Source organism: Mesorhizobium sp. B2-9-1 (assembly GCF_006439455.1).
Lineage (GTDB): Bacteria > Pseudomonadota > Alphaproteobacteria > Rhizobiales > Rhizobiaceae > Mesorhizobium.
Genome location: NZ_VFTP01000014.1, coordinates 56,610 through 111,508, shown reverse-complemented (window position 1 = coordinate 111,508; position 54,899 = coordinate 56,610). Strand labels below are relative to the sequence as shown.

Annotated in this window: 58 protein-coding genes and 1 pseudogene (1 of these 59 only partly in view); 31 read left to right on the top strand and 28 right to left on the bottom strand. The window is 63.5% G+C overall.

The features are described 5' to 3' along the window. The 3 genes from FJW05_RS21375 to FJW05_RS21365 form a co-directional block, all read left to right on the top strand. Window positions 1–768: the 3' portion of a Xaa-Pro peptidase family protein gene (locus FJW05_RS21375; RefSeq protein ID WP_140543236.1), read on the top strand. It extends 384 nt beyond the left edge of the window; only the last 768 of its 1,152 coding nucleotides appear in the window; its start codon lies off the left edge, out of view; the stop codon is at window positions 766–768. Between the two features lie 56 nt (window positions 769–824). Next, complete coding sequence (locus FJW05_RS21370) at window positions 825–1,451, top strand: hypothetical protein (protein ID WP_140635471.1); 627 nt, start codon at window positions 825–827, stop codon at window positions 1,449–1,451. A 189-nt stretch (window positions 1,452–1,640) separates the two neighbouring features. Next, the gene (locus FJW05_RS21365; protein ID WP_095766529.1) at window positions 1,641–2,576 is read left to right on the top strand and encodes a ribose-phosphate pyrophosphokinase; all 936 of its coding nucleotides are present in this window, start codon (window positions 1,641–1,643) and stop codon (window positions 2,574–2,576) included. A gap of 74 nt (window positions 2,577–2,650) precedes the next feature. On the opposite strand, the gene FJW05_RS21360 is transcribed toward FJW05_RS21365, so the two are convergent. From FJW05_RS21360 to FJW05_RS21350, 3 genes are all read right to left on the bottom strand, one after another. After that, a complete protein-coding gene (locus FJW05_RS21360) occupies window positions 2,651–3,457 on the bottom strand; it encodes a hypothetical protein (RefSeq protein WP_140635469.1) in 807 nt (268 codons plus the stop codon). Between the two features lie 126 nt (window positions 3,458–3,583). Next, complete coding sequence (locus FJW05_RS21355) at window positions 3,584–4,153, bottom strand: dihydrofolate reductase family protein (RefSeq protein WP_140635467.1); 570 nt, start codon at window positions 4,151–4,153, stop codon at window positions 3,584–3,586. A gap of 124 nt (window positions 4,154–4,277) precedes the next feature. Next, window positions 4,278–5,147, bottom strand: a complete 870-nt coding sequence (locus tag FJW05_RS21350; protein WP_140635465.1) for a helix-turn-helix transcriptional regulator — start codon at window positions 5,145–5,147, stop codon at window positions 4,278–4,280. Window positions 5,148–5,310: 163 nt separating this feature from the next. Here FJW05_RS21350 and FJW05_RS21345 point away from each other — a divergent pair, with 163 nt between their 5' ends. After that, window positions 5,311–6,537 carry an MFS transporter gene (locus tag FJW05_RS21345; RefSeq protein WP_181165030.1) on the top strand — a complete coding sequence of 409 codons (1,227 nt, stop codon included), beginning with the start codon at window positions 5,311–5,313 and terminating at the stop codon, window positions 6,535–6,537. 152 nt (window positions 6,538–6,689) lie between these two features. Here the strand turns inward: FJW05_RS21345 and FJW05_RS21340 are convergent, their stop codons facing one another. Both FJW05_RS21340 and FJW05_RS21335 read right to left on the bottom strand, forming a co-directional pair. Next, window positions 6,690–7,997, bottom strand: coding sequence for a glycosyltransferase (locus tag FJW05_RS21340; protein ID WP_140635463.1), 1,308 nt, complete (start codon window positions 7,995–7,997; stop codon window positions 6,690–6,692). Between the two features lie 191 nt (window positions 7,998–8,188). After that, window positions 8,189–9,046, bottom strand: coding sequence for an alpha/beta hydrolase (locus FJW05_RS21335; RefSeq protein WP_140635461.1), 858 nt, complete (start codon window positions 9,044–9,046; stop codon window positions 8,189–8,191). Between the two features lie 144 nt (window positions 9,047–9,190). On the opposite strand from FJW05_RS21335, the gene FJW05_RS21330 reads away from it, so the two are divergent. Continuing rightward, window positions 9,191–9,634, top strand: coding sequence for a MarR family transcriptional regulator (locus tag FJW05_RS21330; protein ID WP_140635460.1), 444 nt, complete (start codon window positions 9,191–9,193; stop codon window positions 9,632–9,634). 61 nt (window positions 9,635–9,695) lie between these two features. On the opposite strand, the pseudogene FJW05_RS21325 reads toward FJW05_RS21330, so the two are convergent. Then, a pseudogene (locus tag FJW05_RS21325) lies at window positions 9,696–9,974 on the bottom strand (ATP-binding cassette domain-containing protein); the annotation flags it as partial. Between the two features lie 101 nt (window positions 9,975–10,075). Then, window positions 10,076–10,723, bottom strand: a complete 648-nt coding sequence (locus FJW05_RS21320) for a TetR/AcrR family transcriptional regulator (RefSeq protein WP_140635458.1) — start codon at window positions 10,721–10,723, stop codon at window positions 10,076–10,078. A 39-nt stretch (window positions 10,724–10,762) separates the two neighbouring features. Between FJW05_RS21320 and FJW05_RS21315 the strand changes: the two genes are divergently transcribed. After that, window positions 10,763–11,257: a cupin domain-containing protein gene (locus FJW05_RS21315; RefSeq protein ID WP_210239107.1), complete on the top strand. Its 495-nt coding sequence runs from the start codon at window positions 10,763–10,765 to the stop codon at window positions 11,255–11,257. Window positions 11,258–11,280: 23 nt separating this feature from the next. Here the strand turns inward: FJW05_RS21315 and FJW05_RS21310 are convergent, their stop codons facing one another. Continuing rightward, a complete protein-coding gene (locus FJW05_RS21310) occupies window positions 11,281–11,916 on the bottom strand; it encodes a glutathione S-transferase family protein (protein WP_140635456.1) in 636 nt (211 codons plus the stop codon). A gap of 347 nt (window positions 11,917–12,263) precedes the next feature. On the opposite strand from FJW05_RS21310, the gene FJW05_RS21305 reads away from it, so the two are divergent. The 6 genes from FJW05_RS21305 to FJW05_RS21280 all read left to right on the top strand — a co-directional run bounded on the left by FJW05_RS21305 (window position 12,264) and on the right by FJW05_RS21280 (window position 17,084). After that, the gene (locus tag FJW05_RS21305; RefSeq protein WP_095766518.1) at window positions 12,264–12,905 is read left to right on the top strand and encodes a 50S ribosomal protein L25/general stress protein Ctc; all 642 of its coding nucleotides are present in this window, start codon (window positions 12,264–12,266) and stop codon (window positions 12,903–12,905) included. Between the two features lie 111 nt (window positions 12,906–13,016). After that, entirely contained in the window at window positions 13,017–13,739 is a 723-nt protein-coding gene (gene pth / locus FJW05_RS21300) for an aminoacyl-tRNA hydrolase (protein ID WP_140543247.1), read from the top strand. 198 nt (window positions 13,740–13,937) lie between these two features. Then, window positions 13,938–15,041, top strand: a complete 1,104-nt coding sequence (ychF, locus tag FJW05_RS21295) for a redox-regulated ATPase YchF (RefSeq protein WP_140635454.1) — start codon at window positions 13,938–13,940, stop codon at window positions 15,039–15,041. Between the two features lie 18 nt (window positions 15,042–15,059). After that, on the top strand, window positions 15,060–16,034 hold the full coding sequence (gene corA / locus FJW05_RS21290) for a magnesium/cobalt transporter CorA (RefSeq protein ID WP_140543249.1): 975 nt from the start codon (window positions 15,060–15,062) through the stop codon (window positions 16,032–16,034). Window positions 16,035–16,146: 112 nt separating this feature from the next. Beyond that, the gene (locus tag FJW05_RS21285; protein WP_140635452.1) at window positions 16,147–16,617 is read left to right on the top strand and encodes a MaoC family dehydratase; all 471 of its coding nucleotides are present in this window, start codon (window positions 16,147–16,149) and stop codon (window positions 16,615–16,617) included. Next, window positions 16,614–17,084 (top strand): MaoC family dehydratase, encoded by a 471-nt coding sequence (locus FJW05_RS21280; RefSeq protein ID WP_140635451.1) that lies wholly within the window; start codon window positions 16,614–16,616, stop codon window positions 17,082–17,084. The genes FJW05_RS21285 and FJW05_RS21280 overlap by 4 nt, the downstream gene beginning before the upstream one ends. Before the next feature lie 159 nt (window positions 17,085–17,243). Here the strand turns inward: FJW05_RS21280 and FJW05_RS21275 are convergent, their stop codons facing one another. The 4 genes from FJW05_RS21275 to petA all read right to left on the bottom strand — a co-directional run bounded on the left by FJW05_RS21275 (window position 17,244) and on the right by petA (window position 20,644). Next, window positions 17,244–17,789, bottom strand: a complete 546-nt coding sequence (locus FJW05_RS21275) for an adenine phosphoribosyltransferase (RefSeq protein WP_140635449.1) — start codon at window positions 17,787–17,789, stop codon at window positions 17,244–17,246. A 97-nt stretch (window positions 17,790–17,886) separates the two neighbouring features. Beyond that, window positions 17,887–18,744 (bottom strand): cytochrome c1, encoded by an 858-nt coding sequence (locus FJW05_RS21270; protein ID WP_140635447.1) that lies wholly within the window; start codon window positions 18,742–18,744, stop codon window positions 17,887–17,889. A gap of 21 nt (window positions 18,745–18,765) precedes the next feature. Beyond that, window positions 18,766–20,067, bottom strand: a complete 1,302-nt coding sequence (locus FJW05_RS21265) for a cytochrome b N-terminal domain-containing protein (protein WP_140543252.1) — start codon at window positions 20,065–20,067, stop codon at window positions 18,766–18,768. A 16-nt stretch (window positions 20,068–20,083) separates the two neighbouring features. Beyond that, entirely contained in the window at window positions 20,084–20,644 is a 561-nt protein-coding gene (gene petA, locus FJW05_RS21260) for a ubiquinol-cytochrome c reductase iron-sulfur subunit (protein WP_140635445.1), read from the bottom strand. Between the two features lie 259 nt (window positions 20,645–20,903). On the opposite strand from petA, the gene FJW05_RS21255 reads away from it, so the two are divergent. Genes FJW05_RS21255 through FJW05_RS21245 form a run of 3 tightly spaced genes read left to right on the top strand, consistent with a single transcriptional unit; the run spans window position 20,904 to window position 21,950 of the window. Then, the gene (locus tag FJW05_RS21255; RefSeq protein ID WP_140635443.1) at window positions 20,904–21,179 is read left to right on the top strand and encodes a type II toxin-antitoxin system Phd/YefM family antitoxin; all 276 of its coding nucleotides are present in this window, start codon (window positions 20,904–20,906) and stop codon (window positions 21,177–21,179) included. Beyond that, window positions 21,179–21,601 carry a type II toxin-antitoxin system VapC family toxin gene (locus FJW05_RS21250; protein WP_140635441.1) on the top strand — a complete coding sequence of 141 codons (423 nt, stop codon included), beginning with the start codon at window positions 21,179–21,181 and terminating at the stop codon, window positions 21,599–21,601. Before FJW05_RS21255 ends, FJW05_RS21250 begins: the two co-directional genes overlap by 1 nt. Window positions 21,602–21,605: 4 nt before the next feature. Next, a complete protein-coding gene (locus tag FJW05_RS21245; RefSeq protein ID WP_140635439.1) occupies window positions 21,606–21,950 on the top strand; it encodes a cupin domain-containing protein in 345 nt (114 codons plus the stop codon). Window positions 21,951–21,954: 4 nt separating this feature from the next. On the opposite strand, the gene FJW05_RS21240 is transcribed toward FJW05_RS21245, so the two are convergent. From FJW05_RS21240 to FJW05_RS21220, 5 genes are all read right to left on the bottom strand, one after another. Continuing rightward, on the bottom strand, window positions 21,955–22,266 hold the full coding sequence (locus tag FJW05_RS21240) for a DUF6665 family protein (RefSeq protein ID WP_140635437.1): 312 nt from the start codon (window positions 22,264–22,266) through the stop codon (window positions 21,955–21,957). Between the two features lie 9 nt (window positions 22,267–22,275). After that, entirely contained in the window at window positions 22,276–24,159 is a 1,884-nt protein-coding gene (locus FJW05_RS21235; protein ID WP_140635435.1) for an ABC transporter ATP-binding protein, read from the bottom strand. After that, window positions 24,156–26,048, bottom strand: coding sequence for an ABC transporter ATP-binding protein (locus FJW05_RS21230; protein WP_140635433.1), 1,893 nt, complete (start codon window positions 26,046–26,048; stop codon window positions 24,156–24,158). Before FJW05_RS21230 ends, FJW05_RS21235 begins: the two co-directional genes overlap by 4 nt. A 253-nt stretch (window positions 26,049–26,301) precedes the next feature. Beyond that, window positions 26,302–28,182, bottom strand: a complete 1,881-nt coding sequence (locus FJW05_RS21225) for an ABC transporter ATP-binding protein (RefSeq protein WP_140635431.1) — start codon at window positions 28,180–28,182, stop codon at window positions 26,302–26,304. Between the two features lie 26 nt (window positions 28,183–28,208). Beyond that, complete coding sequence (locus FJW05_RS21220; protein ID WP_246673578.1) at window positions 28,209–28,625, bottom strand: hypothetical protein; 417 nt, start codon at window positions 28,623–28,625, stop codon at window positions 28,209–28,211. 464 nt (window positions 28,626–29,089) lie between these two features. Here FJW05_RS21220 and FJW05_RS21215 point away from each other — a divergent pair, with 464 nt between their 5' ends. The 3 genes from FJW05_RS21215 (at window position 29,090) to FJW05_RS21205 (ending at window position 30,385) form a co-directional block, all read left to right on the top strand. After that, on the top strand, window positions 29,090–29,548 hold the full coding sequence (locus FJW05_RS21215; protein WP_140635428.1) for a tRNA (cytidine(34)-2'-O)-methyltransferase: 459 nt from the start codon (window positions 29,090–29,092) through the stop codon (window positions 29,546–29,548). A 149-nt stretch (window positions 29,549–29,697) separates the two neighbouring features. Then, complete coding sequence (gene soxR / locus FJW05_RS21210) at window positions 29,698–30,141, top strand: redox-sensitive transcriptional activator SoxR (protein WP_140635426.1); 444 nt, start codon at window positions 29,698–29,700, stop codon at window positions 30,139–30,141. Window positions 30,142–30,184: 43 nt separating this feature from the next. After that, window positions 30,185–30,385: a hypothetical protein gene (locus FJW05_RS21205; protein ID WP_140635424.1), complete on the top strand. Its 201-nt coding sequence runs from the start codon at window positions 30,185–30,187 to the stop codon at window positions 30,383–30,385. Between the two features lie 6 nt (window positions 30,386–30,391). Here the strand turns inward: FJW05_RS21205 and FJW05_RS21200 are convergent, their stop codons facing one another. Then, window positions 30,392–30,649 (bottom strand): hypothetical protein, encoded by a 258-nt coding sequence (locus FJW05_RS21200; RefSeq protein ID WP_095766723.1) that lies wholly within the window; start codon window positions 30,647–30,649, stop codon window positions 30,392–30,394. Between the two features lie 121 nt (window positions 30,650–30,770). On the opposite strand from FJW05_RS21200, the gene hemF reads away from it, so the two are divergent. Continuing rightward, on the top strand, window positions 30,771–31,685 hold the full coding sequence (gene hemF, locus FJW05_RS21195; RefSeq protein WP_140635422.1) for an oxygen-dependent coproporphyrinogen oxidase: 915 nt from the start codon (window positions 30,771–30,773) through the stop codon (window positions 31,683–31,685). Between the two features lie 24 nt (window positions 31,686–31,709). On the opposite strand, the gene FJW05_RS21190 is transcribed toward hemF, so the two are convergent. Then, window positions 31,710–32,645, bottom strand: a complete 936-nt coding sequence (locus FJW05_RS21190; RefSeq protein ID WP_140635421.1) for a DUF1353 domain-containing protein — start codon at window positions 32,643–32,645, stop codon at window positions 31,710–31,712. Window positions 32,646–33,005: 360 nt separating this feature from the next. Here FJW05_RS21190 and FJW05_RS21185 point away from each other — a divergent pair, with 360 nt between their 5' ends. The 4 genes from FJW05_RS21185 (at window position 33,006) to FJW05_RS21170 (ending at window position 35,550) form a co-directional block, all read left to right on the top strand. Then, window positions 33,006–33,266 carry a DUF1344 domain-containing protein gene (locus FJW05_RS21185; protein WP_140546196.1) on the top strand — a complete coding sequence of 87 codons (261 nt, stop codon included), beginning with the start codon at window positions 33,006–33,008 and terminating at the stop codon, window positions 33,264–33,266. A gap of 163 nt (window positions 33,267–33,429) precedes the next feature. Next, a complete protein-coding gene (locus FJW05_RS21180) occupies window positions 33,430–33,615 on the top strand; it encodes a DUF1059 domain-containing protein (RefSeq protein ID WP_095766497.1) in 186 nt (61 codons plus the stop codon). 283 nt (window positions 33,616–33,898) lie between these two features. Beyond that, window positions 33,899–34,480, top strand: coding sequence for a hypothetical protein (locus tag FJW05_RS21175; RefSeq protein WP_140635419.1), 582 nt, complete (start codon window positions 33,899–33,901; stop codon window positions 34,478–34,480). An 86-nt stretch (window positions 34,481–34,566) separates the two neighbouring features. Then, window positions 34,567–35,550 carry a S8/S53 family peptidase gene (locus FJW05_RS21170; RefSeq protein WP_140635417.1) on the top strand — a complete coding sequence of 328 codons (984 nt, stop codon included), beginning with the start codon at window positions 34,567–34,569 and terminating at the stop codon, window positions 35,548–35,550. Window positions 35,551–35,574: 24 nt separating this feature from the next. Here FJW05_RS21170 and FJW05_RS21165 read toward each other — a convergent pair whose 3' ends face one another. From FJW05_RS21165 to FJW05_RS21155, 3 genes are read right to left on the bottom strand one after another with little or no spacing between them, the layout of a single operon-like run. Further along, on the bottom strand, window positions 35,575–36,843 hold the full coding sequence (locus FJW05_RS21165; protein ID WP_140635415.1) for a CCA tRNA nucleotidyltransferase: 1,269 nt from the start codon (window positions 36,841–36,843) through the stop codon (window positions 35,575–35,577). Further along, window positions 36,840–37,472: a CoA pyrophosphatase gene (locus tag FJW05_RS21160; protein ID WP_140635413.1), complete on the bottom strand. Its 633-nt coding sequence runs from the start codon at window positions 37,470–37,472 to the stop codon at window positions 36,840–36,842. Before FJW05_RS21160 ends, FJW05_RS21165 begins: the two co-directional genes overlap by 4 nt. Continuing rightward, window positions 37,472–38,257: a DUF1285 domain-containing protein gene (locus FJW05_RS21155; protein WP_246673577.1), complete on the bottom strand. Its 786-nt coding sequence runs from the start codon at window positions 38,255–38,257 to the stop codon at window positions 37,472–37,474. The genes FJW05_RS21160 and FJW05_RS21155 overlap by 1 nt, the downstream gene beginning before the upstream one ends. 43 nt (window positions 38,258–38,300) lie before the next feature. Between FJW05_RS21155 and FJW05_RS21150 the strand changes: the two genes are divergently transcribed. From FJW05_RS21150 to FJW05_RS21135, 4 genes are read left to right on the top strand one after another with little or no spacing between them, the layout of a single operon-like run. Beyond that, the gene (locus tag FJW05_RS21150; RefSeq protein WP_140635411.1) at window positions 38,301–39,305 is read left to right on the top strand and encodes a MoxR family ATPase; all 1,005 of its coding nucleotides are present in this window, start codon (window positions 38,301–38,303) and stop codon (window positions 39,303–39,305) included. Further along, the gene (locus FJW05_RS21145; RefSeq protein ID WP_140635410.1) at window positions 39,305–40,219 is read left to right on the top strand and encodes a DUF58 domain-containing protein; all 915 of its coding nucleotides are present in this window, start codon (window positions 39,305–39,307) and stop codon (window positions 40,217–40,219) included. Before FJW05_RS21150 ends, FJW05_RS21145 begins: the two co-directional genes overlap by 1 nt. Beyond that, a complete protein-coding gene (locus tag FJW05_RS21140) occupies window positions 40,216–43,038 on the top strand; it encodes a DUF4159 domain-containing protein (RefSeq protein WP_140635408.1) in 2,823 nt (940 codons plus the stop codon). Before FJW05_RS21145 ends, FJW05_RS21140 begins: the two co-directional genes overlap by 4 nt. Window positions 43,039–43,041: 3 nt before the next feature. Continuing rightward, entirely contained in the window at window positions 43,042–45,129 is a 2,088-nt protein-coding gene (locus FJW05_RS21135; RefSeq protein WP_140635406.1) for a hypothetical protein, read from the top strand. Window positions 45,130–45,305: 176 nt separating this feature from the next. Here the strand turns inward: FJW05_RS21135 and clpS are convergent, their stop codons facing one another. The 4 genes from clpS to FJW05_RS21115 all read right to left on the bottom strand — a co-directional run bounded on the left by clpS (window position 45,306) and on the right by FJW05_RS21115 (window position 46,846). After that, the gene (gene clpS, locus FJW05_RS21130) at window positions 45,306–45,611 is read right to left on the bottom strand and encodes an ATP-dependent Clp protease adapter ClpS (protein WP_140546186.1); all 306 of its coding nucleotides are present in this window, start codon (window positions 45,609–45,611) and stop codon (window positions 45,306–45,308) included. 128 nt (window positions 45,612–45,739) lie between these two features. Continuing rightward, complete coding sequence (locus FJW05_RS21125) at window positions 45,740–46,084, bottom strand: hypothetical protein (RefSeq protein ID WP_140635404.1); 345 nt, start codon at window positions 46,082–46,084, stop codon at window positions 45,740–45,742. Between the two features lie 144 nt (window positions 46,085–46,228). Further along, window positions 46,229–46,504: a hypothetical protein gene (locus FJW05_RS21120; RefSeq protein WP_140635402.1), complete on the bottom strand. Its 276-nt coding sequence runs from the start codon at window positions 46,502–46,504 to the stop codon at window positions 46,229–46,231. Window positions 46,505–46,540: 36 nt separating this feature from the next. Further along, window positions 46,541–46,846: a hypothetical protein gene (locus tag FJW05_RS21115; protein ID WP_140546183.1), complete on the bottom strand. Its 306-nt coding sequence runs from the start codon at window positions 46,844–46,846 to the stop codon at window positions 46,541–46,543. Window positions 46,847–47,092: 246 nt separating this feature from the next. Here FJW05_RS21115 and FJW05_RS21110 point away from each other — a divergent pair, with 246 nt between their 5' ends. From FJW05_RS21110 to FJW05_RS21100, 3 genes are all read left to right on the top strand, one after another. After that, entirely contained in the window at window positions 47,093–47,809 is a 717-nt protein-coding gene (locus FJW05_RS21110) for a response regulator transcription factor (protein WP_140546182.1), read from the top strand. Further along, window positions 47,806–49,215, top strand: a complete 1,410-nt coding sequence (locus FJW05_RS21105; protein WP_140635400.1) for an ATP-binding protein — start codon at window positions 47,806–47,808, stop codon at window positions 49,213–49,215. Before FJW05_RS21110 ends, FJW05_RS21105 begins: the two co-directional genes overlap by 4 nt. A gap of 95 nt (window positions 49,216–49,310) precedes the next feature. Next, on the top strand, window positions 49,311–49,685 hold the full coding sequence (locus FJW05_RS21100; protein ID WP_140635398.1) for a YciI family protein: 375 nt from the start codon (window positions 49,311–49,313) through the stop codon (window positions 49,683–49,685). A gap of 20 nt (window positions 49,686–49,705) precedes the next feature. Here the strand turns inward: FJW05_RS21100 and FJW05_RS21095 are convergent, their stop codons facing one another. Together FJW05_RS21095 and FJW05_RS21090 are read right to left on the bottom strand one after the other, a co-directional pair. Beyond that, on the bottom strand, window positions 49,706–51,184 hold the full coding sequence (locus FJW05_RS21095) for a pyridoxal-dependent decarboxylase (RefSeq protein ID WP_140635396.1): 1,479 nt from the start codon (window positions 51,182–51,184) through the stop codon (window positions 49,706–49,708). A gap of 82 nt (window positions 51,185–51,266) precedes the next feature. Continuing rightward, window positions 51,267–52,352: a pyridoxal-phosphate dependent enzyme gene (locus FJW05_RS21090; protein WP_140635394.1), complete on the bottom strand. Its 1,086-nt coding sequence runs from the start codon at window positions 52,350–52,352 to the stop codon at window positions 51,267–51,269. A gap of 203 nt (window positions 52,353–52,555) precedes the next feature. Here FJW05_RS21090 and FJW05_RS21085 point away from each other — a divergent pair, with 203 nt between their 5' ends. Next, a complete protein-coding gene (locus tag FJW05_RS21085; protein WP_181165029.1) occupies window positions 52,556–54,586 on the top strand; it encodes a transcriptional regulator in 2,031 nt (676 codons plus the stop codon). Window positions 54,587–54,899 lie beyond the last annotated feature (313 nt).

Below are 54,899 nucleotides of genomic sequence, written 5' to 3'. Positions count from 1 at the left end.
CTGGACGAGCAGTTGCAGACCTTCGGCCAGATCGCCGATGCTTCCGGCATCGTCGGCCGGCTACGCCTGTTCAAGAGCCCGGCCGAGATCGCCAAGGCGGAAAAGGCCGCCAATCTTTCCGACGACGCGCTGGATGCCGCCCTGCCCCTGATCAAGCAAGGCGGCGACGAAGGGCTGATCCTTGCCGCCATGCAGGGCGCGGTCTTTGCCGGCGGCGGCGACTATCCCGCCAATGAGTATATCATTGGCTCCGGGGCCGATGCCTTGCTTTGCCGCTATAAGGCCGGCCGCCGCAAGCTCACCAAGAACGACCAGCTGACGCTCGAATGGGCCGGCGTCTTCCACCACTATCATGCCCCCATGATGCGCACCGTTTTGACCGGCAAGGCGTCGAAACGTCATCAGGAATTGTTCGACGCATCCCGCGCCGCCCTGCTCGCGGTCGAAAAGGCAATGACGCCGGGCAACACTTTCGGCGACGTCTTCGACGCGCATGCCCGCACGCTCGAAGCGCACAATCTGACCAAGCACCGGCTGAACGCCTGCGGCTATTCGGTCGGCGCGCGCTTCACGCCGTCCTGGATGGACATGCCGATGTTCTACCAGGGCAACATGGAACCGATCGCGCCCAACATGACGCTGTTCGCGCATATGATCATCATGGACTCCGAGACCGAGACCGCGATGACGCTTGGCCGCACCTACCTCACCACGGAATCGGCGCCGAAGCCGCTGTCGCGCCATGATCTCGACTTGATCGTGCAGTGAATCCATAATCGTTCGTTCACGCGGGGGCGTTCGCCAGCAGGGGAGTTTTCAGGCAAATGAGACGATCGCAGGTGACGACCGTGTCATTGCTTGCGGCGCTGGCGCTTGGCGCCTGCACCAATGCCAAGGACGTCCTGGAGCCTTCGGCGATCACCCCGCCGGCGGGCTCGGCCCAGTCTTCGACCTCTTCGCAGGGCACATCGACGACGGCCACAACGCCGACCACGACCGCGCCCGCTCCTTCGCCCGCGCCTTCCGCCACAGCGTCGCCCGCGACATCCAGGACACCGGCCCAGACCGCGGCTGTCGCCAAGACGCGGCTGCAGGTGGCGCCGATCGTCGGCGCGTCCGTGGAGGCTGCGGCGCCCTTGACGGCGGAACTGCAGGCCCGTGCCCGGCAACGCGGTCTGACGCTTGTCGGCAGCACCGACCAGACGGCCACGCATGTGCTGAAGGGCTATTTTTCGACGATGTCCGAGGGCAAGGACACGACCGTCATCTATGTCTGGGACATCTACGACCCCTCCGGCAATCGCCTGCACCGCATCAATGGCCAGCAGAAGGCGCCCGCGGCCGGCAGCGGCGAAGGCTGGCCCGCGGTAGCGCCCGCGACCATGCAGGCCATTGCCGACCAGACGATCGACCAGTTCGCCGCCTGGCTCGGCAGCGGCGGCGCCGGTTGACCGGACCGGCGCGGGCCGAACTGTTGCCGGCCAAACTGTTGCCGGCTTGCGATGTTTTCCGTGTTTGTTGCGGCCACCGGAAGGATTCCCGACGACGAGGCTTGCAATACCGGCCCGGCCCGCTAAAAGCCCGCTTAAAAGGCGCATGAGAGTCTCTCCGGCCTCTCCATCCTTCACCAGGAACGGTGCATGAAGCTTTTCGCGGGCAATTCCAATCGGGTGCTGGCCGAGGCGGTCGCTCGCTATCTCAACGTCCCGCTGGGCAAGGCCAGCGTCAGGCGCTTCGCTGACCAGGAGATCTTCGTCGAGATCCAGGAAAACGTGCGCGGCGAGGATGTTTTCATCCTGCAGTCGACCTCTTATCCGACCAACGACCATCTGATGGAACTGCTCATCATGATGGATGCCTTCATGCGCTCCTCGGCGCGGCGCATCACGGCGGTCATCCCCTATTTCGGCTATGCAAGGCAGGACCGCCGCGCCTCGGGCCGCACGCCGATCTCGGCCAAGCTGGTCGCCAACATGATCACCCGCGCCGGCGCCGACCGCGTGCTGACGCTTGATCTCCATGCCGGCCAGATCCAGGGTTTCTTCGACATCCCGACCGACAATCTGTTCTCGGTGCCGGTGATGGCCCGCGATGTGAAGGCCAAGTACAAGCAGCTCGGCAATGTCGTCGTCGTGTCGCCCGACATTGGCGGCGTGGTGCGGGCGCGCGCGCTGGCCAAGCGCTTCGACGCGCAACTCGCCATCGTCGACAAGCGCCGCGAGCGTCCCGGCGAATCGGAAGTCATGAACATCATCGGCGCCGTCGCCGGCAAGGACTGCCTCCTGATCGACGACATCGTCGATTCCGGCGGCACGCTTTGCAACGCGGCCGACGCGCTGCTGGCCAATGGCGCGACCTCCGTCACCGCCTACATCACCCATGGCGTGCTCTCCGGCGGCGCCGTTGCCCGTATCGCCGGCTCGAAGCTGCAGGAACTGGTGATCACCGATTCCATTCAGCCGACGCAGGGCGTGCTCGACGCCCCGAACATCCGTGTCATTTCGATCGCCGACCTGTTGGGCGAAGCGATCTCGCGCACCGCGACCGAGGAATCGGTATCGAGCCTTTTCGATTAGGCGAAGGCGGCCCGAGCGGACGTCGACCGAAGGCTCCTGCGCTTATCAAGGCGATCAGCAGGCTCGCCAACCAGCTAGCTCTTTCCATCTGTGTCTCGTTGACGTTGACGCAGCCGCTTGACGTATGTCGAATCAACAAGCTTCTCTGGAGAAAGGCCCAAAGCGCAATTCGCCAGCGAAGCGTAGGTGCCATCGGTTAGCTTTAGGTTGTTCGGTATCGCGCCGTGGTTCTGACGACTATTCTCTTGGATCGCGGCGAAAAATGCTTTGAAGAAATCAGAGAGCGAAGGGCGAGAGGCTTTAGTTCCGGCTTCTGTCAGGGGATCGGTAGCTAGGGCGCTCGCATTCTCCGCATCAACTGCCAGCTCTCGTGCAAAATCCCCAAGAGTTGGCCAGTATTTCAGGTCGAATCGGCCGCTTAAATTAGCAAACTCTGCGCGCACCCAAGATTGAAAGAGGTGATTTTCCCTTGCCGCAGCCTCTATCACGCCACACACATCGTAATGCGTATCGGTATAAAATTGAGAGTGATTGTGAAGCGTGCTTCTCTCATCAAGGAGGTTGGCCAAATCTGTGGCCTTGATTGCAATTTCTCGGTTTATTGCCTCAAGTCGCCCCTTCTTTTTCCGTGTTGCAACTAGTTTTTCTGGGCTCCAAAAAGCAGCCGCACTCAAAAGCGCGCCAAAGAACGAATCTAGTGCATGAGATCGATTGTGCAGTTTATCATATAACTCATCGTAGGCATCGATCAGTTCCTCCCGCCGCGAAAGAAGACGCCCCGCAACCGCATTTTCACTGGGCAAAATTTGGCGCTCTGTATTATATTTCAATCCTGCGCGAAGGATTTCCTCACATATTTCGACCGGCTTTGTAGCACGCATCGCGTTCCTCATGATTGGCTGAATATCAATTGAGGATACCTTGCACCGATAGCCGTCGCGGCACCTCAGCGAAAAATTGTTTCTGTTTTTGAGGTACCCAATGCAGAACCGTCGAGCCTGTTTCGACTAGTTGTGGCCAATCGCCGCGGGCGCATAGCGCAGCAGCGTGACCCCTTGCGCGAGGCGCTCCGTACCGAGCGGCCTCAACGCCAGCGACAGGCCGGACCGGAAATAGGGCTTGCCGCCGCCTAGCACGACCGGATGCATGTAAAGCCGGTATTCGTCGATCAGGCCGGCACGCGCAAGGTGCCCGGCAAGGTCGGCGCCGGAGACCGAGATCTCGCCATCTGTATCCGCCTTGAGGGTCCTTGCCACCGCCTCCGCATCGGCCTTCACCAGGCGGGCATTCGGCCCGACCTCCTGAAGCGTGGTCGAAAACACGACCTTCGGCGTCTCCCGCCACGCGCGGGCAAAATCCCGCTCGACGTCCTCAGCCGCGATATCGCGTTCCGGGCTGTCCCAGAAACGCATGGTTTCATACATCCTGCGCCCGCACAGCGCGATCGACGTCCGCCTCATCTCGTCGTTGAAATGCCGATGCAAGTCTTCCTCGGGAACCGGCAGGTCGGTGTCTCCGCTCGGCCCGGCTATGTAGCCGTCCAGCGACGTCAGCATGGCATAGACGATCGTCGCCACCAGCGTTCCTCCGATTTTGTCTCCTTACAAAGGGAAACATAACCAATTGCAATTTGCAACCAGTATTCGGCAAACGGCACCAGACTGAGAACCGACGCATCAACTCAATGCTGACGACGCTGTTTCACGCGGCGATCGGACCGCCCGTGCGGCGCGGGTTTTCACCGGCATCGCGCGCCCCGCGCATATAGCCGCGCGGCGACGCGCCGAGCATGCGCTTGAACATGGTGATGAAGGCCGGCACGCTGTCATAGCCGAGATCGAGCGCCACCCTGGTGATCGGCTCGCCGTCGGCGAGCCTTGGCAACGCCGCGAAAAGGCAGGCCTGCTGGCGCCAGGTCGACAGCGACAGCCCGGTCTGGCGATGGAAGGCGCGGGTGAACGAGCGCCGGCTCATGCCCGCGGCATCCGACCATTCGTCGATCGTCGCATGCGGCGAAGGGGCCGCCACGAAGCGCCGGCAAAGCGCCGCGAGCTTCGGATCGGACGGGAAAGGCAAGCCGAGCGGCCGTTCCGGCAGGTTCGGGATCTCGTGCAGCAGCAGTCCCATGACGAGCGCCGCCCGCCCTTCGAGCTCGCCGCCCTGCGGCAGCTTCTCCGATTCGACGATCAGGCTGTGCATCAGCTCGGTGATGCCGACGACGCGCAAGCTGTCCGGCAGGCCGGCAATGGCGCCCGGCATCACATAGACCGAGCGCATCGAGACGTCGCCCAACATCTCGACGGAATGCTCGATGCCGGCCGGTATCCACATCGCATGGTCGGGCGGCACCATCCAGCGCCCGCGCCTGGTCGTCACCAGGACCACGCCGACCAGCGCGTGCAGCAGTTGGCTGCGGCTGTGGCGGTGCTGCGGCACGTGATAGCCGTCCGGATATTCGGTCGGCAGCGCGACCGCCGGCCCGACGGCCTGTTCCAGCCATTGCCAGCGGCTTTCATGCAGCCGGCCGAGCTCGGCGGCGTCGCCCTTGAATATCTCCTTGCCATGCGGCATCGATGTGGCCCACTTGCGAAACTATTGGACCAAACCACGAAAGAAGTCGCTTGGCAACGGGCCTATAAGGCCGGCTGCGGTTCGCCGCCTAGAGCATGATCCCGAAAAGTGGGAACCGGTTTTCGGACAAGATCATGCTCCAACAAGACTACGGAGCATTGCCTTGACTGATACGACCGCCACCTCCGTCGCCGCACCGGCGCCGGCAAGCAACATCTCGGCGCAAGCGACGGCCTTCACCGTCATTCTTGCGGTGAGCTTCTGCCACTGCGTCAACGACATCATGCAGTCGCTGCTTTCGGCGATCTATCCGCTGCTCAAGGACAATTACGGTCTCGATTTCTGGCAGATCGGCCTTTTGACCTTCACCTTCCAGGTGACGGCCTCGCTGCTGCAGCCGGTGATCGGCATGATCACCGACAAGAAGCCGATGCCCTACTCCTTGCCTTGGGGCATGGCCTCGTCGCTGGTCGGCCTGGTTGTCCTCGCCCATGCCGGCCATTACTGGCTGCTGCTGATCGGCGCCTCTCTGATCGGCATCGGCTCGGCGATCTTCCATCCGGAATCCTCGCGTATCGCCCGTTTCGCCTCGGGCGGCCGGTTCGGCCTGGCGCAATCGCTGTTCCAGGTGGGCGGCAATTTCGGCCAGGCAATGGGCCCGTTGCTCGCCGCCTTCATCGTCGTGCCGTTCGGCCAGACCAGCATTTCCTGGTTCGCCGTCGGCTCGCTGATCGGCATCGTCGTTTTGTGGCGGGTCGGCGGCTGGTACAGCCGGCTGCGCGCCTCGCTGGCCACCCGCAAGCAGGCTGCCCATGTCTCGCCCTTCGCGCGCAAGAAGGTCATGTGGGCGCTGGCCGTGCTGACGTTGCTGGTGCTGACCAAGAACGCCTATATCGCCTCGCTCTCCAGCTACTACACCTTCTACGCCATGCATAAATTCGGCGTTTCGGTGCAGATGAGCCAGGTGATGCTGTTCCTCTTCCTCGGCGCCTCGGCGCTGGGCATCCTGCTCGGTGGCCCCTTCGGCGACCGCTACGGCCAGAAGGCGATGATCTGGTTCTCGATCGTCGGCGTGCTGCCCTTCACGCTGGCGCTGCCCTACGCCAATCTGGAATGGACGATGGTGCTCACCGTGCTGATCGGCCTGATCCTGTCGTCGGCCTTCTCCAACATCGTCGTCTTCGCGCAGGAGCTGGTCCCGGGCCGCGTCGGCATGATCGCCGGCATCTTCTTCGGCTTCGCCTTCGGCATGGGCGGCATCGCCGCCGCTGTGCTCGGCGTCGTCGCCGACATGAAGGGCATCGACTTCGTCTACCAGATCTGCTCGTACCTGCCCTTGCTTGGCCTGCTGACTGTCTTCCTGCCCAACATGAAGCAAGCGAAGGCCTGAGCCGATCGGGTCAGCGGCCAACCTGCCGATCAACAAAAGATCGCCGCCGGGTTCGGAACCCTGAAGGTTCCGGAGCCGGCGGCGGCATCCCATGGCGCGACGCTTGCTTTGCCCAACAAGCAGCTTCTTCCCTCGTCGCCCTCGCGACGAGATCAGCTCCTTCGCCTCAAACCCAGGCGTTGCAAAAGGGCGTGAAGAAAGCGACCCCGGCCATCGGCCGGGTTCGCCGCCGGCTGGCGTTGCCGCCTCGGCAGCGCTGCGAACAGCTCGGGAAGCTTTCGGAGCGTCGAACTCCAAAGCAGCGTGTCGAGCTGTGCGATGTCCGCCGAATTCAGCGCTTCAGGTTCGCTTCTGAGCGCCTGGGCAAGCACATCCCGGAAGTCTTCCGGCCTGTCCGCCAGCCGGACATTCCGCCAATGCTTGAATTGCTCGTAGCCGCGCAACGCGAAGGTTGTCGCCACGACCGGCTTGCGGTTGTACAGCGCTTCCGCGGTCTTGATGTTCGTGCCGCCGCCTTCGACGATCGGAAGCATCACGACGTCGGCAAGCTCGATCAGCGCGCTAAGGGTCGCGCCGTCCTGCGTGCCAAGCAACTCGACCCGGGCATTGTCCGCGCCACGGTGCCGCAGGAATCCGGGACCGTTGCGGATCTGATCGGCAACGCCGCCGACCACCACAATCCGCTCCGAGGCTGAGAGGAAACCAAGGTCCGGACCCGTCATCTGGAGAAAACCGCGGGCGTTGGGCGGATGGCCCGATCCGACGAACAGTGCCGTGCGCAGGCCGGCGAACCGCGATGCCCAGCGATCGAGGCCGACGGGCGTTTCCCGCGGCCATACGCCGTTGGCGGCGACCACCACGCTTGGATTGAGCGTGCGAAAATAGGCTGCATCCTGCTCGCTGACCGCGACCACCAGGTCCGCATTTGCGGCAAGATCGGACTCGATGTCCGCCGCGCGTCGAGCGCTCCAGAGGTCGGTTCCCGCGCCCGCTATCGCGGCCTCTTGCGCCAGCAATTGCTGTTCGACGTTGTGCGAGCTGTAGACGATTGAAAAACGCGCCTCGGGCGAGCACGTTTCAACATACTCTCGCAAAGCCGGCCAGAGCCAGCATTGCTCCACCGCGATGACATCCGGCCTGAAATCGTCGAGAAACCTCGCGATTTCAAGACGATGGGACCTGCTCCGCGCGACGAATTCGGCGGTGGCAACATCGGAACGCCATTTGCGCCTGGCCATCTGCTTGCGAAACCGGCGCGGCATCTCGATGAAAAGATCGCCGGCCTCCATTTCCCGCCTGGCGCCGCGGTTGGGAGTAACGAGGACATGGCGTGTTTCCCACCCACAATCCCGCAGGACCTTGTGGATGGCGTTCGCCCGCAGTTGGCCGCCCTGGACCGGCTGCCGGATCGGATACGTTCCCAGCGAAACATATCTCATCGGATCGGCGTGATGCTGCAACCGCCGGCATCAAGCAGCGATCCTACGACGGCGCTCATTTTCTTGCCCCCTTCTCCAGAGGCGACAGTACCATTTTTCGATGCCAAGTCTGGAGATGATATCGGCGGCCGGGTGCTGGCTTCTCGTCGAAAGGAACGTCATCCTTGCAGCACCCGCCCGAGGCGGGTGCTTTCGCGTTTTGGCAGGCAGCCTCAGGCCTTGAAGAAGGCCAGCAGGTCGGCGTTGATGACATCCGCATGGGTCGTTGCCATGCCGTGCGGGAAACCCTTGTAGACCTTGAGCTCGCCCTTCTTGAGCAGCTTGATCGAGATGAGCGCGGAGTCGGCGATCGGGACGATCTGGTCGTCGTCGCCATGCATGACCAGCACCGGCACGTCGATTTTCTTCAGGTCCTCGGTGAAGTCTGTCTCGGAGAAGGCCTTGATGCAGTCGTAATGCGCCTTGGCGCCGCCCATCATGCCCTGGCGCCACCAATTGTCGATGACACCTTCGGAAGCCTGGGCGCCGGGACGGTTGAAGCCGTAGAACGGGCCGGCCGGCACGTCGTGGAAGAACTGGGCCCGGTTGGCCGCCAGCGCCGCGCGGAAACCGTCGAACACCTCGATCGGCAGGCCGCCGGGATTGGCCGGCGTCTTCAACATGATCGGCGGCACCGCACCGATCAGCACGGCCTTGGCGACACGGCCTCCGCCGCCATATTGCGCGACATAGCGCGCGACCTCGCCGCCGCCTGTCGAATGACCGACGTGGATGGCATCCTTGAGGTTGAGATGCTCCGCGAGCGCAGCCACATCCGCGGCATAGGTGTCCATCTCGTTGCCGGTATCGGTCTGGCTAGACCTGCCATGGCCGCGCCGGTCATGGGCGATGACGCGGTAGTCCTGTGCCAGGAAGAACAGCATCTGGGCGTCCCAGTCGTCGCTGCTCAGCGGCCAGCCATGGTGGAAGACGACCGGCTGGCCAGTCCCCCAGTCCTTGTAGAAGATCTGCGTTCCGTCCTTCGTGGTGATCGTGCCGCTGCCCGAACCCGACTTGGTCTGCGAGGTCATCTCAATCTCCTTATATTAGCGCGATAAACAATATCGCGATAACTATCTCGTAATGGAGATCGGGAGCCTTGTCCACGAAAATATGTATCGCGATACCATTTCCCGTGGTACATAAAGGATGCTCAGTCGGCAAAGGAATGCGCCGTGCCTCTCCCGTTGGACAATCAGCTCTGCTTTACCCTCTACGCCACCAGCATGGCGATCAACCGCACCTACAAGCCAATGCTGGACGAGATGGGGATCACCTATCCGCAATATCTCGTGCTTAATGCGCTGGGAGAGACGGACGGCATGTCGGTGGGCAGCATCGCGCATCGGCTGGCCCTCGAATCGAGCACCATCACGCCGCTGGTGAAACGCATGGAACAGGCTGGCCTTGTCACCCGCCAGCGCAGCCAGAACGACGAGCGCCAGGTGCAGGTCGATCTCACCGCCGCCGGACGTACGCTGCTCGTCCGGTGCAATTGCCTGAACGAGACCCTGATCGAGCGCTCAGGCATGAAGCTGGCTGAACTCGATGCCCTGAACCGGCAAATCCAATCGCTGCGCAATGCTTTAAGCCGCGGCCCGACGGTGGACACCGCCTAAGGCTAATTGAGATTCAAGGTCGGGCCGGCATCACCTGAATATCACCTTAGTGTCGCGCCGCGCCGCCTTTCTCCCTGGGCAGTATCAGCACCCTGTCGGCAAGATAGATCGCCTCTTCAAGGTCATGGGTCACCATAACCATGATGACATTCTCCTCGCTCCAGATGCGCGCCAGCTCCTCCTGCATGGAGATCTTGGTCATGGCGTCGAGCGCCCCGAGCGGCTCGTCGAGCAGCAGGATTTCTGGCTGCACCGTCAGTGCCCTGGCGATGCCGACGCGCTGCGCCATGCCGCCGGAGAGCTGCCTGGGATATGCATCGCTGAATTCGGCAAGGCCCATGCGGGCGGCGGCTGACGGCGAGGCTCGACTGCCGACAAGCGGATCGCAACGGGAACTGTCCTTGGATGGCGCCGGCACGTTCGGCCAATGCTGGGAAACCCTCAGGGAGCCACCGCCAACTCGATCAGGCCGGCGGCAAGTTCCGCGGCCTCGCTGTCGCCCAGGGGACTGAGCGCGCGCCAGATATGGAAACTGATGGCAGCTTGCACGGCGGCATCCACGCGCATTCGCCGCTCACTATCGGGCCGTGCCGCCTCCATCAGGACCCGGCGAACGGCATCAAGGTACTGGCCCAGACCTTTCTCTATGATTTGCTTGAGAGCTGGTCGCAATTCTGCGTCACGCATCACGTTGGCGGTCATCGGTTCCGTCTCGCGATACCAGCCGTAAAGATCCGACAGAACCCGACGGATTCGCCTGGACGGACTTTCGATCGAGAGCCAGGCAGCCGGATCCGGCACTGGATGAAGCTCCCGCCAGTGGGATGAGCATGCGGCAAGCAGCGACTGCTCGTCGGGAAAGTGGTCGTAGACTGTCACTCGCTGCACGCCGGCGCGGCTGGCGATTTCACTGATTTGCGTCGCTGCCGGCCCGACAGTGCGGTGGAGTTCGATGGTCGCATCCAAAATCGATTGCCGCGTCTCCGCTGCCCGCTTCGCACGCTTCTTCTGCTCATATTTTCGCGTGGTCACAAATTTCGCCTTACATCGCGTTAGATGAAACTTGACAGCTCCCATGTAGTCATACATTATCAGCTTACAATGTGTAAGCCGAAATGGAAACGCGTCATGGAAACCGCCCGCAACGTGCTAGGTCCCGACGAGGGCCAACTCGTATATCTCTTTGCTCTTAGCGCCCGCTACATGATCGACGGCAATACGACCAACCGGGCATTCAGCCTCATCGAACATCGATTGCCTGCACGTGCGCTCGGCGCTCCATTGCACACCCACCGCAACGAAGACGAATATTCCTACATCCTCCAAGGGAGCATCGGATTGCAGCTTGGTGAGCAGATCCTGGTGGCCGGACCGGGAGACCTGGTTATGAAGCCGCGTGGCGTGCCGCATGCGTTCTGGAACGCCGGTGACGACGAGGCGCGTCTGCTCGAGCTGATATCCCCGGCCGGATTTGAAGGTTATTTTCGCGAATTGGCGCCGCTGCTGGCTGCCCAGCCCGTGGACGAGGCCGCAATCGGTGAGATCGTCGCCCGCTATGAACTCGATATCGACTTCTCCAGCATTCCGGCACTGGCCGAGCGGCACGGCTTGCGTCTGGGATAAGCCATCGCCGCGACGCATACCATTCAGTCGACCGGCGGCAGCTGCGGCGCTTCCAGCCCCTGGAACGGGTCGCGCCAGGCATCGATCGCCTCGAGCCGGCCATACCAGCGGCGAATAGAGGGGTAGTCGCCGAGCGGCAATCGGGCGGCATCGTTGAAAGGCAGGAATGTCGCCATGCGGAAATCGGCATAGGAGACGGAATTGCCGACCAGCCAATCGCGTCCGGCAAGCTCGGGCTCGAGGATCGCGGCGGCTGTGTGGAACTGTCTCAATCCCTCCTCGACCAGCGCTTGATCGATCGGACCGAGCCCATAGCGCTGCTTGGTCCCACGCTCGAAATGCACCATGTCGCAAGCGAAAGCGAACCGTCCCTTGCCCCAGCTGATCCAGCGGATCATGTCCGGCTCGTCCTCCCCGCTGCGCCAGAAATCCGAATGCGTCTCGCGCGAAAGCCGGCAGGCGATGGCGTCGGCCTCCCAAAGGCTCCATCCCGGCCCGATCAGGATCGGCAAGGTCAGAGTGGGGTTGAGCGCACGATAGCGTTCGGCCTGCCCCGGCGCCATGGGCGATGCGAACTCGAACGCGATCTCCGCCTTCAGATGGCGCGCCGTCGCGACCGCGAGGCGAGGATTGGGATTGCGGCTGAACAGAAGTCTCATATCGGTCCCCATGGGCCTGGCCACATGCCGCAGGACGGCTGAGAACTGCGCGTTCCTACATTTGCCGCAAATCGGATTTCCGGTTTATCCTTTCGGCACCGGAAAACCGCCTGCAAGCCTTCCGGCCCAACCGCTTGCACCCTTGGCCGCCTTCCGCTATAGAGCCGCCACCCGCGTAGACACCCTTGGAGGCAACGCGGAGGAAGGCCGGCCAGGCCTGCATGATCCCCAAGACGCTTTTGGATCGCCAAACGCATCGACAGATCGTGCAAGGCCGCGACGGCTTTCGACGTTTACGGACGGGTTTGCCGGCCGCGAACGCTCCACAACACGCGAAAGGAAATGCCATGAGCCACGATGCTTATGAGCTGAAAGCCGAAGCGCGCGAACAGGTCGGTAAGGGGTCCGCCCGTGCAGTTCGTCGCGACGGTAAAGTGCCTGCAGTTATCTACGGCGACAAGCAGCCTCCCCTGGCGATTGCGCTCAACTATAAGGACATCTTCTACAAGATCCATGGCGGCGGGTTCCTGACCACGATCGCCACGATCGATGTCGACGGCAAGAAGATCCAGGTCCTGCCGAAGGATTTCCAGCTCGACCCGGTCAAGGATTTTCCTGTCCATGTCGACTTCCTGCGCATCGGCAAGGACACCGAAGTCAATGTCGACGTGCCTGTCCACTTCATCAATGAGGACAAGTCGCCAGGCATCAAGCGCGGCGGCGTGCTCAACATCGTTCGTCACGAAGTCGAGTTCCACTGCCCGGCCAACGCGATCCCGGAGTTCATCACCGTCGATCTCACCGGCACCGACATCGGTGATTCGATCCACATCTCGGCGGTCAAGCTGCCGGCCGGCGTCAAGCCGGTCATCTCCGATCGCGATTTCACCATCGCGACCGTTGCCGGCTCGTCGGCGATGAAGCCGGAGACGGAAGCGACCACGGAAGCTGTGGAAGAGACGGCGGCCCCGGAGGCCGAAGAGAAGTAATTCTCCGAGCCGGATGATTTCATCCGGCTCTAAACCAAAGAAATAGAGCATGATGTTTTCCGAAAGCCGCGTCACACTTTTCGGCATCGTGCTCTAAGTCTGGAGGCGGCGATGCTTGTCTTTGCAGGCCTCGGCAATCCGGGCGCGAAATACGAAAACAACCGGCACAATGTCGGCTTCATGGCGGCGGACGCGATTGCCCGCCGCCATTCCTTTTCGCCCTGGTCGAGAAAATTCCAGGGCCTGGTCTCAGAAGGCACGCTCGGCGGCGAAAAAATCCTGCTGATCAAGCCGCAGACCTTCATGAACCTCTCCGGACAGTCGGTCGGCGAAGCGCTCCGCTTCTACAAGCTCGAACCATCCGCCCTCACCGTCTTCTACGACGAGATCGACCTTGCCGCCGGCAAGCTCCGGGTCAAGGTGGGCGGCGGCTCCGGCGGCCATAACGGCATCCGCTCGCTCGACCAGCATATCGGGAACGCCTATCGCCGGGTGCGCATCGGCGTCGGCCATCCCGGCGTCAAGGAGATGGTGCACGGCCATGTGCTTGGCGATTTCGCCAAGGCCGACCGCGAGTGGCTCGATGTCCTGCTGGACGCAATCGCCGACGCTGCCGGCTTGCTCGCCAAGGGCGACGACAGCTCGTTCATGAACCGCGTCACGCTCACCTTGCGCGACAAGCTTGTGCCGACTGGCGACGACGACCGCCCGCCGCCCAAGGCGCCGAAGCAGCAAAGCCATGTCCGCCAGGCGCGGCCGCAGCAGCCGGCGGCAAAGCTTCCGGAAAGCGGCCCGATGGCTGCCATGCTGAAGAAGCTCTTTGGCAAGGACTAAAGCATGTCTCCCGAAAGTGGGAACCGGTTTCGGGGTAAAGACATGCGCAAAATCAAAAGCCTAAAGCGCAGGGAGCGAATCTAAAAGATCGCGACGCGCTTTAGGCCCTGTCACGATAAAGGCGTGGGGCTTGACGTTCGTCACCCCTATCGCCCATAGCCCTCACCAAAATCGAATTTCCGACAGGATTGGACGAACATGGGTTTCAAATGTGGCATCGTTGGCTTGCCCAACGTCGGCAAGTCGACGCTGTTCAACGCGCTGACCAGGACGGCCGCCGCGCAGGCCGCCAACTATCCTTTCTGCACCATCGAGCCGAACACCGGCGAGGTGGCGGTGCCCGATCCGCGCCTGCAGAAGATCGCGGCGATCGGCAAGTCGAAGGAGATCATCCCGACCCGCATCTCCTTCGTCGATATCGCCGGCCTGGTGCGCGGCGCCTCCAAGGGCGAAGGGCTGGGCAACCAGTTCCTCGCCAACATCCGCGAGGTTGACGCCATCGTGCATGTGCTGCGCTGCTTCGAGGATGACGACATCACCCATGTCGAAGGCCGCATCGACCCTGTCGCCGACGCCGAGACGGTCGAGACCGAGCTGATGCTCGCCGACCTCGAAAGCCTCGAGCGCCGCAACGCCCAGATCCGCAAGCGCGCCGCCGGCAAGGACAAGGAAGCCATGGCCGTCCTGCCCATGATGGAGGCCGCGCTCGAGCTGCTGCAGGCCGGCAAGCCGACGCGCTTCCTGCTCAACGGCATCGCGGCGGAGGACCTGCGCATCCTGCAGGGGCTGAACCTGCTCACCTCGCATCCCGTTCTCTATGTCTGCAACGTCGCCGAGGCGGACGCCGCCACCGGCAATGGGCACACCAGGGCGGTGGAGAAGATGGCGGCCGCGCAGGGCGCCGGCACGGTGGTGATCTCGGCGGCGATCGAGGCGGAAGTCGCCCAGCTTTCCGACGAGGAGGAAATGGAGTTCCTTGCCTCGATCGGCCTTGACGAGCCGGGCCTCAACAAGGTGATCCGCGCCGGCTACGAGCTCCTGCATCTGATCACCTATTTCACCGTCGGGCCGAAGGAGACGCGCGCCTGGACGATCCACAAGGGCGACAAGGCGCCGCAGGCGGCCGGCGTCATCCACACCGATTTCGAGCGCGGCTTCATCCGCGCCCAGACGATCGCCTACAACGACTTCGTCACGCTGGGCGGCGAGGCGGCCGCCAAGGAAGCCGGCAAGGCGCGCGACGAAGGCAAGGAATACGTCGTCCAGGACGGCGACATCATGCTGTTCAAGTTCAACACCTGATCTCCAGGAGACCCGGCGATGATAAAAACCTTCGTCGTGGACAATGATCGCCTGCGCCTCACGGAGGACCTTGCGGCGGACGGCGACAGGGTCGTCTGGGCCGATCTTTTCAACCCGACCAAGGAGGAAGAGGCGCGCATCGAGAGCTGGCTGGGCATTGCCATCCCGACCCGCGAGGAGATGGAAGAGATCGAGATTTCGAGCCGGCTCTATATCGAGGACGGCGGCTACTTCATGACCGCCGTGCTGCCGGCGCAGACCGAGGCCGACGATCCCTTGATGTCGCCGGTGACCTTCGCGCTCGCCGGCAAGAGGCTGATCACCATCCGCTATCACGAGCCCAAGGCCTTCAAGACCTTCCCGCAGCGCGCCGAGAAGGTGGCGACCGGCTGCACCAGCGGCGACACCATCCTGATCGGCCTCCTCGAGGCGATCGTCGATCGCCTGGCCGACATCCTCGAGCGCGCCGGCCGCGAGGTCGAAACGATCTCGCGCGACATTTTCGAAGCGCGCTCGACCAAGGCCTCGAAGCGCAACCGCGATTTCCAGGAGCTCCTGAAAGGTATCGGCCGCAAGGAGGACATCGCTTCCTCGGTCCGCGACAGCCTGATCTCGTTGCAGCGCCTGGCCGGCTTTCTCGCCCATGTCGCTGACCAGACCAAGATGAGCAAGGATGTGCGCGCCCGCATCAAGACGCTGTCGCGCGACGTGCTCTCGCTTGCCGACCATGCCACCTTCCTGTCGCAGAAGATCTCCTTCCTGCTCGATGCCACGCTCGGCATGATCTCGATCGAGCAGAACGCCATCATCAAGATCTTCTCGGTCGCCGCCGTCATCTTTCTGCCGCCGACGCTGGTCGCCTCGATCTACGGCATGAACTTCGACATCATCCCCGAGCTCAAATGGGAGTTCGGCTACCCCTTCGCCATCGCCCTGATGGTGGTCTCGGCGATACTGCCCTTCTGGTATTTCCGCCGCCGCGGCTGGCTCTGACGGACTTGGCCGGCGGCGGCTGGCTTACCAGAAATCACTTGACCAAATCGACTTGGGCCGGCATCCGGGTTTTCCGATCCTCGGGATCGCGTTCGTCAACCGGATTGCCGACATGACCGGAAAAACCTGGGCTTACGAGGATTTCGCCGAAGGCGCCTCGCTCGACCTCGGCAGCAAGGACGTAAGCGCCGCCGAGATCATCGAATTCGCCTCGGAGTTCGATCCGCAGCCGATGCATCTCGACGAGGAAGCCGGCAAGGCGAGCATCCTCGGCGGGCTTTCGGCTTCGGGCTGGCATACCTGCGCGATGTTCATGCGAATGCTGTGCGATGCCTTCCTGCTCGATTCGACCTCGCAGGGCTCGCCCGGCATCGAGCATGTGAAATGGAAGAAGCCGGTGCTGGCCGGCGACAGGCTTACCGGCACGCTCACCATACTTTCCAAGCGCCAGTCGAAATCGAGGCCGCAGCTCGGCTTGGTCACCATGCGCAGCGAGCTCGTCAATCAGCGCGGCGAAAGCGTCTTCGAACTCGAAAACACCGGCATGTTCCTAGCGCGTGATACCACAAGGGACCTGTCATGACCCTGGACGAGTATTTCCTGATCGGCGAGACCGTCACGCTCGGCTCGCATAAATTCGAAGCCGACGAGATCAAGGCGTTCGCCAACAAATACGATCCGCAGGTCTTCCACGTCGATGAAGAGGCTGCGAGGAAGAGCGTGCTTGGCGGGCTCTGCGCCTCAGGCTGGCACACTGCCGCCACCTGGATGAAATACAACCTCGAGAAGCGCATGGAGACCGAAGGCGTGCGCTGGACCGGCCCCGGCCCGCAGCCCGAATTCGGCCCCTCGCCCGGCTTCCGAAATTTGAAGTGGCTGAAGCCGGTCTACGCCGGCGAGACCGTGACTTTCACGCGCACCGCGCAGACGCACCGCCCGCTCGCCGGACGCCCAGGCTGGAACCTGCTGACGCTGCGTTCGGAAGGTTTCGATTCGACCGGCGACAAGGTGATCGAGTTCGACAGCGCCGTTTTGGTGAAGGTGGGATAGCGCCTCTCCTTCTCCACCCTTGTGGGAGAAGGTGTCGCCGAAGGCGACGGATGAGGGGTGCTCCAGGGAAAGCCAGCGCCTCACTCCGCTGGAACACCCCTCATCCGTCTCGGCGCTGCGCGCCGATCCACCTTCTCCCACAAGGGGAGAAGGGGAAGATCAATTCCCCTCGAACCCGATCAGCGTCCTCACCGGCACGCCTAGCGCTTCGAGCTTCTGGCGGCCGCCGAGGTCCGGCAGGTCGATGACGAAGCATGCCGCGACGATGTCGGCGCCGATCTGCCTGAGCAGCTTCACCGCCGCTTCCGCCGTGCCGCCGGTGGCGATCAGGTCGTCGACCACGATCACCTTCTCGCCCGGCGAGACGCCGTCCTTGTGCATCTCCATCTCGTCCAGGCCGTATTCGAGGCTGTAGGCGACGCGCACCGTCTCGTAGGGCAGCTTGCCCTTCTTGCGGATCGGCACGAAGCCGGCCGAAAGCTGGTGCGCCACGGCGCCGCCGAGGATGAAGCCCCGCGCCTCGATGCCGGCGATCTTGTCGATCTTCAATCCGGCATAGGGATGGACCAGCTCGTCAATGGCGCGGCGGAAGGCGCGCGCGTCGCCAAGCAGCGTGGTGATGTCGCGAAACAGGATGCCGGGCCTGGGGTAATCCGGAATGGTGCGGATGGCCGCAAGCAGCGTGTCTTCGAGGGAGGATTTCATGGGCGGTTGATCCGTTGCCGCACAGTTTTGCCGGCAAGCGGCCGAAAAGAAAAGGGCGCCATTCGGCGCCCTGGCATTTTTCTGGAAGCAAGCCGCCTCAGTGCGCGACGTCGGCCCACACCCTGCGCTTGGTCATGTAGACCAATGCGCCGAAGACCAGCAGGAAGATCATGACGCGGAAGCCTGTCTTCTTGCGATCCTCGAGATGCGGCTCGGCCGCGAACATCAGGAAGGCCGAGACGTCGCGCGCATACTGGTCGATGGTCTGCGGCGAGCCGTCGTCATAAGTCACCTGGCCGTCCGAGAGCGGCTTGGGCATCTTCAGCGACACGCCGGACAGGAAGTACGGGTTGTAGTGCGTGCCTTCAGGGATCACCATGCCGGCCGGCGGTGTCTGGTCGTAGCCGGTGAGCAGCGAGTGGATGTAGTCCGGACCGCCCTGCGCATACTGGGTGAAGATGTCGAAGATGAAGCGCGGGAAGCCACGCTCGACGCCGCGCGCCTTGGCAAGCAGCGACATGTCGGGCGGCGCGGCGCCGCCATTGGCGGCAGCGGCGGCCTCTGTGTTCGGGAACGGCGCCGGGAAGTGATCCGACGGCTTGCCGGGGCGATCGAACATGTCGCCGGCATCGTTCGGGCCGTCATGGATGGTGTATTCGGCGGCCAAGGTCTTGATCTGCGCCTCCGAATAGCCGAGCCCTTCCAGCGTGCGGAAGGCCACCAGGTTCATCGAATGGCAGGCCGAGCAGACTTCCTTGTAGACCTTCAGGCCGCGCTGCAGCTGCGCCTTGTCATAGGTGCCGAACGGACCGGCGAAGCTCCAGCTCATTTCCTTCGGTTCGTTGATCGGGAAATGCGTCGGAGCGGCCGCGTTGTGTTCCTCTTCGGCGGCGATGGCAGCGGTGCCCGCGACCACCAGGCCAAGCAGCGCCAGCGAGGTGAGAATCTTCTTCATACCCAAAATCCCCTCAGATTCTCAGCCCGTGGTTTCCGGCGCGGCGGCAGCGCGTGCCGGATGTCCGCTGCCGCCCTTTTTCTTTTCAAGCACGGCCTCGGTGATCGAGTTCGGCAGCCTGCGCGGCGTCTCGATCAGGCCGAGCACCGGCATGATGACCAGGAAGAAGGCGAAGTAGAACAGCGTCGCCATCTGCGCCATGAACACATAGCTGCCTTCCGCCGGCTGCGAGCCCAGCCACCCGAGCAGGATGGCGTCGGCTACGAACAGCCAGAAGAACAGCTTGTACCATGGACGATAGACCGCCGAGCGCACCTTGGAGGTGTCGAGCCACGGCACCAGGAACAGCATGGCGATGGCGCCGAACATGCACAGCACGCCGCCGAGCTTGGAGTTGATCGGGCCGATGTTGAAGGTGATGGCGCGCAGGATCGCGTAGAACGGCAGGAAGTACCATTCCGGAACGATGTGGGCCGGCGTCTTCAGCGGGTTGGCGACCGTGTAGTTGTCCGGGTGGCCAAGGAAGTTCGGCAGGTAGAAGACGAAATAGGCGAAGACGAACAGGAACACGATCATGCCGAACGCGTCCTTGATGGTGGCGTATGGCGTGAAGGCGACGGTGTCGGTCTTCGACTTGACCTCGATACCGGTCGGGTTCGACTGGCCCACGACATGCAGCGCCCAGATGTGCAGCACGACGACGCCGGCGATCATGAACGGCAACAGGTAATGCAGCGCAAAGAAGCGGTTCAGCGTCGGATTGTCGACGGCGAAGCCGCCGAGCAGCAGTTCCTGGATCCAGTTCCCCACCAGCGGAATGGCGCTGAAGAAGCCGGTGATGACGGTAGCGCCCCAGAAGCTCATCTGGCCCCAAGGCAGCACGTAGCCCATGAAGCCGGTTGCCATCATCAGAAGGTAGATGATGCAGCCGAGGATCCACAGGAGCTCGCGCGGCGCCTTATACGAGCCGTAGAACAGGCCGCGAAAGATATGGATGTAGACGGCGACGAAGAAGAACGAGGCGCCGTTGGAATGGAGATAGCGCAAGAGCCATCCCGAATTCACGTCGCGCATGATCTTCTCGACCGAATCGAAGGCGAGATTGGTGTCGGAGGTGTAGTGCATCGCCAGCACGATGCCGGTCAGGATCTGCGCGGCCAGCATGATCGACAGGATACCGCCGAACGTCCACATGTAGTTGAGGTTGCGCGGCACCGGATAGGCGACGAAGCTGTCATGGACCAGCCGCGGCAGCGGCATGCGGGCGTCGAACCAGCGCTCGATACCGGTCTTGGGCGTATAGGTCGAGTGTCCCTCGCTCATCGAAATGTCCCCTGCCTCAACCGATAAGAATCTTGGTATCGGAAATGAACTTGAATACCGGGATCGCCATGTTCTCCGGCGCCGGGCCTTTGCGGATGCGGCCGGCGGTGTCGTATTGCGAACCGTGGCACGGGCAGAACCAGCCGCCGAAATCGCCTTCCTGGCCGAGCGGGATGCAGCCGAGATGCGTGCAGACCTGCACCATCACCATCCAGGCTTCCTTGCCGGGCGTGGTGCGGTTGGCGTCGGTCGCCGGCGCGTCGGACGGCAGGTTGGCGTTGCGCGCGATCGGATCCTTGAGATCGGCGAGATTGACGGCCGCGCCGTCCTTCATTTCCTTTTCGGTGCGATTGCGCACCACCACGGGCTTGCCGCGCCACTTGACGACCAGCGAGCTGCCGGGCTGCAGCGACGAGACATCGACCTCCACCGAGGCCAGCGCCAGCGTCGAGGCGTCGGGGCGCATCTGGTCGATGAACGGCCACGCGACGGCCCCAGCGCCGACAACGGCGGCCATGCCGGTGGCTACGTAGAGAAAATCGCGACGGTTGGGATCGCGGATGTCGGTTGCGCTCACGGGTGCCTGATCCTTTCGCCTCTTCCTAACCGGAGGCCGAGCCTTGTCCCCGCTCAATCGCACCTGCCCGACAGCGCATGGCGAACAGGCTAGCGAATTCCTCCGGCATTTGGAGTTCGGTTTATGCGTGCGGCCCGTTTTTGTCCAGCGGGGTGAGACCACAAGGGCAGATTGTCGCGGGTGTCCATCACGGGGAGAAATTTGACCGGACAAGCCGGATGTAGCAATATATCTACATCTGCCGGACGGAGGTGCTGAAATGAGCGTTCCGACAAAGACGACGACCACCATGTCGAGCCGTGAATTCAACCAGGATACGGCGCGCGCCAAAAGAGCAGCCAGGAACGGGCCGGTCGTCATCACTGACCGCGGCAAGCCCTCGCATGTGCTGATGTCGATGGAAGAATATCGCCGCCTGGAAAGGAAGCCGAGAAGTCTTGCGGACGCGATCGCGGACGACCGCCCCGAAGCGGATTTCGACTGGGAACCGCCTCGCCTGGAAGGGCCGTTTTTCAAGGTTCCAGACCTCGACTGATGTTCCTTCTCGATACCAATATCGTTTCGAATCTGCGTCGTCGCGACAAAGCCGATCGCAACGTTCTGGCCTGGTCGGAGACCCACGACGTCGCCAGCTTTTTCATGTCGGTCATTTCGATCCTTGAGCTCGAAATCGGCACATTGCTCTTGTCGAGGAAGGATACTCGCCAAGCCGCCATGTACCGCGATTGGCTGGACCGGACTCTGATTCCACAGTTTGACGATCGGATATTGAGCATAGACACGGCCGTTGTCGTGCGTTGCGCGAACCTCCACGTTCCCGATCCGAAGCCGGAACGGGATGCCCTTATCGCCGCTACCGCGCTCGTCAAGAACTTGACGGTCGTGACCCGCAATACCAAGGATTTTGAAGGCACGGGCGTGAAGTTGTTCAATCCCTGGATACCGGCGAAGGAGTAGGGCCATGGCGCATGTCATTGAACGCTACAGCTGGGCCGACGCCCCCGACCTCTGGATGGGCGAGCTGCAATGCGGCCAGTTCGGCGCCAATTCCTGCCTGATCTTCAACTATCAGCCGACGGCCGGCGGCGGCCCACGCCTGCACAAGCATCCCTATGCGGAAATCTTCGTCATCCGCTCCGGCACCGGCCTGTTCACGATCGGCGACCAGGAGATCAGGGCCACGGCCGGCCAGATCCTGATCGTGCCGCCCGACACGCCGCACAAGTTCACCAATCTCGGACCCGGCCCGCTCGAAAGCACCGACATACACGAGAACGGCCATTTCATCACCGAATGGCTGGAATAGCTGGCTAGCCGGCGCCGAGCCTGACCAGCACCGCGCGCGGGATGTCGTATTCGCGGATCACGGCGTCATGCTTGCGCAAACCGCAAAGCTCGCGCTGGATGAAATAGGCGTGGACGGCCGCCGCCGCTTCCTTGAGCAGCCTGTTGCGATGCTCGCCCTCGCCGCTCTCGCGCAATCTGGCAAGGCTTTCCTCGACACGCCGGCCGGCGCGGCCGAGGGCTGCCGCCTTCTCGGCGAGGATTTCGTGGCCGAGCAGATCGAGCGCGCTTTCCTGCGCGCCTGACCGTCCGAAATTCATGGGCATGCGTACAGACATGATGCCGTTCTACTGCGCCGGCCGCGTCTCTTCCAGCGCGCTTTCCTCGTTGAAGAGGAAGCCGCCGGACTGGCGTTTCCAGAGCCGCGCATAGAGCCCGTCCAGCGCCACCAGCTCGTCATGCGTGCCCTGTTCGACGATGCGGCCGCCGTCCAGCACCACGAGCCGGTCGAGCGCCGCGATCGTCGACAGCCGGTGCGCGATGGCGATCACCGTCTTTTCCTCCATCAGTCTGGTCAGGTTCTCCTGGATCGCCGCCTCTATGTCGGAATCGAGCGCGGAGGTCGCCTCGTCGAGGATCAGGATCGGCGCATCCTTGAGGAAGACGCGCGCGATGGCGACGCGCTGCCGCTGGCCGCCGGACAGCTTCACGCCGCGCTCGCCGACAAAGGCCTCGTAGCCGGAGCGCTCGCGGTTGTCGCGCAAACCCAGGATGAAGTCATGCGCCTCGGCTTTCCTGGCCGCGGCGATCACCTGCGCATCGGTCGCGTCCGGCATGCCGAGCTTGATGTTGTCGCGCAGCGAGCGGTGGAAAAGTGCGGTATCCTGGCTGACCACGCCGATATTGCCGCGCAGCGAGTTCTGCGTCACATGCGCGATGTCCTGGCCGTCGATCAGGATGTGGCCGCCCTCCAGGTCATAGAGGCGCAGGATCAGGTTGGCCAAGGTCGTCTTGCCGGCGCCCGACGGGCCGACCAGCCCGACCTTCTCGCCCGGATGCACGACGAGGTCGATGCCGTCGAGCACGCCGGCCCCCTTGCCATAATGGAAGGTGACGTTCCTGACGTCGATGCGGCCGCCGGCGACGACCAACTCCTTGGCATCCGGCGCGTCGGTCAGGCCGAGCGGCTGCGAGATCAGCGCCTTGGAATTCTCCAGCACGCCGAGATTCCTCAGGATGCCGTTGAGCTGCATCATCAGCCTTCCAAGCAGCATGTTGAGCCTGAGCACCAGCGACAGCGTGAAGGCAACGGCGCCGACCGTGATCGAACCTTCGACCCACAGATAGATGGCGAATGCGGCGATCGCCGTGATCATGATGCCGGAGAGCATGGTCAGCGCCATGCGCACGCCGGTCAGCCGGCGCGTGAACGGCCGCAGCGCGTCGAGATAGATGCCGAAGCCGCTGCGGATATAGCGATCGTCGCCGTCGGCCGAAAACAGCTTCAACGTCTGCACGTTCGAGTAGGAATCGACGATGCGGCCGGTGATCATCGAACCGGCCTCGGCCGTCGCCTCGGCATGCTTGCGGATAGCCGGCAGATAGAGTTTCGCCAGCCAGCCGAACGCGGCGATCCAGATCACCACCAGCACCGCGAGCCGCAGATCCAGACCGGCGACCAACGCCAGCGTCGTCACAGTATAGACGATCATGAACCACACGACCTCGATGAAGCTTTCCATCAGGTCGCCGGTCGCCTGCCCCGCCTGCCAGACTTTTGTCGCGATGCGGCCGGCGAAATCGTTCTGGAAGAAGGCGTAGGACTGGCGCGAGACGTGCCGGTGCGCCTGCCAGCGCACCAGATTGTAGAATCCGGGCGTGATCGTCTGCTCGTCGACCAGCGCCGACAGGCCGACCACCAGAGTGCGGATGACCAGAACCACGCCGCCCATGAACAGGAGCTCCGGACCGGCGGCCGCCCACAGCGCGTGCCAGCTGCGCTCGCCGGGCAGCTGGTCGAGGATATCGACCAGCCTCCCGACGAAATAGAACAGGCCTGCCTCGACCAGCGGCGCGATACCGCCGATGATGAGCATGGCGAAGAAGGCGAGCTTTGCCTGCCCGACATAGTGCCAGAGGAAGCCGCCGACGCTGGCGGGCGGTCGCAGATTCGCGGGCTCGCGGAACGGATAGACCCAGCGCTCGAACCAGCGATAGACGCCCTTCATCATTCCGCGGCTTCACCTTTCGTCGCCAGATCGTCGGCGGCCTGCTTTTCCTCGAGCAGGAAACCGCCCGACTGGCGCCGCCAGAGCTGGGCGTAGAGCCCACCCTTGGCAATCAAGGTCTCATGCGAGCCGTCCTCGACGATGCGCCCCTTGTCCATCACCACCAGCCTGTCCATCGCCGCGATGGTCGACAGGCGGTGGGCGATGGCGATGACGGTCTTGCCCTGCATGAGCTTGTAGAGGTTCTCCTGAATGGCGGCTTCCACTTCCGAATCGAGCGCGGACGTAGCCTCGTCGAGAATGAGGATCGGAGCGTCCTTCAGCATAACGCGGGCAATTGCGATGCGTTGCCGCTGGCCGCCGGACAGCTTCACGCCGCGTTCGCCGACAAGCGCCTCATAGCCGCTCTGCCCATACGGATCGGTCAGTGCCGCGATCACATCGTCGATCTGAGCGGCTTTGGCGGCGCTGAACATGGCCTCGTCGCTGGCCGACTGACGCCCATATTTGAGGTTCTCGCGAACGGACCGATGCAAGAGCGACGTGTCCTGATTGACGAAGCCGATCGCCGCGCGAACGCTCTCTTGCGAGACGTTGCGGATGTCCTGTCCGTCGATCAGCACCTTGCCGTCCTGGACGTCGAACAGCCGCAGCACGAGATTGACCAGCGTCGACTTGCCGGCCCCGGAGCGACCGATCAGGCCGACCCGCTCGCCCGGCGCGATCTTCAGCGACAGATTGTCGATGACGCCGCCTTTGCCGTCCTTGCGCCAGTAGTTGAAATTCACCTGGTCGAACTCGATGCCGCCGGCGATCATGACGAGAGCCGGTGCGTCAGGCTGGTCCTGCATGGTGATGGGACGCGCGATCGTCGTCATCGAGTTGCTGGCGACGCCGATCTGCCGGAAGACGTTGGCGCCGACATCGAGAATCCTGCCGGAGATGTTGGCGATCTGCAGCGCGAACGGGATCGCCGTCGCCACGGCCGCGGTGGTCATCGTCCCGGCGTTCCAGCCGGCCAGCGCCAGCCAGCTTATGGCGATGAGCAGCGCCGCGTTGAGGACGAACAGGGCCGACCACATCAGCGTGAAAACGCGCATCAGCTGGTAAAACGTGCCGGCATGCTCGACCACCGCCTGCGAGACATATTTGTCTTCGTGCTCGCCGGTCGAGAACGTCTTGAGCGTCAGGATGTTGGTGTAGCTGTCGACCATGCGGCCGCTCACCTGCGACCACCGCTCCGACAGTTGGGACGAGCGCTGGGTGATCTTCGGCATCGCGGACCAGAAGATGAGGCAGTAGAACACCAGCCACACCGCCACCACAGCCAGCAGCAGCGTGTCGAGCCGCGCCAGCACGACGATGGCGACCGCGACGAAGACCAGCGCGTACCAGACGGCATCGACCGTTAGGTTGACGCTCATCTCCACCGAATCGCCGCTCTGCATGACCTTGGTTCCGATGCGGCCGGCGAAGTCGTTCTGGAAGAAAGACCAGTCCTGGCGCACGACATGCCAATGGCTCTGCCAGCGGATGAGGTCGATGAGGTTCGGCGCGATGGCGTGGTTGCGGATGAGGCCATCGACGACCATCGACAATGGACGCAGCAGCACGATGATCGCCATCATGACGAGCACTGGCGTATGCGCGGCGAAGAAGTCGCCTGGCTTGGTGCTGGAGAGCAGGCCGACGATCAGGCCGACGAAAATCGGCAGCATCGCGTCCACTATCGCCGCGACGGCAACGATGATCATGCGCAGCCGATAGGCGGCGCGAAACTGTCTTATGAAATACCAGTAGAACCGCCAAAGCCCCATTGGCGGCTGCCTGTCGTCGGCCAGCGCCACCGGCGAATACCGGCTTTCGAACCAGGTGAAGATGCGGTCGAACATTTTTCTCTCATCGCGCCGGAAATCAGTCGACAACCGATCTGGTCGCCAGCAGGCCTCTGGCCAGGTCGTGGTTACGCCCGGGATCGATTCCCCGCAATCGCCGTAACCTTGATGCCGGAGCGGCTTGACGGCTCACAAAACCGCCGGGCCGCTCCAAGTCTTTGTTTTGCGCAATCCCGGACGGAAGGCTACGCGAAGCCGCCGAGCCCGACCGCTACGCACTTTTCCTGGAATTGCTGCAATCGCGATCGCGTTACTCCGCTGCCATCTCGGATCGAAGCGACTTGGCATCGGGCTCAGCCGGCGCGTCATCGAGCAGGAAGCCGCCCGACTGCCGTTGCCAGAGCTGGGCGTAGAGCCCACCCCTGGCGACGAGCTCCTCATGCGAGCCTTCCTCGATGATGTGCCCCTTGTCCATCACGACGAGCCGGTCCATCGCCGCGATCGTCGACAGGCGGTGCGCGATGGCGATGACGGTCTTGCCCTGCATCAGCTTGTAGAGGTTCTCCTGGATGGCCGCCTCGGCTTCCGAATCGAGCGCCGACGTCGCCTCGTCGAGGATGAGGATCGGCGCGTCCTTCAGCATGACCCGGGCAATCGCGATGCGCTGCCGCTGGCCGCCGGACAGTTTGACGCCGCGGTCGCCGACATGGGCATCGAATCCCTTGCGGCCGTTGTGGTCCGAAAGCCCGCCGATGAAATCGAGCGCCTCCGCCCGCCGCGCCGCCTCGGTGAGCATCTCTTCGGTCGCGTCGGGCCGGCCATAGAGGATGTTCTCCTTCACCGAGCGATGCAGCAGCGAAGTATCCTGCGTCACCATGCCGATCTGCGCGCGCAGCGAATCCTGCGTTACCGCGGCGATCTCCTGGCCGTCGACGAGGATCCTGCCGCTCTCCAGGTCGTAGAAGCGCAACAAAAGGTTGACCAGCGTCGACTTGCCGGCGCCGGAGCGGCCGACAATGCCGACTTTCTCGCCGGGCTTTACCGTCAGCGTCAAGTTCTCGATGACGCCCTTCTGCTTGCCGTAGTGGAAGCGGATGTCGTCAAAGCGGATTTCACCCTGGCTGACGGCGATGTCCTTCGCGCCGGGCCGGTCTTCGACGAGACGCGGCAGTGAGATCGACTGGATGCCGTCCTGCACCGTGCCGATATTCTCGAACAGCCCGGACATCTCCCACATGATCCATTGCGACATGCCCCACATCCGCAGCACCAGGCCGATGACCACGGCGACCGCGCCGATCGTCACCGCCTGACCGAGCCAAAGCCACAGTGAGATCGCCGTCACCGAGAACAGCAACAGCGAATTCAGAATGTAGAGCAGGCCATAGAGCACCGTCACCAGCCGCATCGAGCGGTAGACGGTGCCGAGGAAGCTCGCCATGCCTTCCCTGGCGAAGGTCGCCTCGCGCCGCGCATGCGAAAACAGCTTCACCGTCTGGATGTTGGTGTAGCTGTCGACGACGCGGCCGGTCATGGTCGAACGCGCATTGGCCTGCTCCTCGCCGACCTTGCCGAGCCGCGGAATGAAAAAGCGCAGCAGACCGATATAGCCGGCCAGCCATACGGCGAGCGGCGCCGCCAGCCGCCAGTCGGCCGAACCGACGATGAACAGCATGCCAAGGAAGTAGACGACGACGTAGTTCAGCACGTCGATCAGCTTGATCACGCATTCGCGCACGGCGAGCGCGGTCTGCATCAGCTTGGTGGCGATGCGGCCGGCGAACTCGTCCTGATAGAAGGCCATCGACTGCTTGAGCAAATAGCGGTGCACCTGCCAGCGGATGCGCATGGGATAGTTGCCCATCAGCGTCTGCTGGTTGAGGAGCGAATGCAGCCAGACCGTTCCAGGCAGCGCGAACAGCACGACGAAAGCCATGCCGGCGAGCTTCCAGCTCTCGGTCTGCAGGAAGGTTTCGCGGTTTTGAGCCGACAGCCAGTCGACGATGCGGCCGAGGAACCCGAACATCCAGACTTCGGTAAAGGCGATCGCCGTCACCAGCACCGCGTCGAGGATGATGTAGGGCCAGGCGCCTCGCGTGTAATGCACGCAGAAGGCGACCAGCATCTTCGGCGGCTCGACCGGCTCCGCGGCGGGAAACGGATCGAGCCTGTTTTCAAACCAGCGGAACATTCCAGGCACTCGACTTATCTATGCGCTCACGCGGCGCGGGATTGATGGGCAAGGCTTTGCGGCCGCGCGGCATTGCGGGCCGGCGATACGGAATCATCCGCGTCGCCGGCCCTATCCCGCGCAATATAGGGTTTCGCCGGCATTTCGCCGACAGGCTCGTTTGACGTCCCTGACGGCCCGGAACTTCCGGACGAAAGGGCGGAACCTGCCCGGCTCCTGTCGCCCGGCCGGATCAAACGGATGATCCGGCGCACCAGCGTGGGCCGGCTGTGATCGGGCACCGCGCGCGAGAAATCGACGTCCGGCAGCATGCCGCGATGCGGCCTGCGCCGTTCCTCGGCATGCACCGCCGACGAATAGGTCTCGCCGATCAGCAGCGCCCAGGTCGCCGCCTTGCGTTCATGCAGGCTTCTTGACCCCGGTATCCTGTAGGGATCGAACATTGGTCCGTCCTCCATATGCAAATGCGTTAAAAAGGGTGATGCGTCCTCGACCATCGGCATTCGGCCGAAGGCGCGGATCGAATCGGCCGGGACACGACAAGCGTCGGTCCTGACACGACAAGCATCGGTCCCGACACGCTCAGCTGGGGCACGGCGCCCCTTTGGCAGTTTGAAAAACATCGCAAGATTCCTTCGAAGGCCGAAAACAGGGGTCGGCGGGAATCGGTGCGATGAGGACTTAAAGTGTCAGAAGAATCGTCGTACCGAAACCGCCGGTGGGCATACGGGTGCCCCGGAGAGGAGCTGGAAGTGCATGGTCATCATGTGGTTCCCCTCCTTCGGTTCGGGTTGACGATGGTCAGCATATACTCGACTTCGCAGAAAATGGCCACCCGCCAGTCCAGAAATCGCCGAAAGCCGCAGGCGCCTGTGGCCGATCTGCCACTTATTAGCAGGATACGGAAATGAACGATCGTCTCCGCATCGCGCTCTACCAGCCGGATATCGCCGGCAACACCGGGACAATCCTGCGCTTCGCCGCCTGCCTCGGTATCGGCGTCGATGTCATCGAGCCGGCTGGTTTCTCGCTCTCCGACCGGGCGCTGAAACGCGCCGGCATGGACTATCTCGAAATGGCGGCGCTTTCCCGCCATGCCGACTGGCACGCCTTCGAGGAGTGGCGAAAGACCGGCGCGCGCCGCCTCGTGCTGCTCACCACCAAAGCCACGGCCGCCTACACCGACTTTGCTTTCGCTGCCGGCGACATCCTTCTGTTCGGCCGCGAATCCGCCGGCGTGCCGGATCAGGTCCACCACGCGGCGGACGCGCGACTGACCATTCCGATGCGGCCCGGCGCGCGCAGCATCAATGTCGCGTTGTCCGTCGCCATGGTCGCGGGCGAAGCGCTGCGACAGCTCGGCTAGAACCCCGAACCCCTCTTCGTTGCCGCGCGCAGGCTCCACTCGCGGCGTCATTCTCACCCAGGCGCACATCGCCTTCTCCTGCAATTGCCCTATCGACGTTTCTTGGCTACAAGCTCAACTTAACTTGAGGTCAAGCGGAAAAGTTCGAGATGGCTCCGGTAAAGGAATTGACGGTCGGCCAGGTGGCCGTTCGCAGCGGCGTTGCGGTATCGGCGCTGCATTTCTACGAAGCGCGCGGCCTGATCCGCAGCCACCGCACCTCGGGCAACCAGCGGCGTTACAGCCGCGACGTGCTTCGGCGCGTGGCGATCATCCGCGTCGCCCAGGAGGTCGGCATCTCGCTCGCCGACATCGCCCGGGCGTTCCAATCGCTGCCGGAAGAGCGCACACCGAACCGCGAGGACTGGAACCTGCTTTCGACAGCCTGGCGCGACGAGCTCGACCAGAAGATCGCCCAGCTCAAGAAATTGCGCGACGGCCTGACCGATTGCATCGGCTGCGGCTGCATGTCGATCGACAAATGCCCGCTGAGGAACAGGGACGACCGTCTGGCCAGGGAAGGTACCGGCGCGAGGCGGCTAATTGCACCCTGAATAGGAGCAACGCGCTTATCGCGAACAGAGAGAGGAAGCAGCTATGCTAGGACACCTGATCCAAGCAGAGGAGGAGACCAAGGTCATCACTATCTACCGGATCGATTCTGGCGGCGTGCCAACCCTCTATACCTCCGTGAGCTTCGATGAGGCGCGGAAAATGGGGCTGGAAAAATTCGGCAAACTACTTGGCGAGAACCTAATTCTAGATTCTCCAAAATTGCGCGACCTATTTTTGCCGTGAAATTCCTCAATCCGCCGCCGGCAGCCGCCGCATGGTGAACTCAATCACGTCGCCCGGGCGTTCGAACCAGCTTTCGATCTCGGTCCAGTAGGCCTGTTTCGGAAAACGCTCGAACCACTCCTTGGCCTTGAGGCGCGCATCCGGGCGCGGCAGCACGAAGGTTTCGCGCAGGAAACCGTCGCGCGGCTGGTTTTCGCGCTCAGCCCGTGAGCGCTCCAGCCTCTTGCGTAAGCCATCCAGCGGCGGTCTTGCCGGGGTGCGCACGAAGGAACTCCCTTGCACCTTGGTCAGACAGGACTTGACCCTTCCTCTCAAGAGATTAGGGATCGCGCCCTGAAAAGACGAGTCATTTGTCAGGCAAGCGCGCCTGCGACTGGAGACCGAATTGGAAAGACCTGACCTTCCCGTGGGCCTGCCGGTCGACATCGAGCAGAAGAAGATGAAGGCACGTCTGTGGTTCGAGGCCTTGCGCGAGCGCATCTGCGCCACTTTCGAGCAGATCGAGCAGGAACTCACCGGCCCGCAAGCGTCATGGTCGCCCGGCCATTTCGAGAAGACCCCCTGGGAGCGCGACGAGGGCCGCGGCGGCGGCGGCACCATGTCGATGATGCGCGGCCGCGTCTTCGAGAAGGTCGGCGTCCACACCTCGACCGTCCATGGCGAATTCTCGCCCGAGTTCAGGAAGCAGATTCCCGGCGCCGAGGAAGACCCGCGCTTCTGGGCGAGCGGCATCTCGCTGATAGCACATCCCTGGAACCCCAACGTGCCGGCCGTGCACATGAATACCCGCATGGTCGTCACCACGCGCCAGTGGTTCGGTGGCGGCGCCGATCTGACGCCGGTGCTCGACCGCCGCCGCACCCAGGACGATCCCGACACGATCGCCTTCCATCGCGCCATGCAGTTCGCCTGCGAGAAGAACGCCGCCGTCGCCGACTATCCCAAATTCAAATCCTGGTGCGACGAGTATTTCTTCCTGCCGCACCGCAACGAGCCGCGCGGCATCGGCGGCATCTTCTTCGACTGGCTGCATTCTGACGAGGACAGGGGCGGCTGGGACGCCGATCTCAATTTCGTCCAGGACGTCGGCCGCTCCTTCCTCGTCGTCTATGCCCATCTGGTGCGGGGCAATTTCAACCAGAACTGGACTGACGGCGAGCGCGACGAACAGCTCATCCGGCGCGGCCGCTACGTCGAATTCAACTTGCTTCACGATCGCGGCACCATCTTCGGCCTCAAGACCGGCGGCAATGTCGCCTCGATCCTGTCCAGCCTGCCGCCCGAGGTAAAATGGCCGTAGCTATCTGGATGTTTGGATTTCCTATTAATATTTATTTACTTTGGTATTGAAGTCCAATATGCCATCTAAATTCAATCCAGATTTATAGTCAACTATTGGTGGCTTTGTTAGATCATACTTTTTATAGATTTTGTTTTCGAGAACAAAATTGTCCAGAGCAGGCACTTGCCCTTTGTCCCAGACTGCGAGTGAGTCAAATTTTCCGTTTTCGGAAGAGGTAAATCCCGTTATCTTTCCTATATCTGCATAACCTTCTTTGAAATCGTGCTTCGCCGCCTCCGATAGATATTCAATATGAGCTTCAGCTTCCTTTGTATCGGAAAATATCAAACTGCCATCGTTACGAATATCAAGAACTTTACCATCGGACGATTTTATCGTCCTTGCGATTGAATAAAGCTTGGCTTCAGCAATCTTTTTACCCGCTTCATCTAGCTGCGAATACACCGAGGCTCCCGATGGGTTTGAAGAACCAGGCAACCCACGGCAGGGCTCGGGAGGAACGGCTTTTGGGTCGACGTTCCAAAAAGGCGGACCAAAAAAACGCACACCAACCCACATAAGATATGCCTTTTCAGGAGATACTCCGGCGGCGATCATGCCGCGACGGAATACCTCATGCGTATCGTAGTAATTTCTGATCTTCGAGCAGCAATAATAGTCGTGTATGATAGATGCATCCAGATAGGTTCCCGTGAATGGGTCTCCCACGATGGTCCACAGCTCCCATGGTATGCTGGCACCGTCGACCAATTCTCCCCTTGGGACACGCCACTTGAGGTTGTTTGGATCGGTAAAAACAAAATCTTGATCCAATAGGAAATTCATCACCTTTTCCCCCCCAACCTCGACTTGCACAAACCTTCCTACGGGATCACCCTCGAATTTGCCGTTGTATTCATCGGCGTAAGCCTCGCTTAAAAGCATCGTAGTTACAAAAAGAATGGAAAGCCGACGCATGTATCCCTCCCCAAGAAGCCCAATTTTACAGTTGAAACGTACTCCTCTGCTGGTGGGCACGTCCACCGGATTATGGTACTAACGAACACTTCACCGCACATAACAATCGGGTGAACAGGAGACAGGCCGCATTGTCGTCCCATTCGCCGAATCTTGGCGCGCAATGTGGCGGGCCGCGTTTCTTTTTCGTCTAATATCATTTTGAAAAAATTGAGCTATTTAAGGTCGTCGGGTCGGGAAGCGCCGGCGGCCGAAATGGAGATCACTTGTCTCCCGTCGGCCGCGACCCGACGCGACTTGACGGCCCTGAACGAGACGGGTGCCTCCCAAACGGTGCCCGCATTTCCAGGAGAGCCTGCCATGCGCAAGCTTATCGTGACGGCGGCGACCGCTGCCTTTCTCGCCTCCGGTGGCGCCGCGTTCGCCGCGGTCAAGCACACCACCGGTACGGTCAAGAGCTTTGACGGAACGGCCATGAGCCTTGTTCTGGACGACGGATCGACCTTCACCTTGTCCAAGGCCTTCAAGGATCCCGGCATCCAGGCCGGCGAGAAGGTTCGCGTCTCCTGGGACATGAGCGGCAAGAACAAGATTGCCGAGGCCGTCAAGATCATGAAGTGACGGCCTGCCAAGGCAGATCGAGTTCTCAGGCGGCAAGGAAGGCGGGGCAGCACTGCTCCGCCTTCCTTTTTGAAGAGAAAAGCAGTTGCCCGCGGGCTTCGATGCAACCGAAACCGGTCGCATGTGTTATGGTTTTCCAGCAGAACGAGGAAAGGAAAGTCCCATGAAGGAATTCCAATGCGGGTCGCTTGTCCCCGGCTGTGACTGGCATACGCGCGCCGAAGAAGAAGCCGAGGTGATGCGCCGTGCCGTCGAGCACATGCGCGAGACGCATGGCGAAACCGTCATCCGCGAGACGATGATCGAGGCGATACGCTCCCGCATCCAGAAGGTTCGCGACGCAGCCTGAGGGACTCCTCACCTTCGAACAGTCGACCGGCAGCGAAATCAGGATTGCTCAGGGCCTGAGCATGTTCCATCGCGAGTTGCGAACCAATTTGCCTGAGTCGATCCGGAAGGTCCGGACCGGCCTGGCATTTCAAACAGATACTTATATTCGAGTCGTCTCATTTAAGTTTGCGGTAACGGAATTCGTGCCACCGTCGGACAAATGATCCGGCTGCAGGGGCTGGCCGAGAAACTCGCCGCCACCCAAGGCGCTGACCGGATCCGTGGGGCGAGGTGTTTCGCGCATGCGCGAACGATCCGGCAAGAGGGGCACATCACGCGAGGCGGCGCTGCTGCTATGCGCATGTCTCGGCGCGACCCCCGCGACCGCCCAGGAAATGATGACCACCTCGCTGATCGGCATGCATCAGGGGTCGCCGCTGAGCGACCGTGCCAGAGGGCTCGGCGCCGGCGGTTATGAGCTGCAAAATGGAAGCTGGGTCTCGTTCAACCAATGGTACCACACGAACTGGGTGGACATGCATGTCGACCTGCTCACCCAGGTTACCGAAAACACCGGCATCCTTTGGGGGTTCGGGACCGGCGAACAAGGCAACAAATACAGTATCGGGCCCAGCCTGAAGCTCGGTTTCCTCACCCAGGCGCATCCGAATCCGAACAGCACCCTGTCCCTGTCCGTAACGTCGGTCATCGGCGGAAACCTCACCGAGAAATCTTGCTTGGCCGACTACGGGGATCTGGGCTCCTACAGCGTCAATTGCCGGCTCGCGGCCGGTGAGATGGCGCCGCAGGAAACCCTGAAATACCTGGTTAGCGCCAAGCCCGAGAGCATGCATCTGTGGCTGAATTATCGTCTCACTTTCTGATCGCCGGGAGGCCGCGAATGAAAAATCCATCTCGACCCGAAACGCGCGATCGCCCGTCCTGGTTCTTGTTTGGCTGGAGTTGGAACATGTCTGCTGGTCACCTGAAATTCGGCCTCGTTGCCGCCATCGCCATCCTTTCGGCGCCCGTTGCCTCGGCGCAGGAGGGCCGCGGCGCGGACGAGACGGCGGCGCTCTGCCATGGCGGCGGCTCCATCTGCGTGAGCGCAAGGATACCGGCCGTAAGGGCGACGACCCAAACGGTACAGAACTGGATGAGCCGCGACGTCGGCGCCGCATGGGCCGCCGGCTACAAGGGCGCGGGCGTCACCATCACGATGGTCGACGACTTCAGCAGCACCTCGCGCTTTTCCGGCAATTTCGGGATCGGCGTGCAGACCCAGCGACACGGCGAATGGACGCGCGAGGAGGCAAGCATGATTGCTCCCGCCGCGACCATCCGCTCCAAGGATTTCTCGACGGGCACGGCCGTTTCGCTGGCGAGCGGCCGTAACGTGCTGAACCTGAGCTACGGCATGTACACAACCGCGGGCTACAGCGCGAACCAGATCTGGTGGGCTCCAGAGGAGTCCTCGATCATCTCCTACGCCACCAAGGGTTCGGCCATCGTCTCGAAGGCGGCCGGCAACGACGCGGTCGCTGTCGGCGGGGTCACTGGTGGCCAGCAGGATTATCTCGACCTTGCTTTGATCGGCAAACCGACCGCGATCTTCGTCGGCGCGCTGTCGACGAACGGAACCACAGCCAACAAGGCCCAGCTCGCCTGGTATTCCGACTATGCCGGCTCCAACCAGGCTGTGCAGAGCCACTTCCTGGTGGTCGGCGTCGAGGGCGACAAGACCGGGCTCTACGGAACGTCTTTTGCCGCGCCGATCATCTCCGGATATGCTGCGATCATCGGCAGCAAGTTCACCAAGGCGACGCCGGTGCAGATCACGAACGACCTGCTCAACACGGCCCGCACCGACACCTTGGTGAACTACGACCCGTCCGTCTACGGCAAGGGCGAGGCAAGCCTTTCCCGCGCTCTCGCTCCTGTGGCCATACATTGACAGGCACCGGCCGTTCCGGCCCGCCTAGGTCTCCAGAGCCTGCGCGGCGCGTTCCAGCAGCGCGCCGCGTTCCAGGGTGAAGCCCGACTCGACCCATTCCTTCTCGAGGTTCTTCAGCGTGGCGCCGAGCTTCGGTCCCGGCGACGCGCCAAGCACGGTCAGGTCGGCGCCTTTGATCGGAAACACCGGCTTTTCCCATCTCAGCGTGAAATTGAGCAGGCGTGAAAACCCGCCGGCTTCCATCATTGCCTGATTGTCCTCGACTGCGCGCGTCCGCGCGGCGGCAAGCGCCAGCCGAATGCGGTCGATATAGCCGTTGCGATCGCCGTAATAGAGTTTCTTGGCCAGCTCGGTCTCCGTCGCCTTGGCATCCGGCGCAATAGTCAGCGCCCAATGCCGCAGGCGGCCGGCCTCGTCGTTCGACAATCGCAGCCACTCGCCAAGCGTCTTCATGCGCACGGCATCGGGCGGGACGATCGCTTCCAACCTCAGCACAGGATCGGCGGCCCAGCCAAGATCCTTTCCAGCCCTGACCAGGCCATGGATCGCGTCGATGCCCCATTTCTCGCTTTCCGGCAGCACGGCGGTGAGCACGCCTGCCTGGCGCATCCACAAGAGCGCGCGCGAGGGATCGGGGGCCGACAACAGCTTCTTCAGCTCGGACCAGACGCGTTCGGCCGAAAGCCGGGCAAGCCCGTCCTTCAGCCTGGCACAGGCCTTCAGCCCTTCAGCGTCAGGCCGTCCGTCGCCATACCAGGCAAAGAAACGGAAAAAGCGCAGGATGCGCAGATAATCCTCGCGGATGCGCGCCTCCGCGTCGCCGATGAAACGCAGCCGCCGCGCCTCTATATCGGCGACACCGCCGACGAGATCGACGACCGTGCCGTCGGCTTCGGCGTAGAGCGCGTTGATGGTGAAATCGCGCCGTTCGGCGTCCGCTTTCCAGTCGCGCCCGAAGATCACCTTTGCCCGCCGGCCGTCGGTCTCGATATCGGCCCTGAGCGTCGTCACCTCATAAGGCTTGCCGCCGGCGATCACCGTGATCGTGCCATGCTCGATGCCTGTCGGCACCGTCTTGAAACCGGCCGCCTCGGCGCGCCGGATCGTTTCCTCGGGCACGGTGGTCGCGGCGATGTCGATGTCGGCGACCGGCTGGCCGATCAGCGAATTGCGCACCGCGCCGCCGGCGACACGCGCTTCCTCGCCGCCCTGCTTGAGCGCGGCAAGAAGCCTCTGCAGATGCCTGTCGGCCAGCCAATCGGCCCTGCCCGAGAGTGACGCCTCAGCGGTCAACCATAAAGCCTTTCATAGAGCGTGCGGATTATGCCGGCGGTGACGCCCCAGATACGCTGGCCGCCATAGGGCATCTCGTAGAAGAACCATTCGAGCTCGTTCCACATGCGGCTGTCGCGCGCGTGGTTGGCCGGATCCATCAGGAAACTCAGGGGCACCTCGAAAGCCGCGTCGACCTCATCGGCATTGAGCGTCAGCGAAAAACCCTGGCCCACGATGGCAAGCACCGGCACGATGCGGTAGCCGCTGCCGGCGACGTAGTCGGGCATGCGGCCGATGATCTCGACGAAATCCCGTTCGAGGCCGATCTCCTCGAAGGTCTCGCGCAAAGCGGTTGCCTCGGGGCTTGCATCGGTCGCATCGATGGTGCCGCCTGGAAAGGCCACCTGGCCCGAATGGCTGCGCAGCCTCTCGGCGCGCTTGGTGAGCAGCACCATGGCGCCCTCGGCGCGGTCGACCACGGGAATCAGCACCGCCGCGTCGCGCAGCGGCTTGACGTGTTTGAGCCTGGGATGGCCGGGATTGAAGCGATGGTCGCCGAATTCATCGCCGGGGACGATCGCTGCTTGCGCCGCGACGCGCGTCCGAAAATCCGCGACCGAAAACGCCGCCGGCGTCACCTGGTCCATCACGCGCTCAGCCGCTTCAGATTCTCGACCGGCATGATCGGATAGACCTCGCCGCCCGAGCGGATGGCGAACATCGCCTTGCCGCCGATGTCGATCTCCTCGCCATGTTCGACCAGTTCATACATCACCGGACGCGCCACCAGCGCTTCCAGTCGTCCGCGCACCAGCACATAGGGTTTCAGTCCGCCGGTTTCGTCCTCGTCGACGAAGCGCAGCGCATGGCCGGGGCCGGCGGCGACGACATCGCCGACATTGGTGCGGAAGGTGACGACCTGATCTTTCCCGCTCCCGGACACGTTCATTTCGACGGCGATGAAGGGCGCGTCGACGACGCGGATCCCGACCCGCTCGACCGGCGTCACCAGATAGGTCTTGCCGTCGGCATCCTTGCGCAACACGCTGGAAAAGAGCTGCACCAACGGCATGCGGCCGATCGGCGTGCCGAGATAGAACCAGGTCCCGTCGGCCTTGATCTCCATGTCGAGGTCGCCGCAGAACTCCGGATTCCAGCGCTCGACCGGCGCCGGCCCCTTGCCGGCCCGGGCCGCGCGGGAGATCAGCGCCTCCAGGCCGCGCGCCTCTGTGGCGCCGATCAGGCTCTGTTTGCTCAAGCTGTGCTCGCCAGCGCTCTGTTCGTCCGGCGTTTGTTCACGATGTTCGCTGCGTTCGGCCATGGTCACGAAATAGTCACTGTTGTCCCGATTGTCAGCCTTGTCCGCCCGAGTCTGTGATTTAAGTTCAATTACAGGCGCCAGGTGAGGCCGAATCGCGGCATTCTGCGGCATCGAGAGTGCAGGCCGGCATTTCCAACCACAAGGATCGAACGGCATGAGCGTGATGATCAAGGAAAGCCCGATCAGCGAAAAAGCGATGATCGAGGAAGCCGAAAAGGCGCTGGCCGATATCTCCAGGATCCGCGACGCGGTCGGCAGGGTGATCTTCGGCCAGGAGGCGGTCGTCGAGCGCACGCTGGTGGCGCTGCTGGCCGGCGGTCATGCGCTGCTGGTCGGCGTGCCGGGCCTCGCCAAGACCAAGCTGGTCGAGACACTGGGCATCGTGCTCGGCCTCGATTCGCGCCGCGTCCAGTTCACGCCCGACCTGATGCCGTCGGACATCCTCGGTTCCGAGGTGATGGAGCAGGACGAGTTCGGCAAGCGCTCCTTCCGCTTCATTTCCGGGCCGATCTTCACGCAATTGCTGATGGCCGACGAGATCAACCGCGCTTCGCCGCGCACGCAATCGGCGCTGCTGCAGGCGATGCAGGAATATCACGTCACCATCGCCGGCGCCCGCCACGACCTGCCCGCGCCCTTCCACGTGCTGGCGACGCAGAACCCGCTGGAACAGGAAGGTACCTATCCGCTCCCCGAGGCTCAGCTCGACCGCTTCCTGATGCAGGTCGACATCCTTTATCCCGAGATCGAGGCGGAACGCCGCATCCTGCTGGAAACTACCGGCGTCGACGAAGCCAAGGCCGACAATGTGCTGCAGTCGGCACGGCTGAGGGAAATCCAGACGCTGATCCGCCGCATGCCGGTGCCGGAAAGCGTCGTCGAGGCGATCCTCAAGCTGGTGCGCTCGGCCCGGCCCGGCCAGGGCAATGCCGAGACCGACAAGCATGTCGCCTGGGGGCCCGGCCCCCGCGCCAGCCAGGCGCTGACCCTGTGCGCCCGCGCACGCGCCCTATATGATGGCAGGTTGGCGCCTTCGGTCGACGACGTTCGCGCCTTGGCCGAACCGGTGCTGCAGCATCGCATGGCGCTGACTTTCGCCGCCCGCGCCGAAGGCACTTCCGTGCGCGACGTGGTGGCGAAGCTGGCAAAAGGCGTCTGATGGGTCGAATAGGCGAGGTCCAGGCACCGGTTGCGACGCGCGACGCGCTCGCCCGCGGCCGGTTGCGGGCTTCATTGGTGCCGGACCTGCTGGTCGAGGCGCGCCGTATCGTCAACACGGTGATCGCCGGCTGGCATGGCCGCCGCAAGCGCGGCATCGGCGAGAATTTCTGGCAGTTCCGGCCCTATGTGGAAGGCGATTCCTCGCGCATCGACTGGCGTCGCTCTGCCAGGGACGACCACACCTATGTGCGCGACCGCGAATGGGAAGCCGCGCACACCGTCTGGCTCTGGGCCGACCCCTCGCCTTCCATGCTCTACAAATCCGCCGCGGCAAGCGTTTCCAAGCAATCGCGCGCGCTGGTGCTGGCGCTCGCCCTGGCCGAGCTCTTGTCGCGCAGCGGCGAGCGCATCGCCTGGCCGGGCCTGACGGACCCGTTCACCGCCCGCAACGGCGCCGAGCGCATCGCCGCCCAGCTCAGCCATGCCGCCGCGCTTCCGGCCAAGCCCGATCTGTCGGCCATCCGCCGCTTCTGCGACATCGTGCTGGTCAGCGATTTCCTCGATCCGGTCGAGGAAACCATGGCATGGCTCGACATGCTCGCCCGCCACGGCGTGCGCGCGCATCTGATCGAGGTGGCCGACCCGGCCGAAGAAACCTTCCCCTATGCCGGCCGCACCGAGTTCACCGACCCCGAGACCGGCGACAAGCTGACCGCCGGCCGCGCCGAGATGCTGGCCGAAGAATACCGCCTGCTTTACCGGGCCCGCCGCGAGGAACTGGCCGCCTGGTGCAAGCGTCTCGGCTGGAGCTACACCGTCAACCACACCGACCGCCTCGCCTCCGAGGCGCTGGTACGCATCCACCTGGCGATGACCGCTGACGGCACCAATTTCGGAAGGGCGGTCGCATGAGCTGGCTGCCGCTTTCTTTCGGGGCGCCCATGGTGCTGTGGGGCCTTCTGGCCCTGCCGGTGATCTGGTGGCTGCTGCGCCTCACCCCGCCCCGGCCGCAGACGGAGGTTTTCCCGCCGCTGAGAATCCTCGCCCGGGTCCTGAGGCGCGAAGAAACCCCGCAGCAAAGCCCGTGGTGGCTGACGCTGCTTCGCTTGCTGATGGCGGCGCTCATCGTGATGGCGCTGGCCGAGCCGGTCTTCAACCCGCGCGAAAAACTGCCGGCGGAGGGCGCCGCCCTGGCGCTTGTCGTCGACAATGGCTGGGCGAGCGCCGCCGACTGGAACAAGCGCGTCGCCACCGCCGAGCGGCTGATCGCCGATGCCGGCTCGAACGGCGTGCCGGTCGTCATCGCCTTCACCGCCGAGAAGCCCAATGCCGAGATCGGCCCTTTCGACGCTTCGGCCGCGCTCGATCACCTGCGCGCCGCCAAGCCGCGGCCGATTCCTACCGACAGGCCCGCCGTCTACGCCCGCGTCGCCGCCGCGTTGGAGCGACTGCCGGGCGCCAGCGTTGCCGTGCTCGCCGATGGGCTTGCCGCCAAAGGCGACGAGGCCGCTTTCAGGACGCTGCTCGAAAAGAATGCGACACGGCTGGTCTGGGCTACGTCCGACCGGCCTTCTGTGACCGGCCTGATCGGCGCCGACAACCAGGTCGATGGTTTCGCTTTGAGCGCCATTCGCGCGCCGGGCAATCCGGCGCCGGCGCAGGTCACCGCTGGCGCCTTCGACGACAAGGGCCGCCGCATCGCCGATGCGACGCTGACCTTCGCGCCGGGCGAAGCCGCCGCCACGGGAACAATGGCGGTCCCCTTCGAGCTGCGCAATGATTTCGCTTCGATCGCGCTGGACGGCGAGCATCAGGCCGGCGCCGTGCGCGTGCTGGACGAGAGCTCGAAACGCCGCCGCGTCGGCCTTCTGTCGCAGGCCGAGGCCGACCAGGCGCAGCCGCTTCTGTCGCCGCTCTATTACATCCGCCGCGCCCTGCAGCCCTTCGCCGACCTTGTCGAGCCGTCGAGCGCCGATCTCGCCGACGCCATTCCGCAGCTTCTCGACCAGAAGCCGGCGATGATCATCATGGCCGACGTCGGCACCATCCCGGCGCAGGTCAAGCAGCGGCTGGTCGACTGGGTCGACAAGGGCGGCACGCTGGTCCGCTTTGCCGGTCCCCGCCTTGCCGCGGCCGGCAATGACGACGACCTTTTGCCGGTCAGGCTGCGCAGCGGCGAGCGCGCGCTGGGCGGCGCGCTGTCGTGGACGACGCCGCAGGCGGTGACCGAATTCCCGAAGAACGGTCCTTTCGCCGATCTTTCCCCGCCCTCCGAGGTGACGGTCAGCCGGCAGGTTCTGGCCGAGCCGACGCCCGACATCGTCGAGCGTACTTGGGCCACGCTTGCCGACGGCACGCCATTGGTGACGGGCATGAAGAAGGACAAGGGCACGCTGGTGCTCTTCCATGTCACGCCCGAGGCGACCTGGTCGAACCTGCCGATCTCCGGCAGCTTCGTCGAGATGCTGCGGCGTGTCGTGCAATTGTCGCGCAACCAAGGCGCCGCGATCGCCAATGCCGAGGCCACCGCCGCGTCGCTCGCCCCCTATCGCATGATCGGCGCCGACGGCACGCTGACGCCGCCCTCGCCGGATGCGCGGCCGCTGGTGCCCGGCGCCGGTCCGCTGCCGGTGACGCTGGAAAACCCGCCGGGCCTTTACGGCTCGGAGACCGGCGTGTTCGCTCATAATCTTCTCGATGCTTCGAGCACATTCGCGCCGCTGGCGCGCCCGCAGGTTTCGCTGCCGGTGACTGCTATCCCCTACGCCTTCGACGAATCGGAGAATCTCAAGGGGCCATTGGTCGCCATCGCGCTCCTGTTGATGGTGCTCGACACCTTGGCCGTGTTCTGGATGGGCGGCCTGCTGACGCGCCGGCCGCGCCGCGCAGGCACGGCGGCGACCGCCGCGGCGGTCCTAGTCGTGCTGGGCGGCCTCTTCGGCCATGCCGATCTTGCCCGCGCCGACGATTCCAAGCCCGGCGACACCCAGGCGATCGAGGATATTTCGAAAACCCGCATCGCCTATGTGATCACCGGCGAGCCCGGCGTCGATTCGATCAGCCGCGCCGGCCTCGAGGGCCTCACCCGTTTCCTGATCGAGAAGACCGCGCTTGAGCCCGGCCCGCCGGCCGGCGTCGACATCGCCAAGGACGAGCTGTCCTTCTTCCCGCTGATCTATTGGCCGATCGATGCGACGGCACCTATGCCCAGCCAGGCGGCGATCGCCCGCATCGACGCCTATATGCAGCAGGGCGGCACGGTTCTGTTCGATACGCGCGACCAGTTTTCGAACGGCATCGGCGCCGGCTCGGCAAGCCCGGCGACCGAGCGGCTGCGCGACATCCTGGGTAATCTCAACGTGCCGCCGCTGGAGCCGGTGCCGTCGGACCACGTGCTGACCAAATCCTTCTTCATCCTTCCGGAATTCCCCGGCCGCTTCAACGGCAGCCCGCTCTGGGTCGAGGCCTCGCTCGACGCCAGCAACACCGAGAACCGCCCGGTGCGCACCGGCGACGGCGTCTCGCCGATCATGATCACCGCCAATGATTTCGCCGGCGCCTGGGCCATCGACGAGAACGGCGATCCGATGCTGCCGACCGTGCCGCCGGATCCGATGCAGCGCATCTACGCGCTGCGCGCCGGCGTCAACATCATGATGTATATGCTGACCGGCAACTACAAGTCCGATCAGGTGCATGTGCCCGTGCTGCTCGAACGTCTGGGGCAGTAGCGCATGAACTGGTCGCTCTCCTTCGAACCGCTTCTCTCCTGGCCGCTCTTCGGCCTGCTCTTCGTCCCGCTGCTTTTGCTGGCGCTTGTCGGCCTGTGGTTCCGCCAGCGCGGCTCGGCATTGCGCTTCATCGCGCTGCTCGCGCTTGCCGCTTCATTGCTCAATCCCGTTTTCCTCGCCGAGGAGCGCGAGGCGCTGAAGAGCGTCGTCGCCCTCGTCGTCGACCGCAGCCAGAGCCAGGATATCGGCGACCGCACCGAGCAGACCGACGAAGCGCTGGCCGGCCTGCAGCAGCGTCTTGCCCGCTTCAAGCAGTTCGATGTCCGCGTCGTCGAGGCCGGCAAGTCCGAAGCCGCCGACGAGCGCACCGAGACCAGGCTGTTCAGCGCGCTGGAGGGCGCCTTCCGCGACGTGCCGCCGTCGCGCATCGGCGGCGCGATCATGATCACCGATGGCGAGGTGCATGATGCGCCGGCCGGCGCGCCGGAGTTCAACGCGCCGCTGCATGCGCTGATCACCGGCAACGAGCATGAGAAGGACCGCCGCATCCGCTTCGAGAACGCGCCGCGCTTCGGTCTCGTCGGCAAGCCGCTCGACATGACCTACCGCGTCATTTCGACGGAAGGTGATGGTGCTCCGGTGGACGTGCGCGTCTCGGTCAATGGCGAGCAGGTCTCGGTCGAGCACGCGACCGTCGGCCAGCCGATGAAGCTCTCGGTCACCATACCCAATGCCGGCCGCAACATCGTCCAGCTCGGCATCGACCGGGAGCCCGGCGAACTGACCGACGCCAACAACCGGGCGATTGCCCTGGTCGACGGCATTCGCGAAAACCTGCGCGTGCTCCTGGTTTCCGGCGAGCCGCATGCCGGCGAGCGCACATGGCGCAACCTTTTGAAGTCGGACGCATCGGTCGATCTCGTCCACTTCACCATTCTGCGCCCGCCGGAAAAACAGGACGGCACGCCGATCAATGAGCTATCACTGATCGCTTTCCCGACGCGCGAGCTGTTCGTCGAGAAGATCAAGGATTTCGATCTGATCATCTTCGACCGCTACCAGCACCGCGACGTGCTGCCGATCCTCTATTACGACTACATCTCCGAATATGTCGAAAAGGGCGGCGCGCTGCTGATTGCCGCCGGCCCCGAATATGCCGGCGAGAACTCCATTGCCCGCACGCCGCTCAATGCCGCGCTGCCGGCTATGCCGACCGGCGAGGTGGTGGACAAGGCCTTCTATCCGCGCCTGACCGATCTCGGCCAGCGCCATCCGGTGACGCGCGGGCTCGACGGCTCGGCAAGCGAGCCGCCGCATTGGAGCCGCTGGTTCCGCACCATCGGCGTCAAGAACCCGGAAGGCGAAGTGGTGATGAAAGGCGCCGACGATCGGCCCCTGCTCCTGCTCGATCGCAAGGGCGAAGGCCGTGTCGGCATGCTCCTGTCCGATCAGGGCTGGCTGTGGGCGCGCGGCTTCGAGGGCGGCGGGCCGCATGTCCAGCTTTATCGCCGCATCGCCCACTGGCTGATGAAGGAGCCGGAACTGGAAGAGGAACGGCTAACCGCCGACGGCCGCGGCATGATGCTTGAAATCCGCCGCCAGACGATGAGCGACGACCCCGGTCCCGCCCAGGTCATCACGCCGTCCGGCAAGGCGGTGACGGTGAAGCTCGAGAAGGCCGAACCCGGCATTTTCACCGGCAGCCTGCAGACCAGCGAGATCGGCCTTTACCAGATCGGCAATGGCGACCTTACCGCGCTTGCCCATGTCGGCCCGATCAACGCGCCGGAATTTTCCGACGTGATCTCGACCGAGGACCGGCTGAAGGCGCCCGCCGAGGCGACCGGCGGCAGCGTGCGGCGGCTGGCACCGTCGTCGACGCTCGGCAATCTCGCCGGCGGCTTGACATTGCCGTCGATCGTGCCGGTCCGCTCTTCCGCGGCCGCGTCGGGCGACGACTGGGTAGGCCTGCGCACCACCGACGACAGCACACTCAAGGCTGTGTCGCGCGTGCCGCTGTTCGGCGGCTTCCTCGGCCTCGGCCTGCTGCTGCTCGCCATCGGCTCGATGTGGTATCGCGAAGGGCGGTGAATTCTTACCTCTCCCCTTGTGGGAGAGGTCGGATTGCCCCGATTTGTCCTTCACAAATCGGCTGGCAATCCGGGTGAGGGGTAGGCTTGGCGCCAAGCTGGAGCACCCCTCATCCGTCTCGGCGCTGCGCGCCGATCCACCTTCTCCCACAAGGGGAGAAGGGAAGCGCTCCGCCCCTACTCTTCCGGTTCGGTGGTGAACAGCAGCGGATAGCCCTTGGCCTTGCCGGCGTCGGTCGCTCGCGTTGCCTTGGTCTCGGCGATATCGCGCGTAAACACCGCGACGACGCACACGCCGCGCGTATGCGCGGTGATCATGACGCGATGCGCCTGATCCTCACTGAGCTTGAATTCGCCCTTGAGCACCGTCACCACGAACTCGCGCGGCGTGAAATCGTCATTGACAAGGATGACTTTGTAGAGCTTCGGCCGCTCGGTTTTCGGCTGTGTCTTAGTGCGGGGTTTGAGGACGGTTTCGGGCATCGGATCCACCAGCGAGAACTGGGCTCTCTCGCTCTCATTCTGTCACGCAGCAAATATACGTCCAATTCCACGCGCGGGTAATGCCGGCCTGGACCATCAGTCCTATGTGGGGAATCACTGCCGAAGGGTCAACGGCCCTGGCGCCCGACCTGGCGGCGCAACGCGGTGCCCGATCTGCCGGAGCCTGCACTGCCATCCATGTCGGAGCCGCGTTCGACGAAGGCGAAGAACATCCAGCCGACAAGGCCGATCGCGGTCGCGCCGGTCAGCAGGATCAGGACCCAGGACTGCGCCGGCGTGATGTAGTCGAAGCTTGAAGAGATCAGCGGAGCGAACAGCTCGGGCTCGGTCCTGCCGCTGGCGGGATCCGGCACGGGGCTTGCGGTAAAGATGATCAACGATCGTGCCGCCGCGGTGGCGATCAGGCCGCCGAGGGTCAGCGAACGCATCAGGGACGAAAACCGCTTCTTCATGCGGATTGTCCTACAGCACCGGCATTGCAATCAGGTTAAGGATAGACTGGACGCGGTGGAAACCTGCCGGTTTCGGGCTCCCGCCGAAGCCGCCCCTGCCGAAATCGACTGGAGCGGCTTCATCTAGTGGCGCCGAGCGCTGGATCAGGGCTTCTTGGCAGCCGGCTTCGCAGCAGCGGGCTTCGCAGCCGACGCCTTCTTCTTGACCGGGCACTTGTGCGTCTTGGTCACTTTGCAGGCCTTCTTGGCAGCGGCTTTCTTCATCGGCTTCGCAGCCATGCTATCCGCCGGAGCAGGCGTGGTGGTCGCGGTCGAAGCAGCCGGAGCAGCGGTCGTCGTAGCGGCCGCGTTGCCGAGCGCCGGCATCGCGAAGGCGAGAGCAACACCGAGGCCGAGGGCGGAGAGGATGGACTTCTTCATGGCTTCATTTCCTTTTCTTGCGGGTCTGGATGAGTGTCACTGAACGGGATCGATCGGTGCCACTCCAAGCAGCTTCAAAGCATTTGCGAGCATCCGGATCCCCTGTGCCTGTTTCTTGTTGGCGCAGAACCGGTTTCCCTTTCTTTGCAGTGCCTTCGCCGCGGTGACCTGCGTTGCCGCGGCATGCGTTTCGAGAGCTTCGTCAACCTGACGGCTCAGATTGGTGCAGCGCTCGGTCCGGGTGAGCGGGGCGGCGACCTTTGCAGTGGAGGCGCCGTCTGCGGCTGTGATGAGCGATATGCTGAGCAAAGCACCCATCACGCTGATCCAGAACCTCTGCATTGGTCTTGTCCGTTACTCCGGAAACTTGCGTCGCAGCCGATGATCTGACCGCCACGGCATCGGTTATGCCCTTGAAATTTTTCACCAGTTTTTCTCGATTGTAGAATTTTGTTTCTGGATTGTTTCTGGGAACCCAGCCGGCACGGCAATCGCGGCCACTGGCCAAGATGTGGCCCGAATTCTATCGTGTGGGTTGCCTCGAACGGATATCCAGCAAGAGCCGGCAAAAAGAATGATAGGTTTCGAGTGAAATCCGATGCGCACATACTGATCGTCGACGACGACAAGGGCATACGCGACCTGCTGCAGGAGTTCTTCCAGAAGCGAGGGCTGCACACGACGGTGGCCGGCGACGGTACCGAGATGGAAGCGGTCCTGCGCCGCACGCCGGTCGACCTGATCGTTCTCGACGTGATGTTGCCCGGCAAAAGCGGACTTGAGCTTTGCCGCGAGATCCGCGCCAACTATACTACGCCGATCATCATGCTGACCGCGGTCACCGAAACGACCGACCGCGTGGTGGGCCTGGAAATGGGCGCCGACGACTACGTGCCCAAGCCCTTCGATCCGCGCGAGCTGTTGGCCCGCATCCGCGCCGTGCTGAGACGCAACGGCAGCGCCGAGCCGCGTCGGCCCGCCGCCAGGCAGGTCTACCGCTTTGCCGGCTGGACCATGGATTGCGCGCGCCGCCGCCTGACGGCGCCCGACGACGTCCGGGTTGAGCTGACGATGGCGGAGTTCAACCTGCTGCAGACCTTCGTCAGGAGCGCGCAGCGCGTGCTTACCCGTGAGCAGCTGATCGAGCTGTCCGGCGGCGACACCGGCTATAGCTTCGACCGCAGCGTCGACATTCTGGTGAGCCGCCTCCGCCGCAAGATGGAAGACGATCCGAAAACGCCGAAACTGATCCTGACCGTGCGCAGCGGCGGCTATCAGTTCCTGCCCGAGACGACATCCGAATGAGACGCTTCCTGCCGCAGACCCTGCCAGTCTGGGTGCTGCTCATCGTCATTGCCGGTCTCATGCTCAGCCAGGTGACGACGCTTTACATCGTCGCGCGCGATCGGGCCGCCGCCAATAGCGTCGTCGATCTCTACCGGTTGAACGACCGCGCCTATTCACTGGTGCAGCTGATGCATGACGCCACGCCCGAAGAACGCAAGGCGACCGCCTCCGGCCTGTTCAACTCGACCTATGCGCTGACGGTTTCGGACACGCCCGCCGTCACCTCTTCGATCGCCGGCGACGACCAACTTGCCGAGTTGGAGGACATCCTGGTCGGCCGCCTGTCGAAGTTCGGCATCACCGATGCGCGCGTGCGCCGCGATCCGGCCACCCAGGAGGCCGATGTCCCGGACGGGCAGGCGGTGAACAAGGATGTCGGCCAGGTCGAGCGCGACCTGCTGGTCCTGGCCGCGGATTTCGCGCAAAGCGACAAGCTGACCGCCTCGCTGCGCTTTTCCGACGGACAGTGGCTGAATTTCACCGAACCGATCACGCCGGCGGGACCGATTCTGAGCCTCGACAGCCTGCCGCTTTACTCATTGATCGCCGGTTTGATTGTCATCATGTCGATCTGGTCGCTGCGCCGGCTGACCGCGCCCTACCGGATGATGGAAACGGCGGTGACGCGCATCGGCAACGACCTGAAAAGCCCGCCGATCGCCGAGAGCGGCAGCCGCGAGATCCGTGCAGCCGCGAAGGCGATAAACGCCATGCAGATGCGGCTGCGCGATTATGTCGAGGATCGCGAGCACCTCGCGGCGGCGTTGGCGCATGATCTGCGCACGCCGCTGACCCGGATGCGCCTGCGCCTCGAACTGTTGCGCAGGTCGCCCGCGCGCGAGGCGCTGGCGCACGACCTCGCCGACATCGAAAGCATCGCGAGCTCGGTCATCGACTTCGCCAAATTCGAGGTGACCGAGGAAAAGGCCGAGCGGATCGATTTCTGGTCGCTGGTGGAATCGGTCGCGGACTCCTTCGACGGCGCGTCCTTCGACGAAGACGTGGTCCCGTCGCGCGGCCTGATCTGCGTCGCGCGGCCGGTGGCGCTGCGCCGCTGCATCACCAATCTCATCCAGAACGCGGTGACCTACGGCAAAAAGGCGCATCTCGGCGTGCGGCGATCGGGCGACACGATCACGCTTTCAATCCGCGACGAGGGTCCCGGCATTCCGCAGGCGAAGCTGGACGCGGTGTTCGGCTCCTTCGTGCGGCTGGAGGAATCGCGCAACCGCACGACCGGCGGCCTCGGCCTCGGCCTCACCATCGCCCGCAACATCGCGCGCGGCGCCGGCGGCGAGGTCGATCTCTCCAACTACCCCGGTGGCGGGCTGCTGACGGAGCTGCGGCTGCCGGTGGCAGCTTGAGTCAGGAGTGGGCTTTGTCCGCCACCGGCGCCACTGGATCAGCCGAACCATCCTTGTGATAGTGCGGCCCGCCTGGTCACGAGGGAAATCCACCCATGTTCTACGCCGTCCTTGCGTATCACGTCGAAGACACCGTGCAGTCCTGGTCGCCCGATGAGGATGCGGCATTGATGAAAGACCTGCTCGAGGTCAACGACAGGCTGACGCGCGAGGGCAAGCTCGGGCCTGCGGCCAGGCTCGGCGCGACGGCCAAGGCCGTGACGCTGCGCGGTCCGGGCGACGGCATGGTGATCGATGGTCCCTTTGCCGAGACCAAGGAGCAGTTGCTCGGCCTCTATGTCCTCGACTGCGCGACCCAGGACGAGGCGATAGCGGTGGCGCGCGACCTCAAGCGCGTCAACCCCACCGCCGTCTACGAGATCCGGCCGATCATGCTCTATCTACCGGGCGCCACTCTGACGGTAAGCTGAGACAGCTTCCCGAGCGTGCTTCAGACCGGTATCGCGGCCTCGAGTTCCTGTCCCAGCCTGAGCATCTCCGCGACCAGCAGGTCGAGATCGCCGCGGCGCGTGCGGTGATTGGCGATCGCCACCCTCAGGCAATGCCGGCCCTGCACCGTTGTATCGGACAAGGCCGCGATTCCCTCCTCCTGGAGTCTCAGCATGATCTCGGTGTTGAACGCCTTGAGGCTTTCCTCCGACGCGCCATCGAGGCGATGGCGGAAGCAGACGATGTTGATGGTGGTCGGCGCCATCAGTTCGAGCGCCGGCTCCGCCTCGATCAGCCGGGTGAGGTGGCGGGCCTGGGCGATGTTCTGGTCGATCAGGCGGCCGAACTTCTCGACGCCATGCTCCTTCAGCGCCATCCAGATCTTGAGCGCACGGAAGCCGCGCGACGTTTGAAGCCCATAATCGTGCAGCCACTCTCCGGAGGCCAGGCCCCGCGGCGTCGATTCCAGATATTCCGGCGTCACGGCAAAAGTATTGCGGTGCTGGGATGCGTCCCGCACCAGCGCGCAGCCGGCTTCGAACGGCGCGTGCAGCCATTTATGCGGATCGAGCGCGATCGAATCCACCTGTTCGATGCCGGCGACGAGCGATCGGTTCTCAGGCGCGATCGCGATCAGCGCGCCGATGCAGCCGTCGAGATGGAACCAGAGGTCCTCTTCGGCCGCCACGCTCGCCAGCGCCTGCAGGTCGTCGACCGCGCCGGTGTTGACGGTGCCGGCGGTGCCGATCACGCAGGCCGGCCTGAAGCCCGCCTCGCGGTCCTCCGCGATTGCCGCCTTGAGCGCGGCGATATCGATGCGCGACCCGGCATCGGTCTGGATTCGCCGCAGCGCCTGATTGCCGAGGCCGAGCGCCTCCACAGCCTTGCGATGACAGGAATGGACCTGGTCCGAGGCGTAGTAGCGCAACGGCTTCGGCATGGCGCCGACACCCCGCTCGCGCACGTCGACGCCTGCCTTGACGTTGCGCGCCACGGTCAGGCCGATAATGTTGGCCATCGAGCCGCCGCTGACCAGCGTGCCGCTGGCCGAGGCTGGGAAACCGACCATCTCCTTCATCCAGTTGACGACCTGGCTGTCGATCAGTGCGGCGGCATGGTTGCCGCCGCCGAGATTGGAGCCATGGATCGCCGCCAGGAAATCGCCGAGCGCGCCGGTGAAGTTGCTGGATCCCATATACCAGGACCAGAAACGCGGGTGGATGTTGCCCATCGGGTAAGGCATCACGTTGCGGGCGACGTCGTCATAGACGTCAGCCGCCGGCGCCGGCGAGCGCGGCAAAGGTGCGCCGAAGAATGCTCGCACCTCGGCCGGCATCTGGCGCCAGACTGGCCGGTCGCGGACATCCTCGAGATAGGCGATGGCATCGTCGAGGATTCGGTGCGAGAGCGCTCCCACATCGGCCCAATCCGGCGGATCGAGCGTTTCCTCCGCGTTGGTCGCTTCCTGAAGTGTATCCATCTCGCCTCTCCCGCCGGCGCGGGTCGACCCGCGCGTAAAAGAACGGCGCCGCCATGCGGGGGCGGCGTCGCGGTCGGTGCTGTCAGGCTTCAAACTGGCAGCTTGGCGTCGAGCGCGACAGCGCCGTTTCCTCGGCGTCCATGTCCACCTCGATGCCGTCGAAAAGCGGCGTCGACATGTAGCGCTCCCCCGTGTCGGGCAGTATGCACAGGATCACCGAGCCGGCCGGGGCCTTGCCCGCGATCTGCCGCGCCACGGCAAAAGTGGCGCCGCCGGAGATGCCGGTGAAGATGCCTTCCTGCCGCGCCAGCGCCTTCGTCCATTTGATGCCTTCGGGACCAGGGATCGGCACCACCTCGTCATAGTAGCGTTGGTCGATCGCCTCCTGCAGCACGTTGGGGATGAAGTCCGGCGTCCAGCCCTGGATCGGATGCGGCTCGAAGGCCGGGTGGCTGGCGGACGGCGCGCCGCCGGCGCCGCGCTCCTGGCGCGTGCCGCTGCCGATCAGCTGGGCGTTCGCCGGCTCGGCGAGCACGATCTTCACCTCCGGCCGCTCGCGGCGCAGCACGCGGCCGACGCCGGCCACCGTGCCGCCCGTGCCGTAGCCGGTGACCAACACATCGAGCCTGGAAGCGGCGAAATCATTGATGATCTCGCGCGCTGTCGTCGCCTCGTGGATGGCGGCGTTGGCCTCGGTCTCGAACTGCCGCGCCAGGAACCAGCCATTGGTTTCGGCAAGCTCGACCGCCTTCTTGTACATGCCGAATCCCTTCTGGGCGCGCGGCGTCAGCACCACCTTGGCGCCGAGCATGCGCATCAGCTTGCGGCGCTCGATCGAGAAGCTGTCGGCCATCGTCACCACCAGCGGATAGCCTTTCTGCGCGCAGACCATGGCAAGGCCGATGCCGGTGTTGCCGCTCGTCGCCTCGACCACGGTCTGGCCGGGCTTGAGCTTACCGCTGCGCTCGCCTTCCTCGATGATGTTGAGCGCCAGCCGGTCCTTCACCGAGGCCGCCGGATTGAAGAACTCGGCCTTCACATAGATCGTGGCATGCGCGGGGCCGAGATTGTTGATGCGGATGACCGGCGTGTCGCCGACCGTGTCGAGAATGCTGTCGAACAGACGGCCGCGCCCGGACGTGGTCCTGATTTTCAATTGATGCAACATGGCTCTCTCCTCACGTGCCGGTTACAAACCGGCGGCTTGGGCGGCGCGGTTTCGACACCTTGCCGCGTTAGTTGCGTGTGACTTGCCGGCAAATTCGGCAAAGGCCGCATCCGGCTCGAAATTCGCCGACGGATGCGCCCTGTCGTGTTTGGTGATAGAACATGGACCAACTGTTCGGCGTGGGAGCGAGCGTGGAAACGGACATGGAATCCGTTCGGTCGGCTCTGAAAAACATGGCAGCCAGCCTTTCGATCAGGCTGCTCGGCCCGTTTGCGATCATGCGCGACGATGTTCCTGTGGCCTTGCCTTCGTCACGCAAGCTGCGCGCCCTGCTTGCCTATCTGGCGCTGGCGCCCCACCCCGTCAGCCGCAGCCGTCTTTGCGAACTTCTCTGGGACGTGCCCAACGATCCGCGCGGCGAGTTGCGCTGGTGCCTGAGCAAGCTGCGTGCCGCGCTCGACGAACCGGGCTTGCGCCGGATCGAGACGGAAGGCGACACCGTGGCGCTTCGCCTCGGCGATGTGAGCGTCGATGTCGTCGAGGCAGCTGCCGCGGTGGCGAAAGGGATCGAGACACTTGGCCTCGACCGCCTGCGGACGCTTGCGCAACTGTTCGCCGGCGATTTTCTCGATGGCCTCGAGCTCGATCGCAGCCCGCATTTCAGCAGCTGGCTGACGGCGCAGCGCCGCCGTTTCAGCGCATGCCATGTCGCGGTTCTGGAGCATATTATCGGGCTTCTCCCACGCGGAGCCGATGAGGCCGGCGCCCATATCGACAAATGGCTGGAGCTTGCGCCCTTCGACGGCCGCGCACATGTGGCGCTGCTGGAAAATCTGGCCCGGCGCGGGCAGATCTGCGCCGGCGACGAGCATCTTGCCACGGCAGCGGAGTTGTTTCGCTCGGAAGAGCTGGATTTCACGCCATTGCGCGAGGCTTGGCAGGAGATAAGAGCCCGAAACGCCGGCGCAACGCCATGCGACCGATCCGGCCCGGCTTTCCCGGTTTCGGAATCGCTGGTGGCCGCGAACGAATCCGAGCCCGTTGCGACCCGCCGGGCTTCGCTCGCGGTGATGCCGTTTGCCGAGAGCGCCGGCGCCGGCGGCTTCCGTGGCGGGCTTGCCGACGGCCTCACGCATGACATCATCACGCGGCTTGCCAAGCTGCGCGATTTCTTCGTCATCGCCCGCGGCTCTGTCTTCGCGCTCGCCGAGAAGAACATCGCGCCGGAAGACGCCGGGCGCAGGCTGAATGTCGACTATGTCGCGACTGGTTCGGTGCGGGCTCTGCCGGGCCGGTTCATCGTCTCGGTCGAGCTTGTCGAGGTCCGCACGGCAAGGATCGTTTGGGCGGAAACCTTCGAGCACAAACCCGACGACATCTTCATCGTCATCGAGGATATCGGCAACAGCATCGTCTCATCGATCGCCGCCGAGATCGCGACGGTGGAGCGCAACCGCGCATTGCTGAAAGCGCCAAACTCGCTCAATGCCTGGGAGGCCTATCATCGCGGCCTCTGGCACATGTATCGCTTCACCCGCCAGGAAAACGAGCTGGCGCAGCATTTCTTCGGCGAGGCATTGAAGCTCGATCCCACTTTCGCGCGCGCCTATGCCGGCATGTCCTTCACCCACTGGCAGAATGCTTTCCAGCGCTGGGGCGACCGCGACCGCGAGACCGCGCTTGCCTTCGAAAGCGCCGGCCAGAGCCTTTTGGTCGACGACCGCAACCCCGCCGCCCATTGGGCGATGGGCCGTGCGCTATGGCTGCGCGGCGAGCAGGACGGATCGCTGCTGGAGCTCGCGAGCGCCGTCGACCTCAGCCCCAATTTCGCGCTCGGCCACTACGCGCTGTCCTTCGTCCATTCGCAATCGGGCGACCCGCAATCGGCGATCGGTTCGTCGGACCATTCGCGCCATCTGAGCCCCTTCGATCCGCTGCTGTTCGGCATGATGGGCGCGCGCGCCATGGCGCATGCAAGGCTCGGCGAATTCGAAGCGGCGGCCGAATGGGCGCTGAAGGCCGCGGCACGCCCTAACGCCCATCTCATCATCCTGGCGATTGCCGCCCACTGCCTGGCGCTGGCCGGCCGGCAGGAGGAGGCGCGAACCTTCGCCGCCGCGATCCGCAACACCTTGCCGAACTATCGCGCCGACGATTTCATCGCGACATTCCGTTTCGACCGGGATGGAGAAGCCCTGTTCCGGAACGGCGCCAAGCTCATCGGGCTGAATTGAATCCGGCTAAAGCATGCCTCCCGAAAGTGGGAACCGGTTTCGGGACAAAGGCATGCGTAGAATCAAGACCTAAAGCGCAGGGAGCGAATCTGAAAGATCGCGATGCGCTTTAGTGGCACTGCACAGGGATTTTGACCGGTCGGCTCTGTTTGCGTTGGCAGGTGGCATGCCTTGGAGATTGGCCGAAACGCCCATCGCGATCGTCATTCCAGGGCGGAGCAGGAGCGAAGCTCCGTCGCGAAGACCCTGGAATCCATGCCGCTACCTTCGCCAAGGCGTGCAACGGAGCAGAATTCTGCACCGTGCCGGCGCT

Excerpts from the sequence above, each read along its gene's own strand:
- FJW05_RS21370 (WP_140635471.1), top strand. The coding sequence starts at position 825 with ATGAGACGATCGCAGGTGACGACCGTGTCATTGCTTGCGGCGCTGGCG.
- FJW05_RS21365 (WP_095766529.1), top strand. The coding sequence starts at position 1,641 with ATGAAGCTTTTCGCGGGCAATTCCAATCGGGTGCTGGCCGAGGCGGTC.
- FJW05_RS21360 (WP_140635469.1), bottom strand. The coding sequence starts at position 3,457 with ATGCGTGCTACAAAGCCGGTCGAAATATGTGAGGAAATCCTTCGCGCA.
- FJW05_RS21350 (WP_140635465.1), bottom strand. The coding sequence starts at position 5,147 with ATGCCGCATGGCAAGGAGATATTCAAGGGCGACGCCGCCGAGCTCGGC.
- FJW05_RS21335 (WP_140635461.1), bottom strand. The coding sequence starts at position 9,046 with ATGACCTCGCAGACCAAGTCGGGTTCGGGCAGCGGCACGATCACCACG.
- FJW05_RS21320 (WP_140635458.1), bottom strand. The coding sequence starts at position 10,723 with ATGTATGACTACATGGGAGCTGTCAAGTTTCATCTAACGCGATGTAAG.
- FJW05_RS21315 (WP_210239107.1), top strand. The coding sequence starts at position 10,763 with ATGGAAACCGCCCGCAACGTGCTAGGTCCCGACGAGGGCCAACTCGTA.
- FJW05_RS21310 (WP_140635456.1), bottom strand. The coding sequence starts at position 11,916 with ATGAGACTTCTGTTCAGCCGCAATCCCAATCCTCGCCTCGCGGTCGCG.
- FJW05_RS21305 (WP_095766518.1), top strand. The coding sequence starts at position 12,264 with ATGAGCCACGATGCTTATGAGCTGAAAGCCGAAGCGCGCGAACAGGTC.
- pth (WP_140543247.1), top strand. The coding sequence starts at position 13,017 with ATGCTTGTCTTTGCAGGCCTCGGCAATCCGGGCGCGAAATACGAAAAC.
- ychF (WP_140635454.1), top strand. The coding sequence starts at position 13,938 with ATGGGTTTCAAATGTGGCATCGTTGGCTTGCCCAACGTCGGCAAGTCG.
- corA (WP_140543249.1), top strand. The coding sequence starts at position 15,060 with ATGATAAAAACCTTCGTCGTGGACAATGATCGCCTGCGCCTCACGGAG.
- FJW05_RS21285 (WP_140635452.1), top strand. The coding sequence starts at position 16,147 with ATGACCGGAAAAACCTGGGCTTACGAGGATTTCGCCGAAGGCGCCTCG.
- FJW05_RS21280 (WP_140635451.1), top strand. The coding sequence starts at position 16,614 with ATGACCCTGGACGAGTATTTCCTGATCGGCGAGACCGTCACGCTCGGC.
- FJW05_RS21275 (WP_140635449.1), bottom strand. The coding sequence starts at position 17,789 with ATGAAATCCTCCCTCGAAGACACGCTGCTTGCGGCCATCCGCACCATT.
- FJW05_RS21270 (WP_140635447.1), bottom strand. The coding sequence starts at position 18,744 with ATGAAGAAGATTCTCACCTCGCTGGCGCTGCTTGGCCTGGTGGTCGCG.
- FJW05_RS21265 (WP_140543252.1), bottom strand. The coding sequence starts at position 20,067 with ATGAGCGAGGGACACTCGACCTATACGCCCAAGACCGGTATCGAGCGC.
- FJW05_RS21255 (WP_140635443.1), top strand. The coding sequence starts at position 20,904 with ATGAGCGTTCCGACAAAGACGACGACCACCATGTCGAGCCGTGAATTC.
- FJW05_RS21250 (WP_140635441.1), top strand. The coding sequence starts at position 21,179 with ATGTTCCTTCTCGATACCAATATCGTTTCGAATCTGCGTCGTCGCGAC.
- FJW05_RS21245 (WP_140635439.1), top strand. The coding sequence starts at position 21,606 with ATGGCGCATGTCATTGAACGCTACAGCTGGGCCGACGCCCCCGACCTC.
- FJW05_RS21240 (WP_140635437.1), bottom strand. The coding sequence starts at position 22,266 with ATGTCTGTACGCATGCCCATGAATTTCGGACGGTCAGGCGCGCAGGAA.
- FJW05_RS21235 (WP_140635435.1), bottom strand. The coding sequence starts at position 24,159 with ATGATGAAGGGCGTCTATCGCTGGTTCGAGCGCTGGGTCTATCCGTTC.
- FJW05_RS21230 (WP_140635433.1), bottom strand. The coding sequence starts at position 26,048 with ATGTTCGACCGCATCTTCACCTGGTTCGAAAGCCGGTATTCGCCGGTG.
- FJW05_RS21225 (WP_140635431.1), bottom strand. The coding sequence starts at position 28,182 with ATGTTCCGCTGGTTTGAAAACAGGCTCGATCCGTTTCCCGCCGCGGAG.
- FJW05_RS21220 (WP_246673578.1), bottom strand. The coding sequence starts at position 28,625 with ATGTTCGATCCCTACAGGATACCGGGGTCAAGAAGCCTGCATGAACGC.
- FJW05_RS21215 (WP_140635428.1), top strand. The coding sequence starts at position 29,090 with ATGAACGATCGTCTCCGCATCGCGCTCTACCAGCCGGATATCGCCGGC.
- soxR (WP_140635426.1), top strand. The coding sequence starts at position 29,698 with ATGGCTCCGGTAAAGGAATTGACGGTCGGCCAGGTGGCCGTTCGCAGC.
- FJW05_RS21205 (WP_140635424.1), top strand. The coding sequence starts at position 30,185 with ATGCTAGGACACCTGATCCAAGCAGAGGAGGAGACCAAGGTCATCACT.
- FJW05_RS21190 (WP_140635421.1), bottom strand. The coding sequence starts at position 32,645 with ATGCGTCGGCTTTCCATTCTTTTTGTAACTACGATGCTTTTAAGCGAG.
- FJW05_RS21185 (WP_140546196.1), top strand. The coding sequence starts at position 33,006 with ATGCGCAAGCTTATCGTGACGGCGGCGACCGCTGCCTTTCTCGCCTCC.
- FJW05_RS21180 (WP_095766497.1), top strand. The coding sequence starts at position 33,430 with ATGAAGGAATTCCAATGCGGGTCGCTTGTCCCCGGCTGTGACTGGCAT.
- FJW05_RS21175 (WP_140635419.1), top strand. The coding sequence starts at position 33,899 with ATGCGCGAACGATCCGGCAAGAGGGGCACATCACGCGAGGCGGCGCTG.
- FJW05_RS21170 (WP_140635417.1), top strand. The coding sequence starts at position 34,567 with ATGTCTGCTGGTCACCTGAAATTCGGCCTCGTTGCCGCCATCGCCATC.
- FJW05_RS21160 (WP_140635413.1), bottom strand. The coding sequence starts at position 37,472 with ATGGACCAGGTGACGCCGGCGGCGTTTTCGGTCGCGGATTTTCGGACG.
- FJW05_RS21155 (WP_246673577.1), bottom strand. The coding sequence starts at position 38,257 with ATGCCGCAGAATGCCGCGATTCGGCCTCACCTGGCGCCTGTAATTGAA.
- FJW05_RS21150 (WP_140635411.1), top strand. The coding sequence starts at position 38,301 with ATGAGCGTGATGATCAAGGAAAGCCCGATCAGCGAAAAAGCGATGATC.
- FJW05_RS21145 (WP_140635410.1), top strand. The coding sequence starts at position 39,305 with ATGGGTCGAATAGGCGAGGTCCAGGCACCGGTTGCGACGCGCGACGCG.
- FJW05_RS21140 (WP_140635408.1), top strand. The coding sequence starts at position 40,216 with ATGAGCTGGCTGCCGCTTTCTTTCGGGGCGCCCATGGTGCTGTGGGGC.
- FJW05_RS21135 (WP_140635406.1), top strand. The coding sequence starts at position 43,042 with ATGAACTGGTCGCTCTCCTTCGAACCGCTTCTCTCCTGGCCGCTCTTC.
- clpS (WP_140546186.1), bottom strand. The coding sequence starts at position 45,611 with ATGCCCGAAACCGTCCTCAAACCCCGCACTAAGACACAGCCGAAAACC.
- FJW05_RS21125 (WP_140635404.1), bottom strand. The coding sequence starts at position 46,084 with ATGAAGAAGCGGTTTTCGTCCCTGATGCGTTCGCTGACCCTCGGCGGC.
- FJW05_RS21120 (WP_140635402.1), bottom strand. The coding sequence starts at position 46,504 with ATGAAGAAGTCCATCCTCTCCGCCCTCGGCCTCGGTGTTGCTCTCGCC.
- FJW05_RS21115 (WP_140546183.1), bottom strand. The coding sequence starts at position 46,846 with ATGCAGAGGTTCTGGATCAGCGTGATGGGTGCTTTGCTCAGCATATCG.
- FJW05_RS21105 (WP_140635400.1), top strand. The coding sequence starts at position 47,806 with ATGAGACGCTTCCTGCCGCAGACCCTGCCAGTCTGGGTGCTGCTCATC.
- FJW05_RS21100 (WP_140635398.1), top strand. The coding sequence starts at position 49,311 with ATGTTCTACGCCGTCCTTGCGTATCACGTCGAAGACACCGTGCAGTCC.
- FJW05_RS21095 (WP_140635396.1), bottom strand. The coding sequence starts at position 51,184 with ATGGATACACTTCAGGAAGCGACCAACGCGGAGGAAACGCTCGATCCG.
- FJW05_RS21090 (WP_140635394.1), bottom strand. The coding sequence starts at position 52,352 with ATGTTGCATCAATTGAAAATCAGGACCACGTCCGGGCGCGGCCGTCTG.
- FJW05_RS21085 (WP_181165029.1), top strand. The coding sequence starts at position 52,556 with ATGGAATCCGTTCGGTCGGCTCTGAAAAACATGGCAGCCAGCCTTTCG.